Raw genomic sequence first — 57,671 nt, 5'->3', positions numbered from 1 at the left:
ATAAACGAGGGGAAACAGAAAGAGTCGCTTTTAAAGAGTTGTGTGTTAGTGGTGGTATTGCGAATGCTTACGAGGCATTAAAATTGGCAGCTACTTATAAACCACGTTAATAATTTAAGCATTTATATACGGTAGCATAAAGGGGACAAATCAATATGATCTGCCCCCTTTATGCTTTATGGTGGTTTTTTATTAAAGCTGATATAATAAATCAGCAGAATTGATTAAGTTTTATACCTTAGTACTTTGCCAATTTAAATTTTGTGAAATTATCATCAGAATAAAACAAACCACACATATGAATTTTTTTAGAATTAAATCGGGCTTATTGATGGGCCTAGTTATGTTATTGGCTATTACAGCTTGTAAAACCAGAACCACCAGCACTGCAAAATCTAATGTAAACCCAGAACAAAAACTTGGCTGGGAGCTGGGTTCCCAAGCCTATACATTTAGATTATTTACCTTCTTTGAAGCTGTTAAAAAGATTGACAGTTGTAATCTTAGATATGTTGAAGCATTTCCAGGGCAGGTAATAGGTGGAGGTATTGAAGGTAAGATGGATCCGAATATGAGTGAAGCAACTAGAAAAGCAATCTTGGCTAAACTGAAAGCAGCTAATGTTAAAGTAATAGCTTTTGGTGTAACTAAGGGAAATAATGAGGCAGAGTGGGTAAAGCTATTTGAATTTTGTAAAGCAATGGGAATTCATACAATCACATCAGAACCTGATGAAAAGTCTATTCCTCTACTATCTAAGTTGGCTGATAAGTATGAAATTAATGTAGCGATTCATAATCATCCAAATCCTTCACACTATTGGAATCCAGACATTATATTGAATGCGATTAAAGGGCAAAGTAAAAGAATTGGTGCTTGTGCAGATATTGGACATTGGGTACGTTCGGGCCTAGATCCTGTAGCTTGCTTAAAGAAACTTGAGGGACATGTATTGCATTCACATATGAAGGATCTACATGAAACGGGTAAAAAGGGACATGATGTTCACTGGGGAGAAGGTGTTTGCAATATTCCAGGTGTGATAGCTGAACTAAAGCGGCAAAACTTTAAAGGCGGAATTTCTGCTGAATACGAATACAATTGGAAAAGTAATAGTGCAGATGTTGCAGCAAGTGTTATAAACTTCCGTAATATGGTCACAAAAAAATAATAGAAAATCCCCAAAAGCACTTGGCTTTTGGGGATTTTTAGAATAAAGCGAGTGCTGATTATTTCCAACCGCCACCAAGTGCTTTGTATAAGGATATTTTATTCAATGCCTGTTGTTTTTTAGCTTGCACTTCATTAAGCTCTGCATCCAGTACATTTCTTTGTGTAGTAATGATATCCAGGTAGGTTACTCTACCTGCTAGAAAAAGGTCATTTGCCGCTTTAACAGCTAAATTTAACGCCTTTACTTCATCAGAGATATATACTCTTTTTTGATTGATAAAACTATGTGCTTTTAAAGCGTCTTGTACTTCATTATAAGCTTTAAGTACGATCTTTTCATAATTCTGAAAGGCGATACCATAGCTTGCCGCGTAAGTTTGGTACTCAGCACGCAAGCGGTTTTGGTTAAAGATTGGGGCAGTTATTCCACCAACCAAACCATAAGCTAATGCAGTTTTGGACTGAAAGAGCTTACTGAAGTCGAACGATTGGAATCCAATTTGTGGAGCTAGCACGATTGCAGGTAGAAATGCCGCATTTGCAGCTTTCAGATCTTTTTGCGAAGCGATCAATGCTAATCCTGCTTCTCTGATATCAGGTCTTAACGCAATCATTTGTAAAGGAATGCCACTGTTAATTGGTTCCACAGCAATAAACTGTTCAAAGCTATTTTCCTTTAGCTGTATGTCTGCATCAAATTTGCCTGTTAAAAAGTTCAGGTGATTTTGCATTAGCATAATTTGCTGCTTTACTTCCTGAACTCTTGCATTTGAATTTGCTACAACGGCTCTAAATTGTTGGACACCTAATTCAGTGGCTACCCCAGCTTCTTTTTGAATTTCAATAAGCTTTAAACCCCGTTGTTGAAGAACTATATTCCTGTTTAATATGCTTAGCTCCTCATTCCAACTTAGTAATTCAAAATAGGCACTGGCAACATTGCTGATCAATTCTGTCTGAACAAGCTTTTGTCCCTCATATGATGCCAGAAATCTATTTAAAGCAGCCTGCTTTTTGTTTTTGAGTTTGCCCCAGAGATCTATTTCCCAGGAAGTTCTTAATCCTATAAAATAATCAGGAAGGGGATTTGGAACACGTTCATCATCTTTTAAGTTTTCTGAAAAATTAGAGTCGTAGTTTCCTATTCCATCAGCAGTATAAAAGCCATACCTATGTAATCCAGCTTCAACAGCAAGATCTAAATTAGGTAGGGTCATACCTTTTCGCATTCGTAAATTGGCTTTAGCAATCTCTATGTGATGCAGGGCCTGTTTGATATCGGTATTGTTTATAAGTGCGGTATCAATCAAAGCGATCAAAGCCTCATCCTTAAAAAAATCTTTCCAAGGTGTATTAGCTATGGTGATGCTATCTGTACTTTTATCGTAAGAATTTGGCGCAGAACGATGTATGTGTTCCGCTGTTTCTTTATTCATGCCGCAACTACTAAGAATAGATAATGAGACAATAGCCACTATCATTTTTGCGGCCTGAACAGTTTTCTTTTTCATTAGCGAAGAGAATAATACATAAAGCCCTGGAATAACAAGAAGCCCTACTATTGTGCCGATAATCATGCCACCAACAGCAGCTGTACCTATTGATCTGTTTCCTAATGCACCTGCACCACTAGCAATCATTAAAGGAATCAAACCTGCTGCAAAGGCAAAGGATGTCATTAATATTGGACGCAGACGAGCTACTGATCCCTCTATTGCAGCTTGTAAAAAGCCCATACCTTCTTTTTGTTTAATTAAGGCATATTCAACAATAAGGATCGCATTCTTTCCGAGTAAGCCAATAAGCATGACCAATGCTACTTGTGCATAAATATTGTTTTCGAGTCCGAAGGCCCATAAGAATAAGAACGCACCAAATATGCCCGCTGGTAAAGAAAGGAGTACGGGTAGGGGTAAAAGAAAACTTTCATACTGTGCGGCCAGAATCAGGTAAACGAATAGTAAACATAAAGCGAAGATATACACAGCTTGATTTCCTGAAAGGATTTGTTCACGCGTCATACCAGACCACTCAATTTCATATCCTGGGGGAAGGTTTTTAGCTGCTTTTTCGACAGCTTCAATCGCTTGACCACTACTAAAACCTGGTGTTGCATCACCGTTTAACATGGCAGACGAGAACATATTATATCTGGTAATCTGTTCCGGACCATAAACCCTTTCCATAGTAATAAATGATGAAAAGGGTAACATTTCATCTTTATCATTCTTGATGAAAAGATTAAGTACATCTTCCGGTTTTTCGCGATAGCCTGGTCCTGCTTGTACCATGACTTTATACATTTGTCCGTAACGAATAAAGTTGGTTGCATAAAAACTACCCATTAAGGTTTGTAAGGTATTCATCGCATTTTCGACGCTGACTCCTTTTTTAGCAGCTAGATCGTAATCTACTTTGAGCAAATATTGCGGGAAGCTTACGTCGAATGTAGTAAACACATTCTCTATTTCTGGTGTCGCTTTTAAATCTTTGATGAATTTTGTCAATACTTCTGAAGTTTTGTTTAAATCATCATTACCTGTTTTATCCAGTACACGCAATTCAAATCCAGCAGAGTTACCAAACCCAGGAACAGTTGGAGGTGGGAAAAACTCTATTTCGGCATCCATGATATGTGCAGTAGCCTTTTTTAAAGTGTTAATCACATCTGTAACAGATTCTTTCCGGTTGTCCCAGGCAACGAGGTTGATCATTCCCATTCCATAAGAAGCACCTGAAACCTCATTTACAAGGCTATATCCTGCAAGCGTAGATACTGTTTCTACGGAAGACATCTTTCTGCTTATTTCATCAATTTCATTCAGTACAACTTCAGTTCGATCTACCGTAGCACCTGGTGGGGTAGTTACATTCACATAGATCATTCCCTGATCTTCTGTCGGGATAAATCCAGATGGAAGAATACTACTCATTCCCCAGGTAGTGATAAAGAATGCAATTAATAATCCAAAAGTTAGAATTCTACGACCAGCAATGCGACTCAGTAAACCTTTGTATCCATTGGCCATTTTGTTATAACCCTTATTGAATCTTCCGAAGAAACGAGAAACGATTCCCTTTGATGCAGGTTTATCATGAGGAGAGCGAAGTATGATAGCACAAAGGGCAGGCGTAAGTGTTAAGGCATTTATTCCGGAGATGATAATTGCTGAAGCAAGAGTCAGAGAAAACTGTCTGTAGAAAATACCAACAGGTCCTGAAAGGAAGGCCACGGGAATAAAAACGGCGGACATAACCATGGTAATGGCAATTACTGGTTTACCCACTTCTTTCATAGCAGCAAGCGTTGCTTCCATGGGCTGTAAGTGCTCCTCTTCCATTTTAGCATATACCGCTTCCACTACAACAATAGCGTTGTCGACCACAATACCTATAGCTAATACAAGCGCAAAAAGAGTAAGAAGGTTAATAGAGAACCCAAGCATTTGCATAAAGAACAATGCTCCAATTAAACAAACTGGTACAGCAAGTGCTGGAATTAAAGTTGATCTGAAATCTTGTAAAAAGATATATACAACAATAAAAACGAGGATAAATGCTTCTAGCAAAGTGATTAATACACTAGATATAGATGCATCAAGGAAACGTGATACGTCATAACCCATTGTGTACTTCATGCCAGGTGGAAATGAGCTTTTTTGTAAAGTCGCCATTCGCTCTTTTACATTTTTAATTACTTCCTGTGCATTTGAACCTGGCAATTGCTTCATCATGATAGAAGCTGATGGTCTGCCATCTGTTTTTGACACCATTTCGTAATCCAGTGAACCGAATTCTACATCTGCAATATCTTTTATCCTGATAATTGACCCGTCTGAATTGGCCCTTATAGGTATATTTTTATATTCTTCAGCATCAGAGAATTTACCCGGATAGCGCAAAACATATTGCTGCATGTTGATGGATTTATCGGAACCAATTCCTGTTTGTCCAGGCGCTGCTTCTACGTTTTGTTTTCTTAAAGCTGCGATTACATCTTCACTGGAAATTTTATAAGCAGCCAAACGATCAGGTTTGAGCCAGACACGCATCGCATAATCCCGTAAACCCATAATCTGGGCAAAGCCTACGCCTTCAATACGTTTCAGCTCTTTCAGGATATTGATATCTGTAAAGTTGTAAATGAAACGTTCATCAGCCGATTGATCTTCACTATAGATGTTGAGGTACATTAACATACTGTTCACCTCTTTTTCTGTAGTTACACCGGCCTTAATTACCTCTTCCGGCAATTCATCCAATACAGTCGTCACCCTGTTCTGTACATTTACAGCTGCAATATCAGGGTCTGTACCTACTTTAAAGAATACCTGTATTAACGTTGTTCCATTGTTTGTTGATACCGAACTCATGTAAGTCATACCGGCAACACCATTAATAGCTCTTTCCAAAGGAATTGCAACGGCATCAGTACTTACTTCTGCATTTGCGCCAGTATAATTTGCAGTTACTACAACTGAAGGTGGAACAATATCAGGAAATTGGGTCACCGGCAATGTAAAAAGAGCCAGTAGTCCAAGGAGCGTTATAAATAGGGAAATGACCAGTGATAATACTGGTCGTTTTATAAATTGTTCAAACATAATGATTAATTTTTTGCTACTGTATTCATTGCATTGATGCTGATATCAGTAGGTTTTACCTGAAGACCATCACTTAAACTCTGAGTACCCTCAAATACGATCTTATCGGAGCTGCTCAGTCCAGAGTCAACGATGTAATAATGTCCAACACGTTGTCCTGCTTTAAATGGTGTCATCTTTAGCTTATTATCTTCAGTTAAAAGATAAACATAGGTCCTGTCTTGTATTTCAAAAACAGATTTCTGATGTACGACCAGAATTTTTCCTGTTTTTGCAGGTACACTAATTTTTCCAGATGCACCATGTTTTAGTAGTCCATTAGGATTTGGGAAAGTGGCTTTTAATGACAATGAGCCAGTTTGACTTGCGAATTCACTTTCTGCAAAGCTTGCAGTACCTTTAAATGGGTATACTTCACCATTTGCCAGGGTAAGTTTAACTTGCTTTTTGAATTTGCTTTTAGAATAAGCAGAATCACTTGCAATAGCAAGGTATTCTCTTTCTGTAATGGCGAAATAAACATTTACTGCACTAAGATCTGACACAGAGGTTAGTAGTGAACCTTCTTCGAGTAAACTACCAGCTTTTAAAGGTAAACGATCAATCCGTCCACTAAAAGGAGATTTGATTAGGGTATGTGCTAAGCGTGATTTTGCATACTGCGCTACAGATCTGGCTTCAGCAATACGAGATTCTGCGGCTTTAAGTTTTGCAGCGCCTAAGTCTAATTCAGATTTAGAAACTACATTGTTTTTAACCAATATTTTAGTTCTTTGCTGTTCCAGTTCAACAGTCTTGGCATCTGCAATCGCATTATTTAAGGCTGCTTCTGCTTTACTTAATTCGGTCTTATATTCTTCATCATTAATTTTAAACAGTATCTGACCTTTTTTCACTTCAGCACCTTCTTCAACATATATTTTTTCTAAGAAGCCAGACAGTCTTGATCTTACCTCCACATTTTTTACAGCCTGTATATCGGCAATATATTCTTTGTGGATTACAGTATCTAAGGTGCTGACCATAGCAACAGGTACAGATCTGGTTTCATCGATAGTTTTCTCTTTACTTTGGGAGGTACAGCCAGCAATTGTAATTGCAGCAAAAAATGGTAAATACGCTAAATGATTAAGTTTCATTGTGTTTATTGATTTTAATGGATGCAGTTTACACCCATGGATATTCAAGATTTTAATAAAAGATATTCGGAGTAATTGATTAAGAATAAACAATAGAAGAGGGTGGACCACAATATGGCTTCCTTTGATGCTGATTTCGGGCAAAAAAAAGTATGGACACTATCTAAAGATGTGCCTATCGTTTTAAAGTTTGATAATCAATTCTTAAACAAATAAATTCGAGTAACCTAGAAAGGTTTGAATCTAAACAAGTGAGAGTAATAGCTGGGTAAGCAGACGCTTTTTGTTTTATAAAAAGGGTGTTCAATGACAATTACCTTTCCGATTTGTCTAGCCAGAAAGAAGGAAAGAACCAGCAAAATAGCTGGCATAATATGAATGATTGAATTGAAAAGCCTGTAACTTTCATTTGGAATTTCGATGTCATCTACTAAATTATCCATTGGGATATTCATGACATCATCAAGTACAAATTCAAGAAAGGAATCACCAGCAAATATATTTTTTACAGAAGTTTCTCCACCTTCATAAGTGATGGTGTTCAAATACGCGAATAGCGATAAGAAGTGAAACAGTTTAATAAACATATGGGGCCAAAGATAATTTTTTGCAAAGGCTAATTTTCCATAAACCCGAGTATTGACAATTTTATGATATATACTATGTTATCATTTATTTTTAAAAATTGATCTATAGAGTAGTAGATGAGTAATTCCTTAAATTTGTTTTATGAAAAACATCTATCTCATTGTTTTAACATTTGTAACCTTCATTTTTATATTTATTGGTTGTGAAAAGCATGATAAATTGCATGATAAAATGAAGACAATCATTAATGATCAACAGGCCGATGTTGGAGTCTCTATATTATTTTTAGGAGAAAGAAGATCTGTTTCAGTAAATGGAGATAAACATTATCCTATGCAAAGTGTGTACAAGTTCCACCTTGCACTTGCAGTGCTTGATCGGGTTGATAAAGGGAGGTTTAAACTAGAGCAGGGGATTCTTATTAAAAAGAGTGATTTGTTGCCAAATACATGGAGCCCGTTAAGAGATAAATACCCAAATGGAAATGTTACATTACCCTTGTCCGAAATCATTCGTGTTACTGTAGCGGAGAGTGATAACAATGGTTGTGATATATTGTTTCGCCTGGTTGGAGGTACAAATATTGTACATGAATATATAGGCAAATTAGGAATTAAAGATTGTGCAATTGTGGGAACCGAAGAAGAAATGCACAAGGATGAGAAAATGCAATTTAGAAATTGGACAACTCCAAATGCAGCCAATGCACTTATGGAAAAGTTTTGTAATGGACAAGTTCTTGAAAAGACTACCACTGATTTTTTGATGAAAACAATGGAGGGGACAGTTTCAGGTCCAAATAAAATTAAAGGACTATTACCAGTAGGTACCATTGTAGCTCATAAAACAGGAAATTCAGGAATAAATAAAGCAGGGGTGATGACTGCTTCCAATGACATAGGCATTGTCACCCTTCCGAATGGGAATAAAATGTTGGTTTCAGTTTTTTTATCTATGTCCAAAGAAAGTGAACAAAGAATTGATCAGATCATCGCCCAACTTGCAAGAACTGCATGGGACGAGGCTACTAAATGAGTTGAGCGAATGCAGTTACTTTTGTCCAACACAAATAAAATCAGTAGTTTTGCACCAGATGAGGTTAAACAAAACATATCTTAATACGATTAAATGGCGACCAATTATTGGTGTTATCGCTATCTTTTGTGTTATTTTATCTTCTTGTGCGGTCAAGTCAAGTATCAAAAGTCAATTAGGAGTTCAGCAAACCGCTGCTCAGAAAAACGGCTTAAATAATCAAGGTAAATCTTTTATTTCTTCTTCTGCAACGGACTGTCTTTATGCTGCCGATGCAAAGACTTTTAATATTCAGAAACCTGATATTAAGTTAAGTGGTTCTTCAATTGCCATTTTAGCATTTTATACTTTTTCATTCTTATTTGGTTTCCATCTTTTACAGAAACAGAATAAGCATCCACTTTATAATAGCGGTCAGATTTCAGGCTCTCTGCCTATCTTTCTTCAGTATCGCAAACTTATCATATAATACCAGTATTTATACACAGCTTTTTAGCGTGTGGAATTCTCTATGTAGTTTATTTCAATAAACCATACCGAATACTTTTTGGTATTAAATAATTTTTAAACATGATAAGATTTTTCTTGTCGGCCAGTATTTTCTTTTGGCTGACACTAGCTGCGCCAGCTCTTTACGCGCAGCAAAAGCAACATACATTGGGAGACTTATGGTCATTGGTAGAGAAAAACTACCCCGGAATTATGGCTAAGCAATCAGACATAGAATCTGCAAAGTATTCTGAAAAGGCTACAAAAAGTAATGCCTTACCGCAAGCCAAAATGCAGATGCAAAATAACTATGGTACTTACGAAGCTAGTACTGGTAGTTTTTTTCAGCAACCCGGACTATTTAATGTAAATGGAGCCAAAGGATTAAGTGGCTCTTCTACAGTGGCAAGTACTTTTGGTTCTGCTACAGTGGAATTTGAATTGTTTGCTTTTGGAAGACAGCAGGCCGAAAATAAGGCTGCCGAAATGCTGACCACACTTAGTTCTGCAGATAAAGAATCCTATCTGATTAACTTGAAAAAAGAGCTTTCAACTCGTTATATCCAGGTTATTTATAACAGCGCCAAGTTGAAATGGATAGATCAGAATGCCACTCGTCTTTTTGATATTAAGAAGTCGGCCGCTGGATTAGCCAGATCTGGGATTAAACCTGCTGCTGATAGTCTGTTGGCTTATTCTTCTTATATCCAGGCTTTAGCTGAAAGAGACAATCTGGTAGGGAATAAAATTGCATCTATACAACGGTTAAAAGAACTTCATGGTCAAGATGCATCGGATTATTCTTATTCAGAAGTGGGGTTTATCAAACCTACGTTTAGCAATTCAAATCCTGTTTTGATAAATCATTCACATCCATTTCTTGAGACATTTGATAAACAGTCATCATATCATGAATTAAATGGAATCGCTCAGAAAAGATCTGCGCTACCATCTATAAAAATCCTTGGTGGTTATGCTTTTAGAGGATCAGGGATTGGTTCTACAGGTTCTGTTTCAGGGGACTGGAAAGATGGATTTTCAAATAGCAGCAATAATGTTTTAGTCGGACTTGGGCTTTCCTGGAATCTGACCAACTTATATAGTAATAAATTAAAGGCAAATGCGCAGTTTAAAAAGGCCGAAAAAGCAAAATTCATGCAAAGCCAATATGAATTGCAGATGGCAGCAAATTTAGAAGCTGCAAAAAGTAAAATAAGTGAGCAGCAAAAGCAACTGACCAAGACTGCGGAGGCTGTAAAACATGTTTTAGATGCTTATGATATGTATATGGCGCGGTATAAAAGTGGTCTTATCACGTTAACAGAATTATTGCAAATACGTATGCTATTAGAACAAGCAGAAAATAACCATATCGAAGCCTCTCGCAGCTACTGGTTGCAATTGGCGAATGAAGCTGAGCTCACAAATAATTTTGACTTTTTATTTAATAACCTTTAAATCTTAGCAAATGAATCTTATACGTTTGGCTTTAAGAAAACCAATTGCGGTGATGGTGCTTGTCATGGTCATTGGCGTCTTTTCTTTTAATACCATTAAAAATATAAAAGTTGACATTTTTCCTGAAGTAGAACTTCCGGCAATGTACATTTCTATGCCTTATGGAGGACTATCTCCTGCATATATGGATGGCTTTATGGCCAATGAATTTCAAAAGGTTTTGCTTTTTGTGGCAGGTGTAAAAAACATCGATTTCAAAAGTATTCAAGGGCTGACCATGATGAAACTTACCTTTTATCCGGGAACAGATATGGCTCAAGCTGCAGGAGAGGTATCTACGCAGGTCAACAGAGCAATGGGGTTCTTACCTCCCGGAGCTGTGCCTCCAATGGTAGTACGTTTTGATGGCAATTCCTTACCAGTAGGACAATTGGTCTTTGAAAGTCCACAACGTTCTATTACAGATATACAGACATTGGTATTAACTAAAATACGCCCCATGTTTGTGACTATACCTGGGATTACAGCACCTGCTCCCTTTGGAGGAAACAATCGTACGATTCTGGTCAACATTGATCCACAGGCCATGCAGGCGAATGGATTAAGTCCGGAAGAAATCACTGTAGCAATTACCAAAAACAGTCATCCATCACCTGCAGGTAATATCCGAATTGGTGATGAAAACTTAATGGCACCAATTAATTCCATTGCAAAGAACCCCGCAGAATTTCTAAAGACTCCCGTTAAGACTATTGATGGACGTACTATTTATGTTGGTGATGTTGCAAGCGTACAAGATGGTGCCGATCAAACTGTTGGTTATGCATTGGTGAATGGAAAAAGATCTGTTTACCTACCAGTCATCAAAAAAGCAGATGCTTCAACACTAGATGCAGTCGAAAATCTAAAATTAGCATTGCCAACACTAAAGGACCAGCTGCCGGATGATGTTAATATCCGTTATGAGTTTGACCAATCTAAGTACATCGAACGCTCATTAACTAACCTTGTTCACGAAGGTGTACTGGGAGCAGTATTTACTGGTTTGGTTATCCTGCTGTTTCTGGGAGATACACGCGGAGCAATTATTGTTGTGCTGACCATTCCTATTGCAATTTTATCAGCGGTATGTGCACTGTATATGCTGGGGTATACAATTAATATGATGACTTTAAGCGGATTGGCGCTTTCCATTGGTATATTGGTTGATGAGGCTACTGTAACCATTGAAAATATACATCAGCATATGGAGATGGGTAAGAAAAAGCAACGCGCAATTATCGATGCTCTTTTGGAAATCTCTATCCCCAAACTGTTGATCATGCTATGTATCCTTACGGTGCTTACACCAGCCTTTATTATGACTGGGATTCCTAAAGATATGTTCCTTCCTTTATCTATGGCCGTTGCTTTTGCAATGATCGCATCGTTTCTGGCATCACAAACATTTGTGCCAATTTTAGCAAACTGGATGATGAAGAATAAACATGAGTCGGATGATAAGCAGGGGGCTAGAAAGAAAAGCTTGTTTAATAAATTCAGAACCCGCTATGCATTTCAATTAAGAAAATGGTCAGGAAGATCTTTGGTCTTATTTGCTTCCTATGTAGTGTTAGCAGGTGTTATTATTGCATTAGTTTTAAGAGTAGTAGGAACAGATGTTATGCCTGTTTCAAATAGTGGTGATTTTCAAGTTAGAATAGTCGCTCCTCAAGGTAGCAGAATTGAAAAAACTGAAGCATTGGTGAAGAGCATTATAGAAGATGTAAAAGGGCAGGTGCCAGAAAATGGTCTATCTATCAGTTCCGCCTATGTAGGTATGCATCCCGCATCAACGCCAATTAACCCTATCTTTTTATTTACCAGCTCTTCAAATGAAGCCGTATTACAGATTTCTATTGATCAGGAAATTTATAAAGGATCAATAGAGGAATTAAAGGAAAACCTGAGAAAAGTTATTGCGAAGAACCATCCTGAAGCCAAAATTAATTTTGAAGCTATGGATCTGACTGAAAAGATTATGGGACAAGGAGCAATGACACCAATTGAAGTTAAGGTAGGTGCCAACCAGTTAAAAGTTGCTGAAAAACATGCCAGAAAAATTGAGGAGAAGCTAAAAGAAATTCCCTATCTGCGGGATGTACGCATAGCTGAATCATTAAACTACCCGACTTTGCAAATAGATGTAGACAGAAATCTGGTTGCACAATTCGGACTGACGATGCAGGATGTTACACGTAGTATGGTGGCTGCCACTTCGTCTACCCGCTATACCGATAAAAATCTTTGGATTGATCCTAAATCGGGACTTGTATTTCAGGCTCAGGTTCAAATACCTGAGGAGATCATGGCCAGCGAAGAAATGTTACGTTCAATACCTTTGAAAAAGGGGAGTTTAAGACCAGTTTTGGAAGATGTAGCGACTATAAAAAGAGCACCTGCAGCAGCACAAATTAATCGTAAAGGTCCTAACCGGTATGTTACACTGGTTGCAAATATGTATAATAAAGATCTTGGAACTGCATCAAAAGCTGTAAAAGCAGCCATTAAAGATGCAGGAGCTCCACCTAAAGGCGCCTCAGTTTGGACTGAGGGAACATTGCAGCTTTTGGATGATACATTGGATAGTCTGATCACCGGACTTGGCGTTGCTGTTATCGCAATATTCCTGATGTTAGCTGCTTTTTATCAATCCTTTAGAGTGCCATTAGTTATTTTATCAGTAGTGCCATCTGTTATTGCGGGGAGTTTGATTATACTTTTCTTAACAGGAAGTACCCTAAACTTACAATCCTATATGGGGATTATCATGTCAATCGGGGTTTCGGTTTCCAATGCCGTATTGTTAGTCAACCAGGCAGAATATTACAGAAAGCACTATGCTCTTAGGCCTATTCATGCGGCACGCATGGCCGCTGCGTCACGTTTAAGACCCGTATTAATGACTGCAGCAGCGATGTTAGCAGGCATGCTGCCAATGGCAATAGGAATGGGGGATGGTGCTGAACAAGTTGCTCCTTTAGGAAGAGCAGTAATAGGAGGATTGTTAGCTTCAACCTTTACAATCTTACTATTGGTGCCCCATTTCTTTGCATCTGTGATGTCTAAGGCTTCCATAGTGAATCCATCTCTGGATCCAGATGATGAGAAAAGTCAATATTATTCAACTCAAAAAGCGTAATAACAAAAAACAAATTCATTAATGATATGAAACAGTTAAAGAAAATAAGTCTATACATTATTTGTAGTTTAATCTCTATCAGTACTCTTTTATCATGTTCTACAAAGCCTGAAGAAAAGAAGGAAGATAAAGAGGTTAGTAAAAAAGCATCCGTTTCTTTGGAAACCGAACCAATTCAATTTATCAACCCTACATATGCCATATCAATTCCGGGCGAATTGGAACCTTATGACGAGGTACAGGTCAATGCGAAAGTTAATGGCTTCATTCAGAAAATTTATGTAGACAGGGGGACTTATGTACGCAAAAATCAGCTCCTTGCAGTTTTAGAAGCTCCAGAAATGGATCAACAGTATTTGTCTGATAAGTCTAAACAAGAAAAGATGCATAGTGATTACCTTTTTACAAAGCAGAACTATGAACGCTTGCTGGAGGCTTCATCAACTGAAGGAGCAGTTGCAAAGATTGAGCTAGACAGAGCAAAAAGTATGATGCAAGGGGCCAAATCTGCTTATGAATCTTCTAAAGCTGGTACAGCACATGCTTCACAATTAAAACAATATTTACGCATTTTAGCTCCATTTGACGGGCTAATAATCAAGAAAAATGTATCATTAGGTGCTTTGGTAGGACCAGGTTCAAATCAGCCCTTGTTCAATATTGCACAAGGAAATAAGTTACGTTTAACTTTATCTATTCCTGAAAAACATACTGCATCTGTTAAAGATGGAATGAAAGCAAAATTTACAGTTAGTTCTCATCCTGGAGATGTATTTGAAGCAAAATTATCAAGAACATCTGGATTCTTAAATGCAGAAAATCGATCATTAACACTTGAGTTTGATGTAGATAATTCTGATAAAAAGCTTCAGGGAGGAGAATATGCGCAAGTAAAATTAAACTTACAAAGGAAGTCGCCTTCATATTGGGTTGCACCAAAAAGTGTTGTAAATGCACAGTCAGGTACATTTATTATGGCTCTGAGTAATAATGAAATTAAACGAATTCTAGTTAAAGAGGGTGTTCGTTTGGATAGTCTTGTAGAAGTTTTTGGTGATATTAGTGCTCAAGAACAAGTATTAAAAAATCCATCAGAAGAACTTGAAGTAGGAAAATTAAACTAAAGAAAAAATAAATGAAACACAATATGAATTTTAAAGCCGTAACAATATTCAGTATAATGATGGCCATTACCTTATCTGTATTGGCATGCTCCAATGGTAATGGAAAAGTTAACGATAGTGCAAAGTCGGAAGTAGCAACTTCTGAAACTCCCGCAGCACCTGTTGTTGAAAATGAACCTACAAACGATGGGATATCCTTTTTAGATGAGCAGAAAAAAGCTGTCGCTTTGAATGACCTTAAGGGAAAAGTTGTATTCATCAACTTTTGGGCTACCTGGTGTCCTCCATGTGTTCGTGAAATGCCATCTATTAACAATTTAAAGAAACATTATAAGAATAATAAGGATTTGGTTTTTCTAATGGTTGATGTTGATGGAAATTACGATGTATCGAAAAAGTTTATGGAGAAGAACAATTTAGACCTTCCACTTTATATGCCTAATGGTGAAATTCCATCACGCTTTTTAGGCAATTCAATTCCGACTACAGTGATTCTCGATAAAACGGGTAAGATGGTTGCAAGGATAGAGGGAGGCAGAGATTATATGGCTCCGGAAATTATTTCATCAATGGACGATCTGCTTGAAAAATAGTAGATTTTATCATTTTTAATGAATCATTATGGTGACTCGAAGTTTGCTGAAATGGTGATAGAATGAAACTATGATGTCTTAAATGTAAGAAAGCCCACTTTTCAGTGAGCTTTCTTACATTAGAATCCACCCGCGCTAAATCGGACGTGTTTGAGGATATCCAGAATGTCGTTTATAAAATTGAAGCTTATGAAAAAAGTATGGAAAGCTGACAACAGCGATAAAAAGACTTTAAGACGCATACGCTTTCCGCTTAAAGAAAACTGGTAATTTTTGACTATGCGAAATGGAAAGATTATGCAGGAGCGCAATAGCGTGAGCCTTAACAGCAGCCCAGTAACTAAGTTAACACATGATAAATGTTTTAACATTAACTTTATATAAGAATTGGTAAGTTCGCCAACGTGGACATCAAGGACGACAAGGCGTTACTAAATTTGGTCAGGACTTCGGACAAAGAAGCTTATACCGAACTGTATAACCGCTTTTGGAAATCCCTATATACCTATGCCTTGAAGAAGATCGGAGATCATGATGATGCCTTTGATCTGGTTCAGGAACTGTTTATCGAAATCTGGGATAAACGCGAAAATATCCCTGAAATCCATATCGGATTAGAAAATTACCTGCATGGCTCGGTGTTTTTTAAACTGGCAAAATATTTTCGTACCAAAGGCTTCAAAGAACAACATCAGAAAAACTTTGAGGAATTTTTAAACCGTGAGGGCACGGCGGAAATAGTTACCGACAGGTCGCAGCTTTTAGCAGACGAATTACAATACGAAAGCATTATTCAGGTCATTAATACCACCATTGATGAAATGCCCGAAAAAATGAAACAGATTTTTATCATGAGTAGAAGCGGTAACTATTCTATCTCCGAAATCTCCGAACTTTTAAGTGTTTCTAAGCAAACTGTTAAAAATCAGGTAAGTAATGCATTGATTAAATTAAGGAAATCGACTGAGGAACATAGGCTGGACACCGCGACTATTGTTGTCTTGGTGTGCTTAACAATTTATTAACCTAACATTAATAATTAATTTCTGGTACTATTTCTTTTCTGTGGAACATATAGGTATATGATACACAGAAAAGGATCTTTAGCAAAGCTTTTTGATAATGTTTATAAACACAGGGCTACCAGGCAAGAGAAAGAGCAGGTGGATCGTTGGTACAACCAGCTTGATCTAAAAAATGGCCCCATTTTTTCAGATGAGCAAACAGAAGAACAGGTCAGGATCCGCATGCTGGCAAACCTGAACAGACATATTTCGGGAAATGGAAAAACGTTCAGGCCTCAGCGCCTGCCGGTTTGGATACGTACCGTTGCAGCCGCTGCCCTGTTTTTAATCGGGGGCACTGCGCTGGTCACTTATAACATTCAATTTAAGACAGATGGTACGCAGTTCTCGGGGCATCAAAATGATATACTTCCCGGAGGCGATAAAGCATTCCTAACCCTTTCAGATGGAACTATGGTTGCCCTTTCTACCGCAGAAAATGGTCAAATTGCGGTGCAGGAAGGGCTGGAGGTCGAGAAAACCAGTGAGGGAGAAATCATCTATCAGACAAATCGTATCGCTGCCAGGAATGTCAATGTTTTCAACAGCATAGTAACACCAAATGGGGGACAATACCGCATTACGTTGCCTGATGGCTCCAAAGCCTTATTGAATGCAGCCTCTTCACTAACCTATCCAGTACATTTCTCAAATAGAGAACGACGCATTAAAATGACTGGGGAAGTTTACTTTGAGATAGCCAAAGCCACTAACAGCAAAAACAAACGCATTCCTTTCTTTATAGAAACAGACAAACAGGAAATACAGGTGCTGGGTACGCATTTCAACGTGAACGCTTATAAGAACGAAAGCATGGTAAAAACGACATTGGTAGAAGGCCGTGTAAAAGTAAAGAGCCATCAAGGACAAACTGTACTCCTGAAACCGGGACAACAAGCCCTGCTCACCGACCAACTATGGGTGGAAACGGTCGATATACAACAACAATTAGCCTGGAAAAATGGTGATTTTATTTTCAAGAGCGAAAATCTGCAAAGCGTATTGCGTCAGATAGCCCGATGGTATGACATTGAGGTGGTGTGTCCAGAGCATCTGGAAACCCTGCGCATGAACGGTATGATATCCCGTTCCAAACCGCTATCAACGATAATCGATATGATTGAAACAACCCATGAAAACAAGATTACACTCACATTAAAAGGAAGGAGGTTGATCGTGACAAACTGATACTAACGAGCCCAATAAACACAGCTTAAAAAAACCAAATCCCGAGTGCAATCGGGATCTGGCAAAATGTTAAGCTTATAAAGACTATGCAGGAATTACATCATCACAAATAATATTAACAGAACAAAAATATGAATTTTTATCAAGTCATGCGTGTTATGAAACTCACCATGTTATTAATCATCTGTTTGTTAACTCAGGTAAGTGCGTTTACCCATGCACAACGTCTTACCCTGAGCATGCATAATAGTGATATCCATAAAGTATTAGAAGAAATTCGAAAGCAAACCAATTACGATTTTTCTTATGATACAGACCTGTTTAATAACTCAAAGAAAGTAAATATCTATGTTAGAGGTGCTACCATAAAACAGGTGCTTGATAAGTGCTTTGCCAATCAGCCTTATAGCTACGAAATAAGGAGTGGCTTTGTGGTGATTAACAAAATCAGTACTACATCCACCCCCTCGCAAAAATCCGCCCCACAATCCCAGCAGTCCGGTCGTATCTCTGGTAAAATCATTGATGATAAGGGCGAGCCTCTGCCTGGAGCAAACATTAAGGTGGTACAGGCCGGACAGTCTGCACAGAGCAGTACCAATGGAAATTATATCCTCAATGTTCCGGCGGGTGCCTATACGCTGGAGGTAAGTTATATTTCTTTCCAGACCAAACGCATTACTGAGGTTGAAGTAAAAGCAGGTGGAACTACAACATTGGATATTGTGCTGAAAGTTGCAACAAAACAACTAGATCAGGTAGTGGTAACAGGTAGCTTTAAAACCGAAAGTACCAATGCCCTCTACACCAAACAGAAAAACGAAGCCGGTATTTCTAACGGTATCAGCAGGGAGCAGATTGCTGCATTGCCAGATAAGAACATCGGCGAAACCCTTAAGCGGATCAGTGGTGTAAGTACCACCGATAACAAGCAGGTAGTAGTACGTGGTATAGCCGAACGTTATAATCTGGCCATGATGGACGGTGCCATTCTGCCCAGCACCGATGTGCAGGTACGTGATTTTGAATTTGACATTATCCCTAGCAACCTGATCGATAACGTGGTGGTATCCAAAACGGCAACGCCAGACATGAGCTTTGGCTTTGGCGGTGGATTAGTGCAGGTTAATACCTTTGCCATTCCAAACGAAAATTTTACCACTTTTAACTTTGGCAGCAAGTATATTAATGGTAGCACTGGAAAAGATTTTTTAGGCTATGGACGAGGCAAGAACGATTACTTAGGTTTTGATGATGGCGGTCGGGATCATTTTCCCAAGGATCTTATCCTATTTGACGGACAAAACTATAATCCACGTAATCCTGCAGCACCTGTACCGGATGGCGTAACACCTGTTACCCCTGCAATGATTGCTGAACAGAACAAACGCATTGGCGGCTTGGAACGTATGGGTACAAGAGTGTACAAAACCATGCCAGGGCAGAACTACCAGTTCAGCCTGGGGCGCACATACAACGTTAAGAACAGCCGTTTGGGTTTTGTAGGTTCTCTCAGCTACCGCAACGAGCAGAGCATAGACAATATTTCGCAGTATGAACGGGGCGCTTGGGAAAAAATTGAGAATTATACCTACAATATAGAAAGTGGCGAACAGTTAAACCCTACTACATCAAACCAATACAATTTTAACACCAGTTGGGGCGCATTGCTGAATGCCGGGTATAGTAGCAAAAACCACAAAATCACTTCACGTAATTTCTATTCCCGCATGTTCAGTAATCAGTTTTCACGCATCATGGGCTGGGGAAATGATATTGGATACGATAATAATAATCCGGCCATCCGTGAATATGACCGGCCAAAGTTTATCGACCTACTGCAAAACAGGCTGAACGGTGAGCATACTTTTGGTAGTTTTAAATTGGAATGGAACGCAGCCCGTAACAAGCTGGTAAACCTGGAGCAGGATGCCGTGGAGGCATGGCTGGCTCCAACAGTTACGATGAATGAAACGGTTTACAACGTGATACCAAGTGCTATTACCAATCCCGGATTGGGCACTTTTAACCGTAGCCAATACCGCTACGAAGAGACCAATAACATTGCAGAAGGTGCATTGAGCTATTCTTTTCAGTTACTTGGGCAAAAACAAACGGCAAAAAGTGGTTTTCAGTACCTCGAACGCAAGGGGAAATTAGACTGGACAATTCTGCCTATAGGAGCTGTAAACACTGTAAATAGTGTGTACCCTTATGTACCTGTACAGCAATGGGGGCAGTTTATGGATTTTAACGACCCCCAGAACGACCTGTTTTACTTTGCCGCACCTTTTTCGCATACCGGTTACGAAGGCAAGAACAACAACAAAGCCTGGTATGCCATGCTCGACAACCGATTTACCAGCTGGATGCGTTTGGTATGGGGCATCCGGGGCGAATACTATAAATACGAACGCATTAAGAGTGGTGCCAATGATCTGCTGGTAGACCAGCTCATCAACAACAGTTCGGGCCATCAATATGTAGATCCAGGGACAGGTAAGATCGTATCGCCTTTTGCCGACCCTACTGCAGAAGAAAAAACCTGGCGCTACCTGCCATCGGCAAGCCTTACGTTAACACCGCTGAAAGATTTCAATATCCGTACTGCCTATTCGCAGTCGGTGGTACGTCCATCGTTGATCGAAAATTCCCGGATGATCCGTTTTGACCCTGTTGTGGGCGGTTACCGTAAAAATGAAGGGGTACTATCAACGCAGATAGACCATTACGATTTTCGTCTGGAATGGTATCCTAAAGCTGGAGAAGTGATTTCGGTAGGTTATTTCTACAAATATTTTGATAAGCCGGTAGAGCTGTATCGCGAGCCCATTGGAGCTGATAACCGGGTATATTTAACCACCCAAAACTCCGAATGGGCAAAAGTTCATGGCTGGGAATTCGACCTGCGCAAAAGCCTGGGCTTTATCTATCCCAACTGGAAATTTTTGGAGGACATCTATATAAATGGAAACCTGACCTTGCAACAGTCTGAAGTACAGGCTAGTGTTTTTGAGGGTAAAAGCATGGCTCAGGACAAGTACGATAAAACATATGAATACCGCACCAAGGTGTTGCTCAAAGAAAAAAGACCATTGTTTGGACAGGTACCTGTATTGTATAATATAGGATTGCAATATGCAAGAGAACGTCTGGGTGCCAATATAGCGCTTAACCACATGGGCTATAAAACCTTTACCACCGGACTTACGCCACAGGTAGTAGAGTACGAGCGCCCCCGCACCCAATTAGATGCGCAGTTAAGCTATAAGTTTCTGAAGAACAAAAAATTGCAAGCAAAGCTGAACATGAGTAATATCACTAACAGCTCATACCGCTTTTTTATCAATGACCTAGGCACTTATAAACTGCAAGATAGATGGAAAGGAATGGCAGGAAGCGAAATACCTGCTAATTCATGGGAAGAAATATATGAATGGAAATACGGTTTCTCTCAAAAATACGAAGAAGGTTATTACGAAACTTCGGCAGATGGCAAGACTAAAACCCGCATAGGCGACAGAGATACGTTTGTTCGTAAAATAGGCAGTTCCTTCAGCTTTAGTGTATCGTACTCTTTTTAGCTCCAGTAAACAGATAGATTAAAAACTAAAATAAAAATTACAATGAAACTCAATAAACTATATTTCGCCTGCATGGGTATGCTAATACTCTTACTGGCCACAGCCTGCAATAAAGGTGAAGTTGAATTTTTATATAAAGGTGATATGTTACCTGTCACTTTAAAAGGATATAATGGTAGCAGTGAGCAGTTGATCGTAAAAATAGACACTTTCAAATTCAAATATGAGTTGGGCGAAAACTCAACTATCAATCTAAGTGATGCCTATACTTTTCCAGAAGACAAAAATAAAGCAATATTGACCATTTCCGAAAGAAGTACAGGGAAATTAGTGTTAGAAAGGGAACTGGACAGAAAGGATGGGCCTACTACAATAAGTTTGCTTTATATAGATGGAAAAGTAAGCGATATGCCCGAAGTACCAGCTGTTGAAGAAGGCAAGGTCAAAATGTATTATATGTTTGTGCCTAATGTTACCAATTTTACCGGACTTGTGGATATAGAAGCAGTGAAAATTGACAATCTTTCAGGAGCGATTGAGCGAATTGGTCGAATCAATAATGTAAAACCTTTTGAGTTTACTGCTGAGCAGCTAACCTTTTCAACTTTTAAAACAGGGATACAAGAAATCAATGGGGTTAGGCAGGCCTGGAACCTATATCTACGCATTTATAAGGCTGGTACAAACGAGTATTATACCAATGGAACAGGATATACATGGCATGAAAATTCATCAAACCCTGGTAAGGCTGCTGCTTCAACGGCTTCTTCTACGTTGTATATTGTGGGAGAAGCCCCTTCCGGTACACAAATGAGATTTAGGACGCTATATTCAAAATAAATTAAAGAAACAATGAAACATTATATAAAGCACATAGTATATATAACACTTGTTGCGGGGCTGTTTACGGCTTGCAATAAAGAAGATCTGAATGTAAAAAAAGCCATGCAGATTGTGGTTAATGGCTACAACGGAGGTCAAAATGCCTTACAGATGAGTATAGATACCACGGAGTACAATGTCAATGTAGGTTATGGAAAGTACATTATGAGTTCGGCTTCCATAATAGGATACAGTGTTGTTTACTCCTATGGCTCAGACAAAAAGCGGCTGTTTACACTTACAGATACCATCACAAAACAAGTGGTGTACAGTAAAGAATTGCCTGCAAGTGGTACAAAAGCTATTTTTAATTACATTTTTTTAGAAGGCAAAGAGTTAGACATCAATACTCCGGCAGCAGACCCCGCCACCAATAAACTTGGTTTTTATATTTATTATCCCACAAGTAATGAACCTTTTGATATATTTCTTTATAAGAAGGACAATACAACCGGTCAGGAGTTTCGGGCTTATATTGCCAAAAACGTAACGCCGGGCAAATGGATATATGTGGATTATGTGGCCGTAGCAGATTTTGGTACAAAAAGTTTTTTGGGCAATTCCACCGTATATTTTACCAAAGCAGGTACTACCGACCAATGGGCATTTGATAACGACCAAAGTAAAAGCACCGTGGGTGCAAATACTTTTTTCTTGCCCACAGTAAATGATTTGGGATTGGTGCAACCGTATTTTTATAAGCCTATGCCTTACGGGCAGGGTTTAGCGAAAATGTTCTTCTATCCAGACAGGACATAGCAATATGTAATACGGTAAGATTTTATAAAGATATAACAACAATGAAAGCCATCAGCAAGGCGGGTCTGCTGGTGGCTTTTTATTACATCTCCAGTCGTTGAGCGAACGGTACAGCCAGTATGATGCCTTGTTGGTACAACTGGCAAACTGCATTGCCGAATACGAAGCTTTGTATAAAGAGGTACGGGTAAATGTATTGGGGCCTGCCTTGCGACAAGCCCGTAAAAAAATGGATAAAGACGGTATCAATGGAATAATGCTAAAATTCGATATGTCGGTTATTTAAATTTTTGTTGATGACCTCTTCAGTTTTACTGCTTTTCTTAATATCCTCGATCTGTAGCTGATATGCTCGAAGAAAATGTAGTGGTTTTTATAAAAGCCTCTTAAAACAAGAAAAGCCCAACTTTCGTTGAGCTTTCTTTCAGCAGAGTCGAGCTGCTATTTGTCGAACCTATATGAACATTGTGAGGCCATAGTAAATTTTGAGAATTCGGTTAAAAATCGTGTTAAAGGTGAATATAGAAAGAAGAAGGCATATTTATCATTTTCTAATAGTGAAAATCTAACAATCTAGTTCATATGGAATCATTTTCAGGTTGCTCTTAAAATATCCTGATGTTTCGAAATTGGGATAATCAAAGAATTAATTATATGAAATAATCTTAATAAGAGTACTTGTTTAATGCTAACAGGCGAAGAATTAGAGATCTATCAAGACATCTAAAACCTAAAATACGAAGTGAGGGTGGAAAGCCAAAAAAAATAAAAACATAACCTAATCCTTGAAGTCCTGGTGGAGAGGAGAGATCTTATTTTTTTAATAAGGGGATATTTTGATCAGATTTTTATAAAAATATTTGGATTGGATTGAGGTATATCGTAATATTACAATATAAAACTATGGGACTTACGAAAACAGAAATATTTACAGATAAGCAGAACCAGCTTGCAACCTTCTTAAAAGCTATGGCTCATCCTGCACGTATCGCTATCCTTCAAAGGATACTGATCTCTAACACCTGTATATGCGGTGATCTTGTCGGTGAACTTGGTTTAGCTCAGGCTACCATTTCGCAGCATCTAAAGGAGTTAAAGAATGCAGGAATTATACAGGGTACAATAGAAGGTGTTAGCGTTTGTTATTGTATCAATCCAAAGACATGGAAATTATTGGAAACACAATTAGGAGCCTTTCTTGCTGAATATAAGGGCGAAACAGCTTGCTGTTAACCTTTTTTTATTCCGATTTATCGTTAAATTGCAATAATGCTTTAAATATATAAATTATGAAACTATCAGAAATAAAAGAAATTCTTGTAACGGCTGAAGGCGTGAATTTTAAACTGGAAAATGGTAATTCAGTACCTGAACATTTCCATGTAACAGAAGTAGGAATTATCACAAAGGATTTTATCGACTGTGGGGGTACAGTACGCCATGAAAAAGTGGCCAATTTCCAATTGTGGGATGCCAATGATTATGAACACAGATTAAAAGCAGGAAAACTGCTCAATATCATTTCACTTTCAGAAAAGGTATTGGGAATGGAAGATTCAGAGATTGAGGTGGAATACCAGGCAGAAACCATCGGTAAATATGACTTGGGTTATGATGGCGAGAACTTTCTTTTGATCTCTAAGAAAACGGCATGCCTTGCAATGGATAAATGTGGTGTCCCTGCCGAAAAACAAAAAGTTGAAATGGTAAATCTGACTTCTGGCGCAGCTTGTACCCCAGGTGGTGGATGCTGCTAATACCGTTAGCATGGAGATCATCGAAATGATACCCTTTCATTGGGAAGATGTTCAGTTAATTTATCTGCAAGGAATAGTTACTAAACAAGCCACTTTTCAAACAGATACACCAACATGGGAAGAATGGGAACCCTTCTTCCTGGTTTAAGATATGTAGCAATGGTTAATAACATTGTTGCAGGATGGGCAGCATTGGCTCCAGTTTCCGGCAGGTGTGTTTATGCTGGAGTAACAGAAGTTAGTGTTTATATCCATGAGAATTTTCGGGGTCAGGGTATAGGTAAATCACTGCTTCAAAAATTATTAATTCAAATAGAAAAAGATGGCATTTGGACAATTCAGGTAGGGATTTTTCCAGAAAACCTGTCAAGTATAGCCTTGCATGAAAAGTTGGGATTTCGACAAGTTGGCTATAGAGAAAAAATAGGAAAGATGAATGGAGCTTGGAATGCTATGCACTGTCAATAGTTGCCGTAGTCAAATTGCTGAAGGGTATTTAAGACATTTTGCAGATGGTAGTGTGCAAATTTACAGCGCAGGGATTGAAACACATGGAGTCAACCCCAGAGCAATAAAAATGATGCATGAAAATGGCATTGACATTTCTGCTCATACGTCGAACAACATTAATGAATACATGGATATTGATTTCGATTTTGTTCAGGAAAACTTAAAAGGAGAAACTACACAATTTTAATAAATTCACCTAACGGCATAATCTTATGAAGACGATATTAATACTAACGGATTTTTCGGAAACTGCAAACCATGCAGTTTCCTACCTTTCTTCCATTGCAGGTCAAATGGGAACAGAAAGGATCCTACTGTATCACTCCACTCATATCGATCATCTTGATATGATCATGATTACTGACGTTTTAGTGCCAATGCCAAGCGGACGTTATGAAATCTATAAGGAAGCATTGACAGAACTAGATATGGTGAAAACCAAAATAGAACTTGCCGTTGGAAATAGTGTATCTATCGAGATCATAACAGATGATCGATCTATTCTAAAGGCTGTTGAGGAAATTGTCAGTCATAAAAATGTGGATCTTGTTGTATTGGGAATATCCGGAGCACATGATCAAGGTAAAAATAGCGTAGGTGGAATTCCTGCAAATCTTATGAAAAGACATGAATTCCCATTACTTATTATTCCATCTTCAGCTCCTATTGGTCAAGTCAACAGGATCATGTTAGCGTGTGAATTGAAGGATATTGTAGATGGGTTACCAGATGTCCAGTTTAAAACCATTGTAAAGGCATTCAATGCCTCACTGTATATTGTTAACATTGATCGGGAAGAAGTCCAGGGGGCAGCAGGGTTCATCAAAGAGCAAACTGCATTGCATCATCTTTTAGATGAGCTTCATCCAGAGTTTGATTATCTGGAAGACAAAGATATAGTTTCGGGACTTTTGGAATTCTCAGATCAGAATCAAATTGATCTGATAGTTGCAGTACCTAAGCAAAGAGGGTTTCTCGAAAATCTGTTTCATGAAAGTGCCACTAAAAAACTAGCACTAAAAGCGACTAAACCACTGCTATTACTTCATAAAAATAATTAAATATGTCAGCAACAAATTGCGCGCCTGCAAGTGAAAGAAAAAAATTAAGCTTTTTAGACCGTTACCTCACTCTTTGGATTTTTCTCGCTATGGCAATTGGCGTGTTCATAGGTTTTTTTATTCCATCGTCCTCAGGTTTCATCAACTCATTTTCTAGTGGAACAACAAATATTCCATTAGCAATTGGGCTAATTTTGATGATGTATCCGCCATTAGCTAAAGTTAAATATGAGCAAATGGGTAAAGTATTTAAAGATACTAAGGTTTTAAGTGTGTCATTGGTATTGAACTGGGTAATTGGCCCGATTCTGATGTTCTTCCTTGCCATTACTTTTTTACGGGATTACCCTGAATATATGGTTGGTCTGATCCTTATTGGTTTGGCAAGATGTATTGCGATGGTTGTTGTCTGGAATGAACTTGCTGAAGGAAACCGTGAATATGCTGCCGGATTAATTGCGCTGAACAGTATATTTCAAGTTTTGTTATACAGTGTGTTTGCTTATATTTTCATTACTCTTCTTCCGCCATATTTTGGCCTGCAAGGTCTTGATGTAAATATTACTATTTCGGAAATAGCAAAAAGTGTAGGTATTTATCTGGGCATTCCCTTCGCTATGGGGGTAATCAGCAGATATGCACTGATTGCGCTTAAAGGAGAAGAGTGGTTTCAAAATAAGTTCATACCACTTATTTCGCCAATTACTTTGATCGCATTGCTTTTTACTATTGTAGTGATGTTTAGTTTGAAAGGTGAACTGATCGTTCAAATTCCTATGGACGTGGTAAGGATTGCCATTCCGCTTGTGATTTATTTCTCCATTATGTTTATGGTTAGTTTTTTTGCAGGACGATATTTTGGAGCTGATTATTCTAAGAGTACCTCGATTGCCTTTACTGCTACAGGAAACAACTTTGAACTGGCTATTGCCGTTGCCATTGGTGTATTTGGTATCAATTCCGGGCAAGCATTTGCAGGAGTTATAGGTCCGTTGGTAGAAGTTCCGGCTTTAATTGCTTTAGTAAACCTTGCTTTCTGGTTCAGGAAAAAATATTTTAAAACAGTACCAGCTATTTAATCGTTATGGAAGTCGCATTTACCTTAGCAATCGCATTACTAGTAGCTTTTGTTATACTGGCACTGTTTGATGGGCTGTACCTGCACCTGATCCGTTATTATAGCAGGATCGTTTCGAAACTAAAATGTTGTTAAGTACAACTTATAAAATAAAAAAAACACAAAAGACTTAAACGAACTATATGAAAATTGCTCTTTTCTCAGACATTCATGCCAATCTTCCGGCATTGGAAGCCTTTTTTAAAGATGTTGAAACACGAAATACAGATGCCATTTATTGCCTTGGTGATTTAGTGGGCTATAACATCTGGCCTAATGAAGTAATTGATGAAATCCGTAAACGGGGTATTCCTACTATTGCGGGGAATTATGATTGGGGTATCGGAAGATCAAGCGATGATTGCGGATGCGCCTACAAAACAGACGAAGAGAAAGCGATGGGTAAAGTTTCTATTTCTTTTACCAATGAAATAGTCAAAGATGAGCAGCGTGCTTATTTGAGAACGCTCCCGGCACATATCAGACTGGAATATCAGTTGAATCATGACAAACGTAATGTCCTTTTTGTGCATGGGAGTCCACGTAAAGTAAACGAATACCTATTTGAAGACCGTGATGAGAAAAGCCTGCTCCGTATTATGGAGCAGGCGGACGCTGATATCATGTGTTTCGGTCATACGCATCAGCCATACCACCGCATTTTAAATTCAGGTATCGACGGAAATGATCATTTCCGCCATGCTATAAATATCGGATCAGTAGGAAAACCAAAAGATAAGGATCCTAGAGGCGGTTACGTAATCTTAACCATCAATCCTGATAGTACGGTAACTGATAAAAATAGTATTAAAGTGGAGTTCGTCCGTTTTGAGTATGATATAGAAAAGGCAGCAAAAGCTGTTGAAGACAGTCCTTTGCCTAATGGTTATGCTGATATGTTACGAAACGGATAGCACATGAAGATTGCACTATTTTCAGATATACATGCTAATCTTCCTGCCTTTGAAGCAATGCTGCAGGATATGGATAATCAAAACGAAAGAAGCTTATGCAGATTTGTTGTTTATTGGACATTCGCACAAACCTTATCATAGGGGGGTGGCAACAAGCGAAGGTCAATATAAGCATGTGGTAAATCTTGGTTCTGTGGGTAGACCCTTTCATTTTTTAGTTACCTCTGAACAGATTGAAAGTTATTTAGCTATTGCACGTAAATCTGTTAATGGATATCTTACTATTGGCACGTTTTCAGAAAATGGGCCAAAGAAATGCAGCGGATTAGAGATCAGGCAGTATCATACTACACCTTTTAATACGATCCAAAACTTCTTATTTTGTAGTTTCAAACGGACTTCAGCTATATAAGCCATAACAAATAGCCGAGTAATGCTCCTCCAAAAACGACGAAAGCACTATTCAGCCTTTTAAATTTTAACGTCACTGCAAATCCCAAGATTGCAATTGAAACCGTCCTCCAGTTTGTAATCGATGCCTGGGTCATCTCTACGCAAATGGCTAAAATGATCGATATGGAAGTGACATTTACGGTATCCAGAAAGACCGACATAATTTTTGATTTCCTTAGTTTCGGGATCAAAGGGTTGAGAAAGGAAACAAAAATAAACGAAGGGAGGAATATCCCAATTGTTGCTGCGATTGCTCCAGGTAAACCTGCAATCTGCCAGCCAATGAAAGTTGCAGAGGAAAAAACAGGTCCTGGTGTAAATTGACCTACGGCAATAGCGTCAATCAATTCCTGCTTACTTAATAATCCTGTCTTAACTAATTCGGTATCCAAAAAGGCAAACAACACATATCCACTTCCATATAGAATAGCACCTATTTTGAGGAAAATCCAAAAAAGTTTCCAGTCAGGTTTATCAGACGACCAGATCCCTGCCTGTAACAAAGCAAGAGGGATAATGCTATTTAATGATTGTCTGGGAGACATTATTAAATGAATCAAAATACCAGCCAAACCTCCTCCAAAGAGTATATAGATTTCATTCAGTCCGTATATAGCCAATGCCGCTGCAATAAGCCCAATAATACCCAATTCAACTGTTTTTAACGCTTTTTTTCCTAAGGAGATCATCATGGAAACAATTACAGCTATGATTGCTGGCTTAATGCCATAGAGGAAAGGGCTTACCTCAGGTAGTTTACCATACTCCTGATAAGCCCAGGCGAATACAGTTGTAATGATCACCGCCGGAAGGATAAAACATATGCCTGCGATCAATAGTCCCTTCCATCCAGCCCTTTCATTACCAATATGCATGGTCATTTCTGTTGAATTAGGTCCAGGGATTAAATTGGTCGCGCTGACAAGATCAAGGAAATATGCTGTGGAGAACCATTTACGCTTGCGCACCACTTCTTCTTCCATCATGGCAATGTGGACAGCAGGGCCACCGAAACCAACGCAGCCTAATTTAAAAAATAGTTTCGCTAACTCTTTTAGTCGCTGTTGTTTTGCTTCCATAAATTAAACCTCAATACGCAAAAATTCATCCGTTGTTGTTGCTTGTAATTCTATAACTTGATCGTACCTCTTCTTAGATGATGGAAACTCTTGAATTACCCTATCTTCTAATTTAACATTTGCAAAATGACGTGTGTTGATGATATGTGTTGCTGAATTATACCTATCCCGTTGGTCATCTTCATAATTATCCGGTCTGAACCTTCCTAGTATCTGATAGGTATCGGTGTTGGGGTCTATAATAGTATGGGCAACATACTTTATATCAGTAAGAATCAATATATCTGGTATCTTGTCCAGTCCAGTAATGTCAAGACCGTTAAAGAAGCTACTTGTAAGGAAATTATACTTTGCAACTTGTTTTGGCTTGATCTCATTGAAGGCGTTCTTGAAGTTCTTCAGATCGAAGTTCTTCACACCATCCTCAGAGCAATATACATTTGCAGCGTTTTGCAAGTTGCAATTCTGCATCAGCGCATGTATGCCATTCAGTGTATTAAAGAAGATAAACAGTAAGTCACCCTTATAGTTATCAATGTACTCTTTGAATGCTGCTCCCAGGTTATTGACAGTTAAAAGCTCAATGTCTTTCCTGACCTGCCGATGGTGGTCAACCTTTGTGAACGTAAACCCATTAAATCCGGGGTGTGTAGGCTTAAAGGGTGTAGCGGAGATCATCGCTTTATTATCAAACTTGAAGAAGTGTGACATTGCTGATGTAATATTAACCCTATACCCGCTATCCTTGGTTAGATTGTGGAATTCGTCGAGTAGCAAGAAATAATCAGTGTAAGGGTTACCACCCGTTCTTTGAATTGCAGAGATCACTTTACCTAATCCCTCCGGGGTAGAGAGGAACTTTACTTTTCGGCCTTTGCGGTTTATTATATGATTTACAAGGTGAGTAGTTGACTGTTTCTCCGTAACTGGAAAGGTGTAGTCAATCGATTGGTGATCGGCGTGCTTATTATTTATCTGGCACTTATGTGGTAATACTAATATGCTGTGTCTGTCGGCTCTGATTTCGCTATAAGTTGCTCCCAAACCAGTGATTACCTTATTAAGAATAATGTTGTTAGGAATAGGGGTTAACCGAGGTTCATCTATCATTCTTAAAGCAGTAGTCTTAATTGTCCAGTCTATTGGGGCTATCATGATCCAAGTCTTATATATAGTAGCAGGTTGTTAAGGGTAATCAATCCAGTGTAAAGATATTAACAATTGCAACTCGTGCAACGAGGGAGATTGCATTTTAGGTTGGCGCATGCGCCAACAGATGCGCCAAATAAATGCTGATTGATAGCGTTTATGACTTTTTATTGTGCAATAAATAGGTTTGTTATATTTGAATAAGCAAGGGCTAGTTGCGTTATTCTGTAAATCGTTGAATATCAGGTTTTTTGAACGTGAAAAAAGCCCACTTTTCTGTGAGCTTTTATTCAGTAGCGGGGAGCAGGATCGAACTGCCGACCTCAGGGTTATGAATCCTGCGCTCTAACCATCTGAGCTACCCCGCCGGGCTTTTAATCGGTAAAAAATCGATGTGATTTTCTAAAGAGTTGCAAATATAGAGTTTTATTCTTTTTCAATGAAATTAAATGTAAAATATATTCTCCTATATCATTAAAGCGGCTTTTATCTCTGCTTATTCTTCCGAATGCTATTGCTTATACTGGTGAATTAGTTCGTTGATTTTTAGTTTCTTATTTAATATAATTTCCTGCCCAAAAACTATATTATTTGGATATTTCTATATCTGCTGTCTCATGTATTTCTCATTTAGTTTTTATTTACTGTTTTCATTTATTCAAAAATTGAAGAGTGATGCTATTCTAATTCCTCCATAGCTTAGGAATAAATATAATAGCGAAGCCTAATAAGATATAGAATACAAATTCCTCAAATCCATAAGCAGTAAAAATACCATAGAAAGTTCCTTCCCATTTTCCTGTAAAGTTGCTAAAGGTTTTATCATAAAAAGTTACGAATGGCCAAAATTGCTCTGGCTTATTTTCTCTGCTAAGAAAATATGAAGGTTCATAATAGTGTTCAGTTTTACTAAAGTCTACAGCTCCTTCTATGTTTGCTAAATTTACAAAAAGAGCAAAGGAATGAATTAAACACCATATTATTAAGAACCTCTTTTGGTTCTTTGTGACAGAATAATGTCTCATTTTTTTCTTACCGATGAAATCCCTCATAGGTTGTTTTGTAAATACAATAAGCGTGAGATTATAACCGCATCTATCTTAGAGGCCCTAGGAAGCCCGCACAACAGAGGGTTACATCCCACGCTTATTGCATGAGACGTTGACCTATCTGCTCTTGTTGTGCTTGAAATTTCCTAGGTTTCTAAGACAAGAACTTTAGTTAACGCTTATATTGTTAATTTTAATTTATGTTTTCTCGTTTGTTATTTTAGATGATTCCTCCTTTTTTCTTGTAAAGATATTAACTATTAATGAGATTTAATGTTGCTCTTGTTCTATCGTTATCCTTATAGGGATGGAATAGGGGTTTGCTCTTTCTACCTTGTTGCCTTCTGTAATATTACCAATGCAATCATTCCTATTGCAATGTTAATGATAATAGATTTAAAGCTGACTTTATAATCATCTTTTACTAATACTGCTCTGACTACAGCACCAATCCAAAATGCTATAGCAAATGCTATTGGTGTTATTAATGCGATTATAATTCCTTCTAGTGTTTTCATTCGTTTTTATTTATGCCGGGGGGGAATATTCCTCTTCGATTTTTAGGCCGGGTGTTTTGTATGTAGTAAGCGCTCTCGTATTGTAACATAAGCAAGGAAAAATTTTACAAAATTTTGTGTTTCATAAAGTAACCAAATGGGTAAATCTTTATATCTATGGTGTGATACTTTTATTAAAAAGCATTAAGTTATTTTTAATAATAGCGGGATTGTTTCTTCTTACTCGTGTTCGTATTTGAAAGATTTAGGATTTAGTGTTTTGTATAATTAGGGGTATCTATTACTATTAATATTTTTTAGGACACCCTTATACTACAATTTATCTAAATCTTAAATCTTCAAAATATTATGCTATAATGGCTTTACTCTTTTTGAATGTATATCGTAATGACTTAGAACTTAAATAAGCTTTAAAATTATCCGATAAAATACGTTGCCCATAATTCTCATCAACTATTCCTTCTGCCTTTAAATTGCCTAACATATCTTTCATGTCATACTCCTTACCAATTTCCGGATTTAAGGTTTCAAAATAATCATACAGTGGTTTTCCAAATCGTTGCAACAACTGGTTAATGTGCATATTCAATTTTAGAGGCTTTTGGAGTCCATTAGCTAAATAATATTGAATACACTTAATGATAAACGTATAAAATCCATTCCACTCAAATGAATTCCATTCTTCTTTAAAAAAGGTTGTTCCATGTTCGGCTACAATTGGCTGTTCTACACCTTCCTTAATTTTAGTTGAATAATAATCAGATAGTTCAATAACAAATTGTCTTCTCGCACGTGTTGTACCTGCACTTGCTAATATTATATTAGATGCAATTACAAATTTTGGCATATCCTCTTTTAGAATATGAAAAGGAGATTTAAACTTTTTTTCGACAATAAGACCTTCTGTCAATATTGAGTTTAATACATCTATATTGAACGTCTTCGAAACATCATCAATGAATACTATAGGAGTACCATCTTTTACTGTTTGAAATAGGAACTGAGAATCTAATTTCAATCCTTTTCCATTTAAATAGGCCGTTTCTGCTTTAATGTTTTCTAATGCTTGTCGAATAAGACCTTTTCCAGTTCCTCCAGATGGTGTATAAATGTCTGCTAGTGTTTCATCATAGAGAAGTACCGCTTGTGCATTTGCAGGATTATTATAACCATGTAGTAAATATCCAAATACAGAACGAATCGCATTCTTCCTATCTGTTTGGTTGTTTGCTATATTGATTATGAATTTTACAAAAGGAGATTCTTTCCAATTAGATTGCAGTGTAAACTCTCTATTAATTATTTGTGACTCCAAAATAAGAGTGTCCTTATATTGAGTGTAATCTTTTATCTCAAATCCTTTTTTGGTTACATTAACAACGACATTCTTAAAAGGCAAATACGCATTTTCCTTATCGTCTTTTAGTATTTTTCTGTTATCTGACTCCAATGTTGATAAGAACAGTTCGTTAATAATAAGTGTATACTGCTTAAGAAATGTATTTCTTAATTGTCTAATTCCAATCCGTTTGACTTCTGTCTTATCTTTTGAGCTATGCAGTTCAATTGGCTTATCAATACTCCAAATATAGGCTTTCGTATATTCTAAGATGTCCTTTGGATAAACGTATTTTACAATGTTTCCCGTAACTTTTGTAAAAACAATTGAGCCATCAGTTGCTATCTTTTTAAAAAATCCATGTTCATTGAAGAAAAGCAAGAATCCCTCTCTACTTAATCCAGTTAGACTTAATTCCTTTGAAAATTCCCAAAGATGGTATGCCCTTGTTTTTGTACCTACTTCAACTAGCTCATCATAGTTTACTGCTTCCTTGTAAATACCTTTTCCAGTATTTGTTATGTTACCTTTTTGCATTGTTATATTTTTTATGCAAAGAAATACAAGTACAAAGGGGGTATAAAGTCCGGTCGATAAATTGTCGTTAATCCAAATCTTTGATTTTATTTTTAAGAAGGTCTTTCACCCCTATCAATTTAGAACTGTAAAGTTTACTTTCTCTATGTGGTTTAGATGGTGGTTTTCCTGATGCTTTTATATACTTCCAAAAAGCGTTGATGTAGACTAATTCCGATGAGATTTTTAGGATATTATTCTCTTTCAGTATATCAATTAACATCCATACTGTTCCTTTATTCCTTGGTTTTATTATAGAATCACCCTGAATATTAGTGATTCCTAAATCTACTAATACTCCATCCACCATTGCGATGTTTTTATCTACTACAGAATTGCTGCCATTGAATATAGACCTGAATTCTACTTCAACTTCAAGAAGTCCATTAAGATAGTGGACACTATCGTATGCAGCTCTTATAAACTCCGCATAGTATCCTTGTTCTATTTTAATGATGTTGCCTGTATTTGGTTGTACTAGTTTAAACCCTTTATGACTTATTACTCCGTTTTTATCTATGAACAATCTTTCTAATTCTTCAAGTTCATCTATTAGACTTGAATCCTTTCCAATACCAAATTTCTGGGCATCTTCAATATATCTAATATCTACTTCCAATAGAGTAGTAAGTGATTTTAATTTTGCCTTATATCTATCTAAGCTTCTGTAGTTATTATAAAGTACTTCTTCAATGAGAAATGACTGCTCAACTCCTCTTTCACTATCTAAGGTAGTTCCTCTCTGTAAATCAAAATATGCGTTTGCTTGTCCTACTAAACTTTTATATTCCTCTAACTCCTGTTTAAACATAATCGGGTAGCCTTTTTATTAAAACAAAACTATCTATTATAAGAATACCCTGATTAATATCTTTTATTTTTTAATTATGAAAGCTAATTATCTCTTTCCCTATAAGGAGAACTACCTAATACCTCAGAAAATTTAAAAGCCCCTAGAACTTAATCTAGGAGCTTGTTTATCATTGGTCTATTTTACAAAGTAGGCATTGATTGAATTAGATTTTCATTACTTATTTCTCCTAACCCCCTTAGGTAATTTAACGTTACAATCATATTGGAGTGCTGCAATAGCTGTTGTATGATTTGTAAGTCCTTTGTTTTACGATAAACGTTTACAACTGCTGTATGTCTAAATGAATATAAAGTTTGATTTTCTAAGACTAGATTTTGTTTAAGCATTTTACGTTTTGCTCTTGACCATTGAGTTTTAAAGTAATCATCATTAAACGTTATTTGATTATCAAGTGTGAAGATATTGGTCTCCATATCTGTAACGGCTGATAGTTGTTTTTTTAGTTCCAATTGAAGATATGGAGGGATAAATACAGTTCTAATTCTACCACTTTTATTTTCGCCACCTGATAGTAGAATTTGTGTGAAATCCTCATTAATATGCTTTCTTTTCAATCCTCTTATTTCTTGGTGTGGTCTTAATAAGCAACCGTAAGTTATTAGAGCGCATAAGTATAGGTTGTAATTCTCCTCCTTCAAGAATTCTAAAACGTTTTTTAATTGTTGCTCTGGGTAAATCTCATGTAACTTTGCCTTCGTCTTTTGCTTAGCTGTTGTCGCGATTGGATTTTTTTCTAAATACCCTTTTCTCACCACTTCTGAATAAAAGATACAAAGCATTCTTCTTTTGTTCATGTAGTGTCTGCCTGAACTCTTAAATTGGTTTAGAAACTGCTCTATTGTATTGGAGGGAATATCCTTAATTTCTCTCTCTAAAAGGACAGGTTTTAGAAACTCCAAGTATTGGGAACATATCTTTTGCAAATCTCTTTTATAGGTTTTGCTATACGGAGAATTCAACTTCTCATTTAGTATCTGTAAAAAGCAAGATTTAGTATCTATATTTTCATTTGTTTCCACTACGATATTAGGATTCCAATTGTTACTTAACGCTTTATGGAATTCAAATTGAAGCTGTTTTAGTAGAGTATTTCTTTGCTTAATAGTTTTTGCATGATTGGGAAATATGGGTAGGTTTAATTTGTTTCCATTGTAGATTTTGTATCTTTTATTATCGTAATAGAAGTAGATGAAGGAGCGTGAATTTAAATCTCCATTTGTTGAGATTTGAGGTTGGGTATACATAAATCGTGTAGATTATGTATAAGCAATAACGAAAAGTTTAAACGGTGGTTTCCCTTGTAGATTTCATCCTATTATAATGAATTGTCTCATTCATGTATCAAAACTTACAATTTAAGTCAAAATGCTTGATTGGAATTGATGAAGTGGGATTGTGAAAGGGTTATGAATCCTGCGCTCTAACCATCTGAGCTACCCCGCCGGATTTTAAAAATAATACATGCTGTATTAGTTGTAATATTTTTTGGAGCTGCAAATATAGGAGAATGATTTCAAATAATGAAAAATAAATATACAATAAGTCTTTTAATGAAGTTTTTGTGGTGATACTAAGCTACTTATTTTTAATTCATGATTGTCCTGAACAAACCTCACTATAATAATTTAAAGCCCTATATGCTCTATCAATATCTGATTTTCCGTTAGGTGTCTGATTGAAGTGTATGACCTTTTGTGTAATAAAAAATCAGAGTGATTTTCTAAAGAGTTGCAAATATAGAATAAATTACTTTTCTTTAGAAATCAGTGTTATACAATAAATAGAAAATAAGTGTCAACGATGTCAGAAAAGAAAAAATTTACCCTGGAATATGAGTTGAGATCGTCTCCACGTATTTTGTTCAGCTTCATTAGTGAGCCTAATGGTCTTTCTCAGTGGTTTGCCGATGACGTGATTTTCCGTGACCAGCTTTATACATTCACATGGGATGATGAAATACAAAAAGCAAAGCTTTTAAGTATAAAGGAAAATAAACTTGTGAAATTCAAATGGCTGGATGATGAACCTCATTGTTATTTCGAAATGGAAATAGTACAGGATGAATTAACAAATGATGTAGCACTTTCTATTACTGACTTTGCTACAGAAGATACCCTTGCTGAACGTACATTAATCTGGGATAATCAAATAAACTACCTGCATAGTGTATTAGGTGCTTAATTTTCCGTTGGCTTTGCCTACATTTGTATATTGAAAAAGATACATTTACTACTTGTCAAAGCATTTATAAGGCCTTTCTTCGTCACTTTTTTTATAGTGATGTTTATTCTATTGATGCTCTTTTTGTTTAAGTATGTTGACGATCTGATCGGAAAAGGATTTGAATGGTACGTCATACTTGAATTAATGTACTACGCATCTGCAGCAAATGTTTCAATGGCACTCCCGCTGTCCATTTTGCTGTCTTCAATTATGACTTTCGGTACGCTGGGAGAGAATTACGAGCTTGTTGCAATTAAATCAGCAGGAATATCTTTGCAAAAGGCAATGATGCCATTATTGGTACTGATTATTGGTCTTGCCATTAGCTCCTTTATCTTTTCAGACTATATGCTACCCAAAGCAAATCTAAAATTTGGATCATTGCTGTGGGATATCAGAAACAAAAAACTATCCTTTCTGATTAAAGAGGGGGTTTTTAATAATAGTATACCAGGATATTCTATCAGGGTTGATAAGAAATATGATAATGGCAAATTGAAAAATGTAATGATCTATGATCATACAGGAAACAATGGGATTGCTAAAATCATCATCGCCAAAGAAGGGAAAATGTCGAAAGACGATGATTATTTATTGCTTAAACTTCATGATGGAGTAAGGTATGAAGAGTCGAGCGGAAAAAATACGTCTTATAATCCACGACAAGAACTAACCCGAATGCGGTTTAAAGAAACCGATCAGAAATTTGATATTTCTAGCTTTAAGATGAATCGGACTGATGAGGAGGGGTTTAGAGGGAATACGCAAATGCTCGATCTAAAAGGGCTTAAAAAGAAAGAAGACTCACTATCACGGGAATTGGATAGCGTCAATAAGTTTGCAGCATTGAATGTAAGTAGTTATTACAAGCAGAATAACTACACCAAAGGCTATACGAAAGAACTTCCTAAAGTAAAAGCTGTTGAAGAGCCTGTTTTAAAAACGGTTCCTAAAGATCAAAAACTAGCCGTTGTGCAGGGAGCGCTGGATCAAGCTAATTCAGTGATGCAAACTGCTTCTGGACGTATGTCCGATTTTGCTGATCGGACAAAGGCTATTATTAAGGTGCAGATTGAATATCAAAAGAAATTTACGCTCGCAGTTTCTTGTTTACTACTGTTTTTTATAGGGGCACCATTGGGAGCTATTATTAGAAAGGGTGGCTTAGGACTACCTGTAGTGGTCGCTATCGTGTTTTTCTTGTTATATCATATTATTGCAACAGTATCAGAGAAATCTGCTACAACAGGGTCTTTGACTCCATTTTTCGGGATGTGGCTAGCCATTATCATATTGTCCCCATTGGGGGCATTTTTAACTTACAAAGCAACGGTTGACTCCGCTTTGTTCGATGTAAATTATTTTAAACAGATATTCCTAAACTTGCTTAAAAAATTTAACAGGAAAAAGGCTGCGGAAGGAAGCTAATCAATAATAAGGGTACAACTGTTTATTCATTACTTATTTATGATATTTTATGGCGTAAATTTGTATTCGAAGGTTGTAACTTTGTAATGTAATTTTAATAGACATTCAATTGCTGCCTATCAGCATAAGAAAGTCGATAAACTTTAAAAATGGAAATTAAACTCGATGCAATAGAAGACGCTATTGCGGATATAAAAGCAGGAAAAGTTATCATCGTTGTAGATGATGAAGACAGAGAAAATGAAGGTGATTTCTTAACTGCGGCGGAGAATGCTACGCCTGAAGTAATCAATTTTATGGCAACCTATGGTAGAGGTCTGATTTGTGCTCCTTTAACAGAACAGAGATGTGACGAGCTCGGCTTAGAACCTATGGTAGGTAAGAATACTGCTGTTTATGAAACCAACTTTACAGTGTCTGTCGATTTGCAAGGATATGGCTGTACAACTGGTATTTCTGCGTCAGACAGATCAAAAACCATTATGGCCTTAATTGACCCTAATATTGATCCATCTGAGTTAGGTAGACCGGGGCATATATTCCCATTAAGATCTAAAGATGGTGGCGTGTTGCGCCGCTCTGGCCATACAGAGGCTACTGTAGATCTAGCTCGCTTGGCGGGTTTTCAACCTGCAGGTGTACTTGTTGAAATCTTAAAAGAGGATGGAGAAATGGCAAGATTACCAGATTTGATTAAAATTGCTGAAAGACATCAGTTAAAAATCATTTCTATAAAAGATCTGATCGCATATAGATTAAGCAAAGAGTCTTTAATAAAGGAAGAGGTTACTATTAATCTACCTACACAATGGGGTGATTTTAATATGACTGCTTACACACAGATAGACAATAATGCAACACATTTAGCCATCAGTAAAGGTGAGTGGGCTGCGGATGAGCCTGTATTAGCACGCGTTCATAGCTCATGTGTTACTGGTGATATTTTTGGTTCATGCCGCTGTGATTGTGGTCCACAATTACATAAAGCAATGGAGATGATTAACAAGGAGGGAAAAGGTGTTGTTGTTTATATGAATCAGGAAGGTCGCGGAATTGGGCTGATTAATAAACTTCGTTCTTATAATCTGCAGGATGCCGGATTTGATACGGTTGAAGCCAATATCAAACTAGGATTTAAAGGTGATGAACGTGATTATGGTGTAGGGGCCCAAATCTTAAGAGCACAAGGCGTTACTAAAATGAGATTAATGTCTAATAACCCTACAAAAAGAGCTGGATTAATTGGATACGGACTAGAGATTGTAGAAAATATTGCTATAGAAATAGAGAGCAACGTTCACAATGAACAATATTTAAAAACAAAACGTGATAAGATGGGACATCAGATTATGAAAGGCTAATTGGTTACTTCTTTTTTAGTTTTTTTTGATCGTTAAGGACTGCGTCTTTTCCAACAGATATAGGAGCCGTTGAAGATTTTTTCTCATCTTCAACGGCCTTTTTTTTGCGCTCTTCATTTTTCTTCTTTTCGTCTCTTCGATTTTTCCCTGTAATTTTCTGAAGAAACTCTTTGAAACTATCAAACTGTTGGGTATAAATCAGACCAACTGAAGTAACATTTGTATTCTGGTTAATACCAGTATTGAAAATACTTTGTTGAGTTGGAGGCTTGTTGGCCAGTTTACCAACTAGAGTTCCATCTTTTTTAATTAATGCTAGTACCTCTACTTCACCACCTACAGAGTTTTGATCAAATCCAATTGGGGATAAATCGCTATTACTAACTCGTTTATCAACAATTCCCGCATTTAAAATAACCCTGTCTTCGAAAAAGCGGAAAGAAGCATTTGCTTCACTTAGCGATCGTATATTGATGTCAACGAAGTCGAGGTTTAAAGAAGATAATACATTATTAAACTGATTAAATAATAACTCTGTCGCCGTACTTGCTACCCCAGAAGTTAATTGCTTACCCAGGGCCTCTTTTCCTGAACCAGGTGCAAAACTTCTTCTGATAATTAAGCTTAGTGCTTGCAGGTTTCTATTGTTGTCGTCATTAAAGTAAGACTGCATTTCTTCGCGGATAGCTGGGTTTGATGGGAAGAATACATCTAGTTTGATGTCTGGTTGCAACAGTAATCCAGTTAATCCCATTTCAACTTCAGTAAGGACTCTTTCATTAGAGTTGTTCCCTTCTCTGTTCGCAGCAGAATATAAGTCCGTGAGGCTGGCTCTAAGGGAGTATATAGCTTTCAAATTGATTTGGGCAGCAGTTGGATTACCTGTCCATCTAATCGTTCCTCCTTGTCTGATATTAAATTTTTTATTTATTACTTCCTGTGCTGTAAAGTCAAAGCTTCCAGACTCAATAATGTAATCGCCAGACATTTCGAAATCACCAAGACTATTGATATTCAGTACCAGGTTTTTAGAATTTCCTCTGCCGCTCAGGTTACCTAACGATGTAAAGATATTGGCCGTACTGTTGGCATCAACATCTAAGGTTAAACTCATCGTTAAGCCATCAAAGCTCGTTTGTTTTTTTACAAAATTGGTGGTGTCTTTACTTACAAAGGTAATGAAGTCCTTGCTGGAAACAGTCTCAGAGCTGTTTAATGGTAGATTGAAAACTGTTCCTTTTTCTGTTTTAGCCTTAATGCCTATAAACATTTTATTTGTAGGCCCCCTAAATTCAAATGTTCCGGTAGCATAAGCCTGTCCGAAATACAATGGATTGTCTTTTTCAGAAGTATTAAGTGCCATAAACTTGTTGGCAGATATTTTTACATCAAGGGTGGGGTTGTTAATGTCGTTTAAATCAACAGTACCCATAGCTACAGCCTCGTTACCATCAATGTCATGCAGTGTGAGCTCACCAATATCAATGACACTGTTGTTAACTGTTACCTCATCAGATATTGTATATCTTGTCTTGAGGTAATTAATGGTCATGGCTGCACTGTCTAATGCTATAGTTCCTTTAATACCTAGCTTATCAAAAGAACCTTTAATTGTCAGGTCTGAAGAAACATTTCCTTTCAAATCTGAAACAAGTTCTTTAACAAAGGGGGCAAGGACAACCAGTTCTGTTTGGTCAAGATTTACTGCTACATCAATTTCCTTTTTCTCTAGATCAAGGCTACCAGTGGCTCTCAATGTTTCTCTTTCTCCGGATATAATATTTGTATAAATATTTGCTATGTTTTTCGATCTACTATACGATGATGTATCCGTTAAGGTGCCAATATAGGTGTCGTTAAAGATGAGTGAATCTATTTTAAGGTTATCATGAATCTCGGGGGATTTCAGGATATTAGACAGAGCGGTACTTCCATTCACATTTCCACTTATTTTAAGCCCTGTACTTTTTATAAAAGGATTTAGGGTGGTAAGATTAAAGTCTTTAAAGCCAACACGCATAATGTCTTCAGGTGTACTGGAAAGTGTTCCATCTAATGTTAGAAATTGTTTTCCATTACTAAGTTCGAAATTACTAATCTCCGTTTTTCCTTCATGGAAATTAATCCTAACCTGTTCCTCAATTTTCCATTCCTCATTGTATACCATTAAAATGGATGGAAGAATGCTTATCCTTGCGGTTGTATCATTCGAAAACTCTACCAGGCCGTTTAAATCCAGCTTACTTAAATCATCTTCATTTGATAATTTAACGTTTAAAGTTAGGCTGTCGTTACGTAAAATATTAGAAATAGCCACATCTTTGATATAGAGACTATCATTCAGGTCAACCCTGTCGGATGTTATAATAGCTTGTAATTGGTTGGTACTGGTATTTTCGTCGACAATGATGTTGTTTACAACTACGCCCTGGTATTTTAATTTTTTTATATACCCATTTAGTGTAGCTGTATTATTTGGAGAATCGAAATTACCTACAAAAATTGCCTGGTCCTCTAACTCAAGCCCTGGTACCAATAGTTCTGCTATTGGCTCAAATCGTTTAATATTAAGGTTAAATTGAAAAACCTGATCACTATACCTAACAATATCCGCCTTTAAAGATGGAATGTATTTCTTTGCAAGGGCTTTGTAATAAGAGGGGATAGTATTTAGATCATATTGTCCCTTTATACTGGCATCAAGAATGTCTGACTTAATTGTTAAGCTACGGTCTTTACCTAATCCGCTGGCTTGTAGCTCAACTGAGTCTATATGATAAATACCCTTTACGTTATCTAAGACTATTTCTTGTAGACGAAGATTACCTTGAATATTGTTTAAATTGGTTCCGGAAAAATTAGTACTAAATATTGCATCTATTTTCAGAGAGTCTTTATATAGTTTTAGTGCCTTTAATTTGGCGTCTTTTATAGTCGCCTTAAAGTTAAATACCGGTAGTTTAGGATTTAGGTTTACACCTCCGTCAAAAGCAAGTTGAACATTTTTATCATCAATTGTTAATCTGCCATCAAAATATTTCTTGTCAAAAGTGCCGTCGATTTTAACATTGTGGTATCTGTAGTTATTAAAGTCAATATAATTAATATCGCCATTCAATTTTTCAGATAAGTCATTGATTTCGGTACCTCTTCCTTTTATATTTAATGATGCTGTGATTCTACCCAGTGTTTTCTCATTAACCAGAGTACCCAAATCAAAGTCATATGTTTTGACACTGCCAGTATAAGAAGGAGTGCCGCTTTTATCAATCTTCATGTTTACATCTGAAACTAGTCTTCCCAGTTTTGTTTTGAACTCTCCGAAGGCGATAAAATCATTTTTAAATCCTGTAAATGACCCGTTGAAATTAACATTGCCAAATTTGTCAACGATTTTGGGTACTATGGCACCCTTTTTACCTGTAATGTCAGCTACAATCTCATCCAGATCGGCCTTATTAGTGCCGGCCATATCAATTTTCAGATCCATAAAGGTTTCCTTAATGTAGGGAAGACCTTTTAGGATGAAGTCGCCTTTTATATAAGTCGCTTTACCAGCTTTAATAGCCAGAGACTTAGCCCTTAAGTTATTTACAAGACCAGTTATTTTCCCATCCACATCAATATCGAGGTTCATATGGTCAAGTTCTGAAGTGAAATAGGCAACATCTCTGGATGAGATATGGCTATCAACAAAGTTTGCATTCATCCGTACCTTGTTAATGTAGTCGTTAAAGTCGCTGTAGCTTTTAAACTTCATTTGAAAATAGTCGGTCAACCTGGTTCTATTGGTAACCAGCAGCAGGTTCTTTAATTCAATATTATTGGTATCTATTGTAGTAAATGCAGAAAGGTTTTTGAGGTAAAAGCCACTTTTTTCTTTGAAGGTAAGATCTTTTATATTGGTTTGAAGGATGTGGTCTTTAGTATTAAACCCTTCAAAGATGCCATTTAAATCAGTTAAGGCAACATCATCAAAGTTTATACTTTTCATTACAGTATCAACTCTGTAGTTCTTGTACTTAAAGGCAATATTGTTCAGAATTACTTTATCAAAAGAAATCTGATAAGGTTTACTTTGCTTTTTCTTAACAGTTTTAGGACCTGAATCAAAATAATCTATGATAAAGTCTAGGTTTGTAGATTTGTCTTTATACGATTTTAAGAAAAAAGATCCATCATTGATTTGAACTGTATTAACCGCAATAACTCTCCTTTTTAGGGAGAATTCGTTAATGTTTACGAGGAATTTTGGTGTGCTTAATATGGTATCTTTTTGTTGGTCTAGAACAACCAGATCTTCAATTACGACATACTTGAATGGTTTTATATAGATGCCACTTAAAGATATGGTTGTATTTAGTTCATTAGAAAGATAGCTGGCCGCTTTTTTCGCTACATAAGTTTGCACCGGCCTAAACTGAAGGGCGAAAATGAGAATCGCAACGAGTAAAATTACTGATGCAACAAGCCAAAGAAGTATTTTTAATAGTTTTTTAATAGTTTTGTATCTTAATTATATATAACTGTGTCTGTAATACTTGCTATAGAGTCTTCTTGTGATGAAACTTCAGTTGCCATATGTAACAACGGCAAAATTACTGCCAATGTTATTGCAAACCAAACAATTCATGAAAATTATGGTGGTGTAATTCCTGAGTTAGCTTCAAGGGTACATCAACAAAATATTGTTCCGGTTATACATCAGGCATTAACTGATGCTAAAATAGATAAAAAGGACTTAAGTGCGATTGCATTTACAAGAGGTCCAGGGCTATTAGGTTCTTTATTGGTCGGCGTTTCTTTCGCTAAATCTTTTGCTTTAGCTCTTGATCTGCCATTGGTTTCAGTAAACCATATGCATGCTCATATTTTGGCACATTTTATTGATGATCCGAAGCCCGAATTCCCTTTTCTTTGCCTGACAGTATCTGGTGGTCATACTCAAATTGTTCTTGTTAAAGATTATTTTGATATGGAAATAGTTGGCGAAACATTGGATGATGCAGCAGGTGAAGCGTTTGATAAAACGGCTAAAATATTAAACTTGCCTTATCCTGGTGGACCACTAATTGACAAATATGCAAAGGAAGGTAATGCGAACGCTTTTAAATTTGCTGATCCACAAATCAAAGATTTAAATTATAGTTTTAGTGGTTTAAAAACCTCTATTCTATACTTTATCAGGGCGCAAGAGAAAAGTAATCCGAATTTTATTGATGAAAATTTAGCGGATATCTGTGCTTCAGTTCAACATAGTATTGTTCATATTTTGTTAAATAAACTGAAAGTGGCGGCCAGGCAATATGGAGTAAAACAGATTGCAATTGCAGGTGGTGTTTCGGCTAATAGTGGATTAAGAAGTACTTTACAAGAAATGGCAGAGGAATTAAATTGGAATGTCTATATTCCGGCATTTCAATATTGTACAGACAATGCAGGAATGATTGCTATAGCCGGCTATCATAAGTATTTAAAAGGAGACTTTGTTGGACAGGATGTTGCTCCACTTTCAAGAATGGAGTTTTAAAATAAGAATAGAATATTAAAAATTAAATAGAGAGATTATGAGTGCAGCGAGTTATATTTTTTTTGGATTGATGTTAATTCCATTGGTTGTTTTTATGGCCTGGATTATAACAAAAGATAAGGAAAGGAATTATATGGCCTTATTTATTTTAGTAGGAATGGCGATTATAGCACTTATCGCTATCATTAAATTTGATTCTAAGTTTATGGAGACTGGAGAGGGGTCGAAATTAAAATCAAAATCTCAAATGCCAAGTTATAGGTAGGGGACTAAGTTACTTATTTAGTATTTAGATAAAAAAATGCCGTTGCAATGTACAATCTGCAACGGCGTTTTTTATAAGTAACTACAATTATCTTACTTTTCTTCTAATTTTTCCCCTGTTACCTCAACGCGTATTTTTGCTTCGATTTCATCAGAAAGTTCTGGGTTGTCAAGAAGTAATTGTTTAACAGCATCTCTACCCTGACCAAGTTTAGTATCTCCATAAGAGAACCACGAACCAGCTTTTTTAATGATATTAAAATCAACACCCAGGTCAATAATTTCACCTGTTTTAGAAATACCTTCACCAAACATGATGTCAAACTCAGCAACACGGAAAGGAGGGGCAACTTTATTTTTTACAATTTTTACTTTAACACGGTTACCAGCAACTTCATCAGAATCTTTAATCTGTGATGTTCTACGGATATCCAAGCGCACAGATGCGTAGAATTTAAGTGCATTACCACCAGTTGTAGTTTCCGGGTTACCGAACATCACACCAATTTTTTCACGTAACTGGTTGATAAATATACAGCAACATCCTGTTTTAGAGATTGTACCTGTAAGTTTACGTAAGGCCTGTGACATTAAACGGGCATGTAATCCCATTTTAGAATCCCCCATTTCGCCTTCAATTTCAGCTTTAGGTACCAGTGCAGCTACAGAGTCAATAACAATTACATCAATAGCACCTGATCGGATTAGGTTGTCAGCAATTTCTAAAGCCTGCTCTCCGTTGTCCGGTTGTGAAATCAATAGGTTGTCTACATCAACACCCAGTTTTTTCGCATAACCTTTATCAAAAGCATGCTCTGCATCTACGATAGCAGCAATTCCGCCTTTTTTCTGCGCTTCTGCAATGATATGAGTCGCTAAAGTGGTTTTACCAGATGACTCTGGACCATAAATCTCAATAATACGACCTTTTGGTACACCACCAATGCCTAACGCAATATCTAAGCTGATTGATCCTGTTGAGATTGATTCGATAGGTTCTACAGCATTATCTCCAAGTTTCATTACGGTACCCTTACCATATGATTTTTCTAACTTATCTAAAGTAAGTTGTAGCGCTTTTAATTTGTCTGCGTTTGTGCTCATGTTTATTATAATTCTTTGAAGAAGATATAAATATCTATTTACTAATTATGTTAGCAAATATAGTGTAATTAAAATTTAAAAACCCAAATAAAGTTTAAATTATTTTGTAAGATCAATCGGTTCACTAATTATTTTAGTTATTTTATTGTTTTTCTGGAAATACTTACAGAAATGTGTGATTTCGCAAATGCTGCATTTTGGCGATCTGGCAACACATACATATCTCCCATGTAAGATCAGCCAATGGTGTGCAACATGAATAAAGTGTTCTGGTATATTTTTAACCAGATCCTTTTCTACGGCCAAAGGTGTCTTTCCTGAGGTTAGGCCAATGCGATTCGCTACTCTGAATACATGAGTATCTACAGCCATTGCAGGTGCATTGTATATAACAGAAGCAATAACATTTGCCGTTTTTCTTCCTACACCCGGCATTTTCTGTAGCTGGTTTACATCTGAGGGAACTTCGTTATTGAATTCATTTAACAGGATATTGGCCATTCCTACCAGGTGTTTAGCCTTGTTATTCGGATAGCTGACACTTCTGATGTAATCGAATACAACATCGGGGGTAGTCTCTGCCAGTGCTTTCGCATTTGGAAAACGTTGAAAAAGGGCCGGAGTAACCTGATTAATACGTTTGTCGGTACATTGAGCAGATAAAATAACTGCAACCAGCAACTGAAAAGGATTGTTATAATGAAGTTCTGTTTCAGCATTTGGCTGCCTCGCAGAAAAGTGGGACACAAAAAGTTGGTATCTTTCTTTTTTGAGCATGGACAAACTTAGAAAAATTATTTAGCAATAAAAAAGCTGCCGGTTTCGCGGCAGCTTAAGATCGGTTTAAATTATTTCGCTCTCGAATAGGCTAAGATTCTTGCGATACAATCATCAGAAGGATCTTTTTTTAGCGTATTCAACTGGGATTTGATGCTTTCATAAAACACCTTTTCCAATCCCCCAAGTTCTTCTGCATTTTCCTGCTCATGTTGGGGATAATTTAAATTGTTAGTTGAAGTAAAAGTTTCTATCATAAGCACTAGCGTAAATTAGTTTTTAATAAAAAACGTTATTATCGCTGATTTATTTTCGCCTTATTGCTAATGAATTGTAACATGTTCTTTACGTAGTCCCGCTTAAGAGACTTCTTTTACTTTCATCATCTTACGTAGGTTGTTCAAAGCATATCTCATACGCCCTAAAGCGGTATTTATACTCACATCAGTAAGATCTGCAATTTCTTTAAAACTCAGGTCTGCATAATGGCGCATAATCAACACTTCTTTCTGATCGTCAGGTAATAGATGAATCATTTTCCTTAAGTCGAAGTGAGTTTGCTCTCTTAACAACTTGTCTTCTGCACTTTCTTCATGAAATTGAAGTAGGTTAAACACATCAGTTCCATCTGCACTGGTTATCATAGGAGCTCTCTTTTCTTTTCTGAAGTGGTCAATAACCAGGTTATGTGCAATACGCATTACCCAAGGTAAAAACTTACCTTCTTCATTGTATCTGCCAGATCTAAGGGTGTTGACTACCTTAATGAAAGCATCCTGAAAGATGTCTTCTGCTAAATATTGATCTTTGACCAATAAATATATAGATGTATAAATTTTTGACTTATGTCTGTTTAACAGTTCTTCTAAAACGGTTTCTTCCCCGTTAAGATATAACTTAACTAAATCTTGATCACTCGATTGTTGTAATTTCATAGGAGTATCCTTACTAAATTCCCTTGCTACTTGCTTGCTAAAAAAAATACTTAGTAGATGTTTTCTTCTATATGAGTTCTCCTATTAGTTTGTTAGTTAGTGGTTTGCTTGATGTATTAATATTTCAAAAGAAGCATTTTTTTATTACAAAACCATATAAAAAGTGTTAAAAAAAAATAAAAGTGGATTGATAGCCTTATTTTTGCTCCTGCTGAAAAAACCAAAATTGCGTTTTTTGGGTTATATTAGCACTATTCTAGCAAGAAATTAATGAATAACGAAATCGATAAAGATCCACATAAAAATATAATCATAAAGGGTGCCAGAGTCCACAATCTTAAAAATATTGATGTAGCTATACCCAAGAATAAGTTAGTTGTCATTACTGGAATGTCAGGTTCTGGTAAGTCATCTCTGGCTTTTGATACACTTTATGCCGAAGGACAACGCCGTTATGTAGAGAGTTTATCATCATATGCTCGTCAGTTTATGGGTAGGATGAATAAGCCTGACGTAGATTATATAAAAGGAATTGCACCTGCTATTGCTATCGAGCAAAAGGTGATCACTTCAAATCCGCGTTCTACTGTTGGTACATCAACGGAGATTTATGATTATCTGAAATTACTTTTTTCAAGGATAGGAAAGACTTATTCGCCTGTTTCAGGAAATATTGTAAGGAAGGATACCGTAAGCACAGTTGTGGATTTTATTTCTGCTTTGGGGAATGAAAGTGTGGTAACTATATTTTGCCCGCTTTTCCCACATAACAACAGATCGTTAAAAGAAGAGCTTGCTGTATTGCTTCAAAAAGGATTTCTAAGGATATCATACGAGAATAAGATTCGCAAAATTGAAGATATACTTGAGGATAAAGATTTTAAGGATTTCGAACTTACTAATGAAAATACTGTTCAGATCCTGATTGACAGGATTGTTGTAAACGATGAAGAGGAAACACTAAGTCGTATTGCAGATTCCGTACAAACTGCTTTTTTTGAAGGAAAAGGAGACTGTTATGTCGAGCATGATGGCAAATCGAATCATTTCTGTGATCGTTTTGAACTGGACGGCATCCGTTTTGAAGAACCTACACCTAATTTCTTTAGTTTCAATAATCCTTATGGCGCATGTAAAAGATGTGAGGGATATGGAAATGTAATTGGAATTGATGAAGATCTCGTTATTCCTGATAAAAGTAAAAGTGTTTACGACAATGCAATAGCACCCTGGCGTGGAGAAAAAATGCGTGAATGGTTAAATAAATTAATTCATAACGCAGATAAATTTAAGTTTCCTATCCATCGACCTTTTAATGATCTTACGGAGAAAGAGCAACAGTTAATCTGGACAGGTAACAAGTATTTCGGTGGACTAGACGATTTCTTTAAAGAACTTGAGGAGCAAACTTATAAAATACAATACCGGGTAATGTTGTCTAGATATAGAGGCAAAACAAACTGTCCAGATTGTAAAGGTTCCCGTTTACGTAAAGATGCGTCTTATGTCAAAATAGGTGATAAATCTATTATAGATGTGGTGTTAATGCCATTGGCAACAATTCAGAATTTCTTTGAGAATTTAAAACTGTCAGAAACTGATAAAAAGATTTCAAAGCGCTTACTTGCCGAGATTCAGAATCGTGTATTGTATTTGAATAATGTAGGTCTGGGTTATTTAACCTTAAACAGACTTTCAAATACACTTTCAGGTGGGGAGTCGCAAAGAATAAATCTGGCTACCTCATTAGGAAGTAGTCTGGTTGGATCTATCTATGTCTTAGATGAGCCAAGTATCGGACTACATCCAAGAGATACGAATAAGCTTATAGAAGTATTGTTATCGCTCAGAAATGTTGGTAACACCGTTTTGGTTGTTGAACATGAGGAAGAGATGATGAAGGCTGCAGATCATATTATTGATATTGGTCCTGAAGCTGGAACACATGGTGGAAATCTGGTTTTTAGTGGTACATATAAGGAGATCATCAAAGATAAAAATAGTTTAACCGGACAATACCTGTCTGGAAAAGAGAAAATTGATATTCCGGCCAGACGTAGAAACTGGAAAGATCATATTCTAATCAAAGGCGCAAGAGAAAACAATCTTAAAAACATTGATGTAAAAATACCTTTGGGTGTATTTACAGTAGTGAGTGGTGTTTCGGGATCTGGAAAAACAAGTCTGATCAAGAAGATTTTCTATCCAGCTTTACAGAAAGCTATAGGTAATTATTCTGGAGAACAAACCGGAGCATATGATGGCATTTACGGCGATTATGAATTGGTGAGTCAGGTTGAAATGGTTGATCAGAATCCTATTGGGCGCTCATCCCGCTCTAATCCTGTGACCTATGTGAAAGCCTGGGATGATATTCGTTCATTGTTTTCCGCATTGCCAGCTTCAAAAGCGGCTGGCTTAAAACCTGCAGCATTCTCTTTTAACGTTGAAGGCGGTCGTTGCGACGTTTGTCAGGGCGAAGGTGAAGTGAAGATTGAAATGCAGTTTATGGCAGATATTTACTTGCCATGTGAAACTTGTGGAGGAAGGAGATTTAAACAGCAGGTGCTGGATGTTACTTATCAGGATAAAAATGTTGCAGATATATTAGATCTTACAATTGAAGAGGCCGTAACATTCTTTAGTAAGGAACCTAAAATATTGAATAAGTTACAACCGCTAGTAGATGTAGGATTGGGTTATGTGCATCTTGGACAGTCGTCTAATACGCTGTCTGGTGGTGAAGCACAACGGATCAAGCTTGCATCATTCCTGATTAAAGGAAATAATGCGAGTAAAACTATGTTCATCTTTGATGAGCCGACTACAGGGCTCCATTTTCACGACATCAAAAAGCTTTTGATTGCATTGAATACTTTAATAGAGCAAGGTAATTCAATCCTGGTTATTGAGCATAATATGGATATGATCAAATCTGCCGACTGGGTAATTGACATTGGTCCAGAGGGTGGAGACAAAGGAGGAAATGTTGTATTTGAGGGTACTCCAGAAGATCTCTTGGCTGTAAATGCGTCATATACAGCTAAATATTTAAAGGATCATATGTAGGTTGCATGAGTGTAATTTGCATTAAAAAATCTGTGAAATCATTGTATCTTCGCCCATGCTATTTTTAACCTTCTTTCTTGGTGTTGTCCTAAACATGTTGGGCTATATCCCTCCGGGAAATATAAACTTAACAGTAGTTCAGATTACAATTACGAGGGGTATTCGTCAGGCCTTGTATTTTATCGGTGCTTTTTCTGCAGTAGAGGTGCTTTTTACCTTTGGAGTGATGCGCTTTGTACAATGGCTTTCTAGCGAGATTAACCTCGAAAATGCCATTGATATTGTGATGATCTTCATGTTTGGTATATTAGGTTTCATTACCTGGAAATCAAGAAAGGAGATGCCGAAAGCTGATTACTCTAATAAGGATAGCATCAAATATGGGATGTTATTAGGTGTACTTAACCCTATGCAGGTTCCTTATTGGTTATTCGTTGGTACTTACCTGATTTCGCATGAATGGATTGATATTGGTTACTTGTCTCTATCTGTTTTTAGTATAGGGTCAGGTATCGGAGCTGGACTCGCTTTATATGGCTTTGCACGTTTTGCTGTATATATCAAAGAGAAGTTTGCACTGAGCAGTTATATTGTTAATAAGAGCATTGCTTTACTATTCTTCGCCTTATCAGCTTATCATATTGTTAAAATCATTTACATCCACTTTATTAAGTAGGGTTATTTTAAAAGCTCAGGTACTTTTTTGTTGTTCCCAACTATCCATACGATATCATCGTTTTCAAATACCATGTTTGAATCCGGGTTCAGTATACGTTGTCCGTTACGCTCAATACCAACCACCAGGCCTTGTGTAGTCTCTCTGATACCAGAGCTCCTTATGCTTTGCCGGTAAATAGGAGAACTCGCATTAATTACAATCTTTTGCAAAGTCATATCCTTTTTCGGGAAGCTGGTTTCTTCATTAGGTACGTCAGTATGCCCTTCAAAAAGTTCTTTGATTACAGCCAGCTGATCATCAGTCCCAATTACCATAACTTTATCATTAGGGTACAGGCGTTCATCTCTACCAGGTGTTGGAATCATTAGCCTGCCGCGTTCTATCAAGGCAATATTAACACCGTACTTTTCTCTGATAGACAAGTCTATTAGCGATTGTCCAACTAATGACGACTCAGGTGCAACTGTAAGTTCCGCAAGGTGAGTATCCCAGGGTAAAATTTCAGGTTGTGCATTTTGAGTTTCTCTGGCATTTAGGTTTAACAAAAAGCGGCTTTCTAAACGGTTGTAAAAGCTCTGAAGTTTCCTTGAGAAAATGATCATACCCGAAACAATTAGTACCAGAGCTATGATAATGGCTATCCAGGTATTGTAAAACTGGAAGATAAGGAATCCTACAAAGAAGATTGCCAGACCAATACGGAAAATTTCAATTGAAATCAGTGGTCCTCTGGTGTATTTTTTATTTAGCCATAGATGTGAATAGGCCTTTCTTTCAATCCGCCTGATGGCCAATGCCCATAAAAAGGGCGTCATGATAATCAATGTAACTATCAGACTAATGACAATGCCTTGATTGCCTTTAATGAGTGAAGTTGTAATAAAAGGCTGTAAGTACCTTGAGCCTAAAATGGCAATAGAAATAAGAATAACAGAGTGAATAATGATGTTAAACATATAAGATTTTAACAGCACTTTCCAGTCGCTCAATGTAGTAATACCTTCCGTACTTGAGGTATATCTGTTCAAGCCTTCAGTCCATTTCTTAGGGAGATTTCTTTCCAGAAAATAATAAAAGGGCTCCGAAGATTTAATTAAATATGGTGTTGTAAATGTCGTAATTGCTGATACTGCAACAGCAATAGGATAAAGGAAGTCGCTCGTTACTTTTAATGATACCCCTAAAGTAGCAATGATAAAAGAAAACTCTCCGATCTGAGCCAGACTTAAACCTGTTTGTACAGCTGTTTTAAGCGGCTGGCCTGAGACTAATGCACCAAGTCCGGAACTTAAAAATTTGCCAAATATGGTTGCGAAAGTGATAATCAGAATAGGGACCGCATAATCAACCAGAATACTTGGATCAATAAGCATTCCTACAGAAACAAAGAATATGGCTGCAAAAAGATCTTTAACAGACTTTATTAAATGCTCAATCCGTTCTGCCTGCGTAGTTTCAGCGAGAATAGATCCCATAATAAATGCACCCAATGCAGCCGAGAATCCTACTTTAACAGCCAGTAATACCATAATTAAACACAAAGCAAGAGATACGATGAGCATGGTTTCATCATTCATTAGCTTTTTAGTCGCTTTTAAAAATGTTGGGACCAGGAATATGCCACCTATAAACCATAGTACAAGAAAGAAGCAAAGTTTGATAATTGAGACCAGCATCTCCGCACCGGCAAATTGCTGGCTCAGTGCAAGAGTAGATAGCAATACTAATAATAAAATAGCTACCAGATCTTCTACAATGAGGACGCCGAAAACCAGGCCGGCAAACTTCTTATGTTTAACTCCAAGCTCTTCAAATGCCCGGATGATAATTGTTGTGGATGATACGGATAATATGCCGCCTAAAAAGATGCTATCCATGGTCGACCAACCCATTGCCTTTCCAGCAACAAAGCCAATCAGCAGCATAAATACCACATCTACAATAGCGGTAATTGAAGCAGAGCCACCAACCTTAACCAGTTTTTTGAAACTAAATTCAAGACCGAGACTAAATAATAGAAAGATTACACCTATCTCTGCCCAGATATGGATACTGGCATGGTCGGTTACTGTAGGGATAAAATCAACATGAGGGCCAACAAGCAATCCTGCTAAAATATAACCTAAAACCAAAGGCTGTTTAATTTTCTTAAACAAAAGTGTGGTAATACCTGCGGCAGCAAGTATTAATCCTAAATCAGTAATTAATACCGGTAAATGTATCATAGAAAAACGAAGCCTGGTTGTCGTAAATGTAAAGAAAAAAGCTAGTTTTTTTCTTAAAAAAATAGCTTAAACTCAATTTATGACAATGTTTTAAAGTAGGCTAGCGTATCTTCTTTGTCTTTTTGAAGTTGGATTTTTAGTGTTTCTAATCCGGTAAACTTAACGTCTTCTCTTAAAAACTGTAGAAAGGTCATTGTGATATACTGACCATAAATTTCCTGGTTGAAATCGAATATATTTACTTCGATATTTCTGGTCATACCATTAATTGTAGGTCTTTGTCCAATGTAAGCCATACCTTTAAATGATTGGCCAGACATATCTACCGTAACGGCATAAATACCATCGGAGGGGATAAGCTTATAGGTTTCTTCAATGAAAATATTAGCTGTAGGAAAACCAATTGTTCTGCCTATTTTATCACCCTTAATAACCCTTCCGTACATAGAGAAATGATAGCCCAGATAATTTGCAGCAAGCGCAACTTTGCCACTTAAAAGTGCATTGCGTACTTTTGTAGAGCTTACCGCCACATCATTAATATCCTGTTCGGGTATTACTTCAATTTTATAATCATAAACCTTAGCTTCTGTTTCCAGTTCAGGCATGCCTCCAGCTCTGTCTTTGCCGAAACGATGATCATAACCTACAATTAAATGTTTGATACCAATAGTATCTACCAAAATATTTTTAATGTATTCTGTAGGACTAAGATTAGAGAAATCTCTTGTAAATGGAGTAATGATTAAATGATCTACTCCCAAAGCGGCCAACATTTTGGCTTTTTCATCTATCGTATTGATCATTTTTAAATCCTGATTTTCCGGATCAATGATCAGTCTTGGATGAGGAAAAAATGTAAGAATTACACTTTCGCCACCAGTAGTCTTGGCCAGCTCACAAAGTCTTTTGATAATTTTCTGATGACCATAATGCACACCATCAAAGGTGCCAATAGTAACAACTGCATTTTTTAATCTCTTAAAATCAGAAAAGTGGTTATATATCTTCATAAAATTAATGTAAGGCCTTGTGTTTTACCACACCACCTTTTATGTCAGCAATTTGCTGTTGTATTACAAAAGCATCCGGATCAATCTGTCTGATCGCAGTTTGTAGTTTACCCATCTCCAATTTGGTTACTACAGTATATAAAATATCAATATCCTTTTGGGCACCATAACCACCCTCACCTTTATAAATGGTTACGCCACGTTTCATCTGGTTAATGATAAACTTTTTAATTTGTACATTCTTCTCCGATATCACTGTTACACCAGTATATTGTTCAATTCCATTTACAATATAATCAACCGTATTAGAGGCAGAAAGGTAAGTTAAGATTGCGTAAAGAGCCGTATCAATACTTAGCAATAAGGCGGCGAATGAAAATATAATAACATTAAGAATTAAGATAATGTTACCGACTGTTAAGGTACTGTTTTTACTGATGTATAATGCCAGAACTTCTGTTCCATCAATCACACAGCCTCCTCTCATAGCCAATCCAATTCCTCCACCCAGAAACAAACCTCCAAAGAATGCAATTAGCAGGCGGTCGTGTGTAATAGATTCAAAAGGTATAACAACCAATAAAAAAGCAAGAGCCATAATGGCAACGGAGGTTTTAATAGCAAAAACTTTACCTATTTGTCTGTATCCTAAAATTACAAATGGGATATTAATTAGAACAATAAGATAAGGGAGTTTAATTCCTGTAATATTGCTTACTAACAAAGAGATTCCCGTTACACCACCATCAATAAATCCACTTGGGAGCAGAAAACTTTTTAATCCAAAACAGGCTGAAACGACACCACAAATTATTAAGAATACATTTTTTGTGAAATTCAGTTTCGATGATTTTGGATGCCCTCGCATAATTATGCTTTTTGTGCCCTAAGGTAATCAACAAGATCCTTTACTTCAAAGGCATTTTCCAACAAAAAGTTACCACTTCTGGTTCTTGTAAGTACAGATAGGTATGCTCCGTTATTCAATTGTTTTCCGAAATCCGAAATCAGTGATCTGATATATGTCCCTTTACTGCAAACTATTCTGAAATCAATTTCTGGCAATGCAATACGGGTAATTTCGAATTCAGATACTGTAACAGAACGCAAACGCAATTCCGTCTCTTCACCTCGTCGTGCTTTAACATATAGTCGTTCCCCATTTACCTTTACTGCAGAGTGAGCAGGAGGGTATTGTTGAATTTCTCCGGTAAAAGGAGTCGTTGCAGCATAAATAGCTTCATTAGTTATCCCATCAATAGGAAATTCCTGGTCTACCACAGTTTCCATATCAAATGAAGGAGTTGTGGCACCAAGTATCATTGTGCCTGTATATTCTTTCTCTTCTGCCTGGAAGGAATCAATCTGCTTGGTCATTTTTCCAGTGCAGATGATCAATAGACCAGTAGCAAGTGGATCAAGTGTGCCAGCGTGGCCTACTTTTAGTTTTAATGGTTTTAAGGAATTTCTGATCTTTCCTACAACATCAAAACTTGTCCACTTATAAGGCTTATTAATGAGTAATAGTTCTCCCTCAGCAAAATTGAAATCAGGAAATACAATGCTGTTTTTTGATAATTCTTTTTGTTGGTCTGTCATTACAATACATTCATTTCAACCCCTGAATAATACAATGTAATTAAAACTACACCTATTATTATTCTATACCAGCCAAAAATTCGGAATCCGTGTCTAGATAAAAAGCCAATAAACGATTTAATGGCTATGATGGCAACAATAAAAGCGATAAGATTACCAAAAAGTAATAGCTTAACGTTTTCTGCATTTAGCAGATGTATGCCTTTT

The 57,671-nt window shown here is 36.9% G+C and carries 50 protein-coding genes, 1 tRNA gene and 1 pseudogene (2 of these 52 cut by a window edge); 31 read left to right on the top strand and 21 right to left on the bottom strand.

Annotated elements, in window-relative coordinates; all coding sequences use genetic code 11:
- Together ABDJ41_RS10375 and ABDJ41_RS10370 are read left to right on the top strand one after the other, a co-directional pair.
- Positions 1 to 110, top strand: the final stretch of a protein-coding gene (locus ABDJ41_RS10375; RefSeq protein ID WP_349785931.1) for a S8 family peptidase. 1,651 nt of this gene lie to the left of the window's left edge; 110 of the gene's 1,761 nt are visible here — the last part of the coding sequence; its start codon lies off the left edge, out of view; the stop codon is at positions 108 to 110.
- A 188-nt stretch (positions 111 to 298) separates the two neighbouring features.
- A complete protein-coding gene (locus ABDJ41_RS10370; RefSeq protein WP_349785930.1) occupies positions 299 to 1,171 on the top strand; it encodes a sugar phosphate isomerase/epimerase family protein in 873 nt (290 codons plus the stop codon).
- A gap of 58 nt (positions 1,172 to 1,229) precedes the next feature.
- On the opposite strand, the gene ABDJ41_RS10365 is transcribed toward ABDJ41_RS10370, so the two are convergent.
- The 3 genes from ABDJ41_RS10365 to ABDJ41_RS10355 all read right to left on the bottom strand — a co-directional run bounded on the left by ABDJ41_RS10365 (position 1,230) and on the right by ABDJ41_RS10355 (position 7,503).
- A complete protein-coding gene (locus tag ABDJ41_RS10365) occupies positions 1,230 to 5,777 on the bottom strand; it encodes an efflux RND transporter permease subunit (protein ID WP_349785929.1) in 4,548 nt (1,515 codons plus the stop codon).
- Between the two features lie 5 nt (positions 5,778 to 5,782).
- The gene (locus ABDJ41_RS10360; protein ID WP_349785927.1) at positions 5,783 to 6,916 is read right to left on the bottom strand and encodes an efflux RND transporter periplasmic adaptor subunit; all 1,134 of its coding nucleotides are present in this window, start codon (positions 6,914 to 6,916) and stop codon (positions 5,783 to 5,785) included.
- A 227-nt stretch (positions 6,917 to 7,143) separates the two neighbouring features.
- Entirely contained in the window at positions 7,144 to 7,503 is a 360-nt protein-coding gene (locus ABDJ41_RS10355) for a hypothetical protein (RefSeq protein WP_349785924.1), read from the bottom strand.
- Between the two features lie 142 nt (positions 7,504 to 7,645).
- Here ABDJ41_RS10355 and bla point away from each other — a divergent pair, with 142 nt between their 5' ends.
- From bla to ABDJ41_RS10245, 22 genes and pseudogenes are all read left to right on the top strand, one after another.
- Positions 7,646 to 8,539 (top strand): class A beta-lactamase, subclass A2, encoded by an 894-nt coding sequence (gene bla, locus ABDJ41_RS10350; RefSeq protein WP_349785923.1) that lies wholly within the window; start codon positions 7,646 to 7,648, stop codon positions 8,537 to 8,539.
- A 58-nt stretch (positions 8,540 to 8,597) separates the two neighbouring features.
- Positions 8,598 to 9,008, top strand: coding sequence for a hypothetical protein (locus ABDJ41_RS10345; RefSeq protein WP_349785922.1), 411 nt, complete (start codon positions 8,598 to 8,600; stop codon positions 9,006 to 9,008).
- Positions 9,009 to 9,109: 101 nt separating this feature from the next.
- Positions 9,110 to 10,486 carry a TolC family protein gene (locus ABDJ41_RS10340; RefSeq protein WP_349785921.1) on the top strand — a complete coding sequence of 459 codons (1,377 nt, stop codon included), beginning with the start codon at positions 9,110 to 9,112 and terminating at the stop codon, positions 10,484 to 10,486.
- Between the two features lie 10 nt (positions 10,487 to 10,496).
- Positions 10,497 to 13,667 (top strand): efflux RND transporter permease subunit, encoded by a 3,171-nt coding sequence (locus ABDJ41_RS10335; protein ID WP_349785919.1) that lies wholly within the window; start codon positions 10,497 to 10,499, stop codon positions 13,665 to 13,667.
- Positions 13,668 to 13,693: 26 nt separating this feature from the next.
- Positions 13,694 to 14,791 (top strand): efflux RND transporter periplasmic adaptor subunit, encoded by a 1,098-nt coding sequence (locus ABDJ41_RS10330; protein WP_349785918.1) that lies wholly within the window; start codon positions 13,694 to 13,696, stop codon positions 14,789 to 14,791.
- 23 nt (positions 14,792 to 14,814) lie between these two features.
- On the top strand, positions 14,815 to 15,384 hold the full coding sequence (locus ABDJ41_RS10325; protein WP_349785917.1) for a TlpA family protein disulfide reductase: 570 nt from the start codon (positions 14,815 to 14,817) through the stop codon (positions 15,382 to 15,384).
- Between the two features lie 404 nt (positions 15,385 to 15,788).
- Positions 15,789 to 16,409, top strand: a complete 621-nt coding sequence (locus tag ABDJ41_RS10320; protein ID WP_349785916.1) for an RNA polymerase sigma factor — start codon at positions 15,789 to 15,791, stop codon at positions 16,407 to 16,409.
- 57 nt (positions 16,410 to 16,466) lie between these two features.
- Complete coding sequence (locus ABDJ41_RS10315) at positions 16,467 to 17,636, top strand: FecR family protein (protein WP_349785915.1); 1,170 nt, start codon at positions 16,467 to 16,469, stop codon at positions 17,634 to 17,636.
- 131 nt (positions 17,637 to 17,767) lie between these two features.
- The gene (locus ABDJ41_RS10310; RefSeq protein ID WP_349785914.1) at positions 17,768 to 21,220 is read left to right on the top strand and encodes a TonB-dependent receptor; all 3,453 of its coding nucleotides are present in this window, start codon (positions 17,768 to 17,770) and stop codon (positions 21,218 to 21,220) included.
- A 42-nt stretch (positions 21,221 to 21,262) separates the two neighbouring features.
- On the top strand, positions 21,263 to 22,060 hold the full coding sequence (locus tag ABDJ41_RS10305; RefSeq protein WP_349785912.1) for a hypothetical protein: 798 nt from the start codon (positions 21,263 to 21,265) through the stop codon (positions 22,058 to 22,060).
- Between the two features lie 12 nt (positions 22,061 to 22,072).
- On the top strand, positions 22,073 to 22,861 hold the full coding sequence (locus tag ABDJ41_RS10300; protein ID WP_349785911.1) for a hypothetical protein: 789 nt from the start codon (positions 22,073 to 22,075) through the stop codon (positions 22,859 to 22,861).
- A gap of 97 nt (positions 22,862 to 22,958) precedes the next feature.
- Entirely contained in the window at positions 22,959 to 23,147 is a 189-nt protein-coding gene (locus tag ABDJ41_RS10295) for a hypothetical protein (RefSeq protein WP_349785910.1), read from the top strand.
- A gap of 617 nt (positions 23,148 to 23,764) precedes the next feature.
- Positions 23,765 to 24,094, top strand: coding sequence for an ArsR/SmtB family transcription factor (locus tag ABDJ41_RS10290; RefSeq protein WP_349785909.1), 330 nt, complete (start codon positions 23,765 to 23,767; stop codon positions 24,092 to 24,094).
- Positions 24,095 to 24,150: 56 nt separating this feature from the next.
- A complete protein-coding gene (locus ABDJ41_RS10285; protein WP_349785908.1) occupies positions 24,151 to 24,618 on the top strand; it encodes a DUF6428 family protein in 468 nt (155 codons plus the stop codon).
- A gap of 10 nt (positions 24,619 to 24,628) precedes the next feature.
- Positions 24,629 to 24,766, top strand: a complete 138-nt coding sequence (locus tag ABDJ41_RS10280; RefSeq protein ID WP_349785907.1) for a hypothetical protein — start codon at positions 24,629 to 24,631, stop codon at positions 24,764 to 24,766.
- Complete coding sequence (locus ABDJ41_RS10275; RefSeq protein ID WP_349785906.1) at positions 24,742 to 25,086, top strand: GNAT family N-acetyltransferase; 345 nt, start codon at positions 24,742 to 24,744, stop codon at positions 25,084 to 25,086. The genes ABDJ41_RS10280 and ABDJ41_RS10275 overlap by 25 nt, the downstream gene beginning before the upstream one ends.
- Positions 25,055 to 25,279 (top strand): annotated as a pseudogene (locus ABDJ41_RS10270) (arsenate reductase/protein-tyrosine-phosphatase family protein); the annotation flags it as partial. The gene ABDJ41_RS10275 and the pseudogene ABDJ41_RS10270, both read left to right, overlap by 32 nt.
- 61 nt (positions 25,280 to 25,340) lie before the next feature.
- A complete protein-coding gene (locus ABDJ41_RS10265) occupies positions 25,341 to 26,189 on the top strand; it encodes a universal stress protein (RefSeq protein ID WP_349785905.1) in 849 nt (282 codons plus the stop codon).
- 2 nt (positions 26,190 to 26,191) lie between these two features.
- On the top strand, positions 26,192 to 27,268 hold the full coding sequence (gene arsB / locus ABDJ41_RS10260; protein ID WP_349785904.1) for an ACR3 family arsenite efflux transporter: 1,077 nt from the start codon (positions 26,192 to 26,194) through the stop codon (positions 27,266 to 27,268).
- 181 nt (positions 27,269 to 27,449) lie between these two features.
- Complete coding sequence (locus tag ABDJ41_RS10255; RefSeq protein ID WP_349785903.1) at positions 27,450 to 28,220, top strand: metallophosphoesterase family protein; 771 nt, start codon at positions 27,450 to 27,452, stop codon at positions 28,218 to 28,220.
- A gap of 3 nt (positions 28,221 to 28,223) precedes the next feature.
- Complete coding sequence (locus tag ABDJ41_RS10250; RefSeq protein ID WP_349785902.1) at positions 28,224 to 28,361, top strand: hypothetical protein; 138 nt, start codon at positions 28,224 to 28,226, stop codon at positions 28,359 to 28,361.
- Between the two features lie 4 nt (positions 28,362 to 28,365).
- Positions 28,366 to 28,632 carry a hypothetical protein gene (locus ABDJ41_RS10245; RefSeq protein WP_349785901.1) on the top strand — a complete coding sequence of 89 codons (267 nt, stop codon included), beginning with the start codon at positions 28,366 to 28,368 and terminating at the stop codon, positions 28,630 to 28,632.
- Here ABDJ41_RS10245 and chrA read toward each other — a convergent pair.
- The 8 genes from chrA to ABDJ41_RS10205 form a co-directional block, all read right to left on the bottom strand.
- On the bottom strand, positions 28,625 to 29,752 hold the full coding sequence (chrA, locus tag ABDJ41_RS10240) for a chromate efflux transporter (protein ID WP_349785900.1): 1,128 nt from the start codon (positions 29,750 to 29,752) through the stop codon (positions 28,625 to 28,627). The genes ABDJ41_RS10245 and chrA overlap by 8 nt on opposite strands.
- A gap of 3 nt (positions 29,753 to 29,755) precedes the next feature.
- Positions 29,756 to 30,907, bottom strand: a complete 1,152-nt coding sequence (locus ABDJ41_RS10235) for a hypothetical protein (protein WP_349785899.1) — start codon at positions 30,905 to 30,907, stop codon at positions 29,756 to 29,758.
- 288 nt (positions 30,908 to 31,195) lie between these two features.
- Positions 31,196 to 31,269 (bottom strand) — tRNA-Met (locus ABDJ41_RS10230).
- A 315-nt stretch (positions 31,270 to 31,584) separates the two neighbouring features.
- A complete protein-coding gene (locus tag ABDJ41_RS10225) occupies positions 31,585 to 31,953 on the bottom strand; it encodes a hypothetical protein (protein ID WP_349785898.1) in 369 nt (122 codons plus the stop codon).
- Positions 31,954 to 32,279: 326 nt separating this feature from the next.
- On the bottom strand, positions 32,280 to 32,468 hold the full coding sequence (locus ABDJ41_RS10220; RefSeq protein ID WP_349785897.1) for a hypothetical protein: 189 nt from the start codon (positions 32,466 to 32,468) through the stop codon (positions 32,280 to 32,282).
- A 346-nt stretch (positions 32,469 to 32,814) separates the two neighbouring features.
- Positions 32,815 to 34,344: a primase-helicase family protein gene (locus tag ABDJ41_RS10215; protein ID WP_349785896.1), complete on the bottom strand. Its 1,530-nt coding sequence runs from the start codon at positions 34,342 to 34,344 to the stop codon at positions 32,815 to 32,817.
- A gap of 67 nt (positions 34,345 to 34,411) precedes the next feature.
- A complete protein-coding gene (locus ABDJ41_RS10210) occupies positions 34,412 to 35,194 on the bottom strand; it encodes a hypothetical protein (protein ID WP_349785894.1) in 783 nt (260 codons plus the stop codon).
- Positions 35,195 to 35,376: 182 nt separating this feature from the next.
- Entirely contained in the window at positions 35,377 to 36,501 is a 1,125-nt protein-coding gene (locus ABDJ41_RS10205) for a tyrosine-type recombinase/integrase (protein WP_349785893.1), read from the bottom strand.
- Positions 36,502 to 37,057: 556 nt separating this feature from the next.
- Here ABDJ41_RS10205 and ABDJ41_RS10200 point away from each other — a divergent pair.
- The 3 genes from ABDJ41_RS10200 (at position 37,058) to ABDJ41_RS10190 (ending at position 40,269) form a co-directional block, all read left to right on the top strand.
- Positions 37,058 to 37,438, top strand: a complete 381-nt coding sequence (locus ABDJ41_RS10200) for an START-like domain-containing protein (protein WP_349785892.1) — start codon at positions 37,058 to 37,060, stop codon at positions 37,436 to 37,438.
- 30 nt (positions 37,439 to 37,468) lie between these two features.
- On the top strand, positions 37,469 to 38,908 hold the full coding sequence (locus ABDJ41_RS10195) for an LptF/LptG family permease (protein WP_349785891.1): 1,440 nt from the start codon (positions 37,469 to 37,471) through the stop codon (positions 38,906 to 38,908).
- Between the two features lie 149 nt (positions 38,909 to 39,057).
- Positions 39,058 to 40,269: a bifunctional 3,4-dihydroxy-2-butanone-4-phosphate synthase/GTP cyclohydrolase II gene (locus tag ABDJ41_RS10190; protein WP_349785890.1), complete on the top strand. Its 1,212-nt coding sequence runs from the start codon at positions 39,058 to 39,060 to the stop codon at positions 40,267 to 40,269.
- Positions 40,270 to 40,273: 4 nt separating this feature from the next.
- On the opposite strand, the gene ABDJ41_RS10185 is transcribed toward ABDJ41_RS10190, so the two are convergent.
- Positions 40,274 to 44,680, bottom strand: coding sequence for a translocation/assembly module TamB domain-containing protein (locus ABDJ41_RS10185; RefSeq protein WP_349785889.1), 4,407 nt, complete (start codon positions 44,678 to 44,680; stop codon positions 40,274 to 40,276).
- Positions 44,681 to 44,797: 117 nt separating this feature from the next.
- Here ABDJ41_RS10185 and tsaD point away from each other — a divergent pair, with 117 nt between their 5' ends.
- Together tsaD and ABDJ41_RS10175 are read left to right on the top strand one after the other, a co-directional pair.
- Positions 44,798 to 45,799 (top strand): tRNA (adenosine(37)-N6)-threonylcarbamoyltransferase complex transferase subunit TsaD, encoded by a 1,002-nt coding sequence (gene tsaD / locus ABDJ41_RS10180; protein ID WP_349785888.1) that lies wholly within the window; start codon positions 44,798 to 44,800, stop codon positions 45,797 to 45,799.
- A 37-nt stretch (positions 45,800 to 45,836) separates the two neighbouring features.
- Positions 45,837 to 46,064: a hypothetical protein gene (locus tag ABDJ41_RS10175; protein WP_349785887.1), complete on the top strand. Its 228-nt coding sequence runs from the start codon at positions 45,837 to 45,839 to the stop codon at positions 46,062 to 46,064.
- A gap of 92 nt (positions 46,065 to 46,156) precedes the next feature.
- Here ABDJ41_RS10175 and recA read toward each other — a convergent pair whose 3' ends face one another.
- The 4 genes from recA to ABDJ41_RS10155 all read right to left on the bottom strand — a co-directional run bounded on the left by recA (position 46,157) and on the right by ABDJ41_RS10155 (position 48,879).
- Positions 46,157 to 47,167 (bottom strand): recombinase RecA, encoded by a 1,011-nt coding sequence (gene recA / locus ABDJ41_RS10170; protein ID WP_349785886.1) that lies wholly within the window; start codon positions 47,165 to 47,167, stop codon positions 46,157 to 46,159.
- A gap of 99 nt (positions 47,168 to 47,266) precedes the next feature.
- Complete coding sequence (gene nth / locus ABDJ41_RS10165; protein WP_349785884.1) at positions 47,267 to 47,944, bottom strand: endonuclease III; 678 nt, start codon at positions 47,942 to 47,944, stop codon at positions 47,267 to 47,269.
- A gap of 71 nt (positions 47,945 to 48,015) precedes the next feature.
- Positions 48,016 to 48,201 (bottom strand): hypothetical protein, encoded by a 186-nt coding sequence (locus ABDJ41_RS10160; protein ID WP_349785881.1) that lies wholly within the window; start codon positions 48,199 to 48,201, stop codon positions 48,016 to 48,018.
- Positions 48,202 to 48,303: 102 nt separating this feature from the next.
- Positions 48,304 to 48,879 (bottom strand): RNA polymerase sigma factor, encoded by a 576-nt coding sequence (locus ABDJ41_RS10155; RefSeq protein WP_349785879.1) that lies wholly within the window; start codon positions 48,877 to 48,879, stop codon positions 48,304 to 48,306.
- A gap of 270 nt (positions 48,880 to 49,149) precedes the next feature.
- On the opposite strand from ABDJ41_RS10155, the gene uvrA reads away from it, so the two are divergent.
- Positions 49,150 to 51,948, top strand: a complete 2,799-nt coding sequence (gene uvrA, locus ABDJ41_RS10150; RefSeq protein WP_349785877.1) for an excinuclease ABC subunit UvrA — start codon at positions 49,150 to 49,152, stop codon at positions 51,946 to 51,948.
- Positions 51,949 to 52,003: 55 nt separating this feature from the next.
- A complete protein-coding gene (locus ABDJ41_RS10145; protein ID WP_349785875.1) occupies positions 52,004 to 52,624 on the top strand; it encodes a lysine transporter LysE in 621 nt (206 codons plus the stop codon).
- Positions 52,625 to 52,626: 2 nt separating this feature from the next.
- On the opposite strand, the gene ABDJ41_RS10140 is transcribed toward ABDJ41_RS10145, so the two are convergent.
- The 5 genes from ABDJ41_RS10140 to ABDJ41_RS10120 all read right to left on the bottom strand — a co-directional run.
- Positions 52,627 to 54,852, bottom strand: a complete 2,226-nt coding sequence (locus tag ABDJ41_RS10140) for a cation:proton antiporter domain-containing protein (protein ID WP_349785873.1) — start codon at positions 54,850 to 54,852, stop codon at positions 52,627 to 52,629.
- Positions 54,853 to 54,929: 77 nt separating this feature from the next.
- Complete coding sequence (locus ABDJ41_RS10135) at positions 54,930 to 55,865, bottom strand: bifunctional riboflavin kinase/FAD synthetase (RefSeq protein WP_349785872.1); 936 nt, start codon at positions 55,863 to 55,865, stop codon at positions 54,930 to 54,932.
- 4 nt (positions 55,866 to 55,869) lie between these two features.
- The gene (locus ABDJ41_RS10130; RefSeq protein ID WP_349785871.1) at positions 55,870 to 56,733 is read right to left on the bottom strand and encodes a YitT family protein; all 864 of its coding nucleotides are present in this window, start codon (positions 56,731 to 56,733) and stop codon (positions 55,870 to 55,872) included.
- A 2-nt stretch (positions 56,734 to 56,735) separates the two neighbouring features.
- Complete coding sequence (truB, locus tag ABDJ41_RS10125) at positions 56,736 to 57,464, bottom strand: tRNA pseudouridine(55) synthase TruB (RefSeq protein WP_349785869.1); 729 nt, start codon at positions 57,462 to 57,464, stop codon at positions 56,736 to 56,738.
- Positions 57,464 to 57,671, bottom strand: partial view of an undecaprenyl-diphosphate phosphatase gene (locus ABDJ41_RS10120; RefSeq protein ID WP_349785868.1) — the final stretch only. Its footprint extends 587 nt past the window's final position; the window shows 208 of its 795 coding nt (coding positions 588–795); its start codon lies beyond the right edge, outside the window; its stop codon occupies positions 57,464 to 57,466. Before ABDJ41_RS10120 ends, truB begins: the two co-directional genes overlap by 1 nt.

Source organism: Pedobacter sp. ASV1-7, assembly GCF_040203335.1.
In the GTDB taxonomy this organism is placed as follows: domain Bacteria; phylum Bacteroidota; class Bacteroidia; order Sphingobacteriales; family Sphingobacteriaceae; genus Pedobacter.
This window is presented reverse-complemented; position numbering and strand designations above follow the sequence as displayed.

Coding starts and splice junctions, on each gene's coding strand:
- uvrA (WP_349785877.1), top strand. CDS start 49,150: ATGAATAACGAAATCGATAAAGATCCACATAAAAATATAATCATAAAG.
- ABDJ41_RS10140 (WP_349785873.1), bottom strand. CDS start 54,852: ATGATACATTTACCGGTATTAATTACTGATTTAGGATTAATACTTGCT.
- ABDJ41_RS10290 (WP_349785909.1), top strand. CDS start 23,765: ATGGGACTTACGAAAACAGAAATATTTACAGATAAGCAGAACCAGCTT.
- ABDJ41_RS10355 (WP_349785924.1), bottom strand. CDS start 7,503: ATGTTTATTAAACTGTTTCACTTCTTATCGCTATTCGCGTATTTGAAC.
- truB (WP_349785869.1), bottom strand. CDS start 57,464: ATGACAGACCAACAAAAAGAATTATCAAAAAACAGCATTGTATTTCCT.
- ABDJ41_RS10210 (WP_349785894.1), bottom strand. CDS start 35,194: ATGTTTAAACAGGAGTTAGAGGAATATAAAAGTTTAGTAGGACAAGCA.
- ABDJ41_RS10335 (WP_349785919.1), top strand. CDS start 10,497: ATGAATCTTATACGTTTGGCTTTAAGAAAACCAATTGCGGTGATGGTG.
- ABDJ41_RS10220 (WP_349785897.1), bottom strand. CDS start 32,468: ATGAAAACACTAGAAGGAATTATAATCGCATTAATAACACCAATAGCA.
- ABDJ41_RS10135 (WP_349785872.1), bottom strand. CDS start 55,865: ATGAAGATATATAACCACTTTTCTGATTTTAAGAGATTAAAAAATGCA.
- ABDJ41_RS10340 (WP_349785921.1), top strand. CDS start 9,110: ATGATAAGATTTTTCTTGTCGGCCAGTATTTTCTTTTGGCTGACACTA.
- ABDJ41_RS10360 (WP_349785927.1), bottom strand. CDS start 6,916: ATGAAACTTAATCATTTAGCGTATTTACCATTTTTTGCTGCAATTACA.
- nth (WP_349785884.1), bottom strand. CDS start 47,944: ATGCTCAAAAAAGAAAGATACCAACTTTTTGTGTCCCACTTTTCTGCG.
- ABDJ41_RS10265 (WP_349785905.1), top strand. CDS start 25,341: ATGAAGACGATATTAATACTAACGGATTTTTCGGAAACTGCAAACCAT.
- ABDJ41_RS10145 (WP_349785875.1), top strand. CDS start 52,004: ATGCTATTTTTAACCTTCTTTCTTGGTGTTGTCCTAAACATGTTGGGC.
- ABDJ41_RS10225 (WP_349785898.1), bottom strand. CDS start 31,953: ATGAGGGATTTCATCGGTAAGAAAAAAATGAGACATTATTCTGTCACA.
- ABDJ41_RS10255 (WP_349785903.1), top strand. CDS start 27,450: ATGAAAATTGCTCTTTTCTCAGACATTCATGCCAATCTTCCGGCATTG.
- ABDJ41_RS10250 (WP_349785902.1), top strand. CDS start 28,224: ATGAAGATTGCACTATTTTCAGATATACATGCTAATCTTCCTGCCTTT.
- ABDJ41_RS10325 (WP_349785917.1), top strand. CDS start 14,815: ATGAATTTTAAAGCCGTAACAATATTCAGTATAATGATGGCCATTACC.
- ABDJ41_RS10190 (WP_349785890.1), top strand. CDS start 39,058: ATGGAAATTAAACTCGATGCAATAGAAGACGCTATTGCGGATATAAAA.
- recA (WP_349785886.1), bottom strand. CDS start 47,167: ATGAGCACAAACGCAGACAAATTAAAAGCGCTACAACTTACTTTAGAT.
- ABDJ41_RS10330 (WP_349785918.1), top strand. CDS start 13,694: ATGAAACAGTTAAAGAAAATAAGTCTATACATTATTTGTAGTTTAATC.
- chrA (WP_349785900.1), bottom strand. CDS start 29,752: ATGGAAGCAAAACAACAGCGACTAAAAGAGTTAGCGAAACTATTTTTT.
- ABDJ41_RS10175 (WP_349785887.1), top strand. CDS start 45,837: ATGAGTGCAGCGAGTTATATTTTTTTTGGATTGATGTTAATTCCATTG.
- ABDJ41_RS10310 (WP_349785914.1), top strand. CDS start 17,768: ATGAATTTTTATCAAGTCATGCGTGTTATGAAACTCACCATGTTATTA.
- ABDJ41_RS10275 (WP_349785906.1), top strand. CDS start 24,742: ATGGGAACCCTTCTTCCTGGTTTAAGATATGTAGCAATGGTTAATAAC.
- ABDJ41_RS10305 (WP_349785912.1), top strand. CDS start 21,263: ATGAAACTCAATAAACTATATTTCGCCTGCATGGGTATGCTAATACTC.
- ABDJ41_RS10280 (WP_349785907.1), top strand. CDS start 24,629: ATGGAGATCATCGAAATGATACCCTTTCATTGGGAAGATGTTCAGTTA.
- ABDJ41_RS10160 (WP_349785881.1), bottom strand. CDS start 48,201: ATGATAGAAACTTTTACTTCAACTAACAATTTAAATTATCCCCAACAT.
- ABDJ41_RS10155 (WP_349785879.1), bottom strand. CDS start 48,879: ATGAAATTACAACAATCGAGTGATCAAGATTTAGTTAAGTTATATCTT.
- ABDJ41_RS10235 (WP_349785899.1), bottom strand. CDS start 30,907: ATGATAGCCCCAATAGACTGGACAATTAAGACTACTGCTTTAAGAATG.
- ABDJ41_RS10345 (WP_349785922.1), top strand. CDS start 8,598: ATGAGGTTAAACAAAACATATCTTAATACGATTAAATGGCGACCAATT.
- ABDJ41_RS10215 (WP_349785896.1), bottom strand. CDS start 34,344: ATGCAAAAAGGTAACATAACAAATACTGGAAAAGGTATTTACAAGGAA.
- ABDJ41_RS10300 (WP_349785911.1), top strand. CDS start 22,073: ATGAAACATTATATAAAGCACATAGTATATATAACACTTGTTGCGGGG.
- ABDJ41_RS10130 (WP_349785871.1), bottom strand. CDS start 56,733: ATGCGAGGGCATCCAAAATCATCGAAACTGAATTTCACAAAAAATGTA.
- ABDJ41_RS10315 (WP_349785915.1), top strand. CDS start 16,467: ATGATACACAGAAAAGGATCTTTAGCAAAGCTTTTTGATAATGTTTAT.
- arsB (WP_349785904.1), top strand. CDS start 26,192: ATGTCAGCAACAAATTGCGCGCCTGCAAGTGAAAGAAAAAAATTAAGC.
- ABDJ41_RS10365 (WP_349785929.1), bottom strand. CDS start 5,777: ATGTTTGAACAATTTATAAAACGACCAGTATTATCACTGGTCATTTCC.
- ABDJ41_RS10205 (WP_349785893.1), bottom strand. CDS start 36,501: ATGTATACCCAACCTCAAATCTCAACAAATGGAGATTTAAATTCACGC.
- ABDJ41_RS10370 (WP_349785930.1), top strand. CDS start 299: ATGAATTTTTTTAGAATTAAATCGGGCTTATTGATGGGCCTAGTTATG.
- ABDJ41_RS10200 (WP_349785892.1), top strand. CDS start 37,058: ATGTCAGAAAAGAAAAAATTTACCCTGGAATATGAGTTGAGATCGTCT.
- ABDJ41_RS10285 (WP_349785908.1), top strand. CDS start 24,151: ATGAAACTATCAGAAATAAAAGAAATTCTTGTAACGGCTGAAGGCGTG.
- bla (WP_349785923.1), top strand. CDS start 7,646: ATGAAAAACATCTATCTCATTGTTTTAACATTTGTAACCTTCATTTTT.